The organism is Virgibacillus salexigens, assembly GCF_000723585.1.
Lineage (GTDB): Bacteria > Bacillota > Bacilli > Bacillales > Amphibacillaceae > Virgibacillus > Virgibacillus salexigens.
On the sequence record NZ_CCDP010000003.1, the window covers coordinates 55,470 to 113,140 of the forward strand.

The following is a 57,671-nucleotide window of genomic DNA, read 5'->3' on the forward strand; positions in this document are numbered from 1 at the left end:
GGATATTAAACTTGCAGAGGAAACAAAACATGCTCTTTATAGCCTGAAACGAAATAGACTGATAGATAACTTTAATTATTATTCGTTAATCAATAATTCATTAAAACAAGCAACAATAGAAAACTATAATCCTACTAGTATTGAGTTAAATGAAGTTAAACAAAAGGTATTGGAGTACATTAATTCATTTGATGGAGAACAAAACCTTTTATTTACGGGGAATTGTGGAACAGGGAAAAGTCATCTTTCTACCTCTATTACTAAAAAGTTAATGGAACAAGGGTATAAATGCTTGTTCTTATCTCTTCCTAAACTGCTAACTAAAATTAAGCGAACGTATAACAAGGGAGGGGGAATAGAGGATGAATTATTAGATATTATCAGGCAGGTAGATTTATTGGTAATTGATGATATTGGTTCAGAACAACAAACAGAATGGTCTACTTCAAAATTGTTTGAGATTCTTGATGATCGTGCTGGGAAAGCAACGATTTATACCACTAATTTAAGTAGTAGTGAACTTAAAAAACGAGTGAATGAACGGAATTTCTCTAGAATGATGGAAAATACAGAAGTTGTTGTTATGAATGGTGCAGATTACAGAAGGAGGGATTTTTAAAATGTGGAGAGGAATGAAAAGTGTAATGATGTTTACCCCGAATGACAGTCAATTGCAGACGGACAGAAAATGGCGAGAGCGGTTACAACAAAAAAGCTCTGATGGTGGCAAATATGTACCAACGATAGATGAAACAAGAAAGTTTTTAAGAGAGCAGGAAGATAAAAAGAAGCGATACGCCTAATACCATCTTCTTTATTCCTGCTATAAGGTCTACGAATATAGTTTATTTATTTCCATATATAAATTCAAAGTTTTTAAAATAAAAGTTTATAAAGGAGTTTTTCTTTATGGAAAGACCTTTAAATCCCATGGAAGCACAGTATTTACAGGATTTTATCAAATGTGATGACCCAGATGGAAATGGTGTTTTATTGGATGCGTACGTAAGCAATAATGATGTAATTTACTATTATCTTATTTCTCCATCAAATACTGTTCAAGGATTTCTTTTACTTCGGCAATAAGAAATTATTAATAGGAAAAGGAGTTGTCTGTATGACAGTAAAGAGATTTTTAGTTAGCTGTGTTTGTTTTATTCTAATAGTGTTTTTAGTAGCTTGCGGAAATAGAGAGATCAATGGTAAAGGAAAAATTATCGAGTTAAGTCCAGATGATATTCAAGCGTTTGTAGAAGAACAAAAAACAGGTTTTATTTATGTAAAAGATGCTTTGGAGTCAGGTATAGAAGATGAAAAATTGATTATGCGTGAAATTGAACGTGCGGCAAAAAAGGAAGAGGTTAATTTTTATGTTTTCGATCAATACAAATATGAAAAATATATTGAACTTGATTTACACTCCCAATCCATTGGTTTTTATTTAAATGGAGAAAAAAAGAGCGAATTGGTATTAGCAAGAGTCAATGAACAATCCCAAGTAGAGAAAAAAGTAGATGAGTTTTTTAAAAATGTAAAAACTGATTATTTTGAATGATATGGGATGGAGGCTTTAGTATGGATGAAAATGTAGTAGGTATTCTTGAAAAGTTTTCTGATCATCTAGAAATTGCTAACCCATTAGTTCATATGTTACGTGTTATCGGTTGGATGATAATCAAAGGGCTTGCTTGGGTGGTAGATGGTTTAGAAAATGTTACTAATAGAATTCTAGGTTTAAAACTTTTCTATGAACATCCTGAGTTCGTGGATTTTATTGAAAGCTTTCAACCTGTATTAGTGATACTCTTTGCGTTTAACATTCTCTTTATTGGTTATTTGTTAATTTTCCAGAGAAAGTTTAATCGTGAAGGTGTCTTAACAAATATTATTATGGCATTAATCATTGTAGTGCTTTTAGGGTCAGGGATGCAACAGGTAGACCGTTTTTCTACACGAGCAATTAACGCTATCGATGTAGGTGAAGATGACACCGTTTCGAGTAAAGTAATAAAAGATAATATGACAGATGTAGCGCAATTTGATTCAAATGGATGGAAAACACCAGAATTAGAAAATCCAAATAAGATCCCACAAGATAACGTACCCAATATAAATATCACAGAAACCATTGATGCTAATTTTCAATTTGATGGTCATAACGAGAGAGTTTCAAAAGTTGGTCGTGATGTTTTAACACATAAGTTAACTTATAGTGATTCCGGAACATCTAAATTGACTGAATTAGATACGGGATGGTTCACCATTGATGAATATTATTATCGGTGGTCATGGGATTTCTGGCACATGTTTTTTAGGTTAGGTATTATGGCAGTTGTACTTGTTACGATATCTGTTAAACTAGCACAGTTATTTTTCGAATTGGCTTTCAATCAGGCTTTAGCAACATTTATTGCTCCTCTTGATATGCATAGTGGACAGAAGATGAAGCAAGTTGTTCAAAGCATCTTAAGTATATTCATTGTCATGATAATGATCTTTCTAAGCATGAAAATTTATTTAATTGGTTCTGACTGGATTGGTGAATTCTTCGATGGCGCTGTTTATTTAGTAGCAATGTTAGGATTCGCAAGAGCAGTTATTGATGGTCCAAACATTGTAGAACGATTATTTGGCATTGATGCAGGAGTTAAATCAGGTTGGAGTGCAATTGCAGGAACGTATGCATTTGGTAAAAGTGTAAGCAGTGTAACGAAAGGTCTTGGTCAAGGTGCTAAAAATGTAGCTAAAGGTGCTAGTAAATTAGGTGGAGAAGTTGCAGATAAAGGGTTAAAAACTGGTGGTTTTGCAAGTGGTATGGCACAAGAAATGTTAAGTAAACAAAAGAAAGGTAACAATCCCTTAAGCCAATCTGATAACCAAACGAACGACAATAAGAACCCTAATTTTAATGAAAATAATCAGCAACAAATGGCACCTAATGAATTAGAAGATATGAATGAATTCACTAGTTCATATGAAGGTAATCAATCTAGTAATCTTCAATCATCATTACAAGATGAAATGAATAAAAAGTCCGAAAAAGGAAATCAAAACAAATCTGATAAACCACAATCACTACACGAAGAAATGAAGAAAAAAGGATATGCTAATAATTCAAATTCTGCAATGCCAGGAGAAAATTATTCAAGCAATTCAAATTTAATATCTTCAGAAATGCTGAGTGAAAATGAACCAAGAAATAATAGTGATTCTGTAGAAGGTAGACATATAGGTCAAGTTTTTAAAGATAAAACAACACAAACTGTTAGAAATAATAGAATGGTACAAAACACAAAAAGAAGTTACCAGATTGGGAAAAATACTGGAAACTTCATCAGAAAAAATTATAAAAAGCAGTTAAAAAAATGAAACAAACAAGTTAAATTTAGGGCACTCAAAAATCTTGTGTATTTCTTCAATTTTTAATCATTATAGCATGCACGAAAGCCTATTATCTATGCACAAAACCTGCATACTGGAATATTTTGGGTTGCAAAAAACCTGCACAAGTAGAAAATTCATGTACCCGTTAAAAAGTTAGGCTCTGCCTAACACCACAACGAAGTTGGGGTCATTTTTCTTTATGCTCTTTCTTTCTTTCTAAAACAAGTGATCTAGATCAGATAGTTCCAAAATAAAAAAAGGTGGTTATAAAATTGGAAATTAAAATAAGAAATTTAACCCCATCTGTTGTAAAAGAAATTGATGAAAAAGCTAAAGAGGAAAAATTATCAAGACAAGTTTATTTGAAAAATATGATAGAAAATCACACGATGATGAGTGAAATTAATGAACGAGAATTGGAGTTAAAAAACACCTTAGATAAGAATTCGGAGATTATTCATTTGGTTGGAACGCAATTAGAACGGAGTACAGACTTATTTATACAGTTAATAGAGGAAGGTGGTTTATGATGGTATTGGAAACCGATAAGAATGCATCTGTTATTGTTACTTCTCAATTTGTTCAAGGAGATAAAAAAAGATTCAAGGATTACGTAAATTATTTAGATAGAGATGAAGCTAAATACAAGAATGATTTTTCAATGTATAACAATTATATGGAAGATGAAGAAAAGGCAACATCATAACAGCAATGGGCAAGTTAGTCTTTACGATCTTTAGTGGACTTGCTCAATTTGAACGAGACATTATATCAGAACGGACAAAATCGGGGTTAGAAAGCGCTCGGGCTCGGGGGCGAAAAGGAGGAAGACCACGAAAAGATCACTCGAAGTTGGATATGGCATTTAAGATGTACGATAGTAAGGACTACAGTATTAAAGAAATCCTGGATGCAACTGGAATTAGTAGAGCAACGTTTTATAGATATTTAAGTCAAAGATAATTCTGCAATCATAATTCTGCAATCGCAAATGCTAAATGAAAATTATTCTAACTGAAACTTATCCATCGCATCTACTGTTATGTTTAAAGTAGATGCGATTTTGTAGGTTAATCTAAAAAATAGGAAAAAGTACCCTTGAAACTTGGGGAGATATTGATACCATGTCTACAAAAGTGAAAATTGAAAAAATAGTCAATCCATCAAAAAAGTTGCACTTAAGTCATCGAATTACTTTGTATACAATTAATCTTTTTTGAAAAGCGATTCAACTTTACTATAAATCCACATTAACATCGTTAAAGAATTTCCACTATGAAGAGACAATCTAAGAAAAAAGTGATACATCCATCTGTGTAAAGGAAAATGAAATAGTTCAACTATTAATCCCCATCTTGAAAAACCATAATATTACTAGAATAAAATACCATTTTCAATTTAGGTTACATTTATTTAGCGGAAAAAAGATGATAGAGATTGCTATTAAAATCGTATACAAAATATTTGGATTAAGGTGATACTTACATGCATAGCATAGAGTACCTAAACTTAAAAGAAGAAGTAGATAATATAAATTATGTATTATCACTAAACTTGGATTTTCCCCAAAAGCATATAGATTATATTAATCTAGCAATACAAAAAACAGAGAATCTTCCCTTAGGTGAAGAAAATAGCGTAGAACTACCCTGTATTAGTTTTGAATTATTAGATACATACCGATCATTATTATCTAATGGAGATTTTGATCAAATTAATGATATTTATAATCAAATTATTGAAAAAAACATCGGTCATACTATAAATGAAGGATTCACAAATTATCTAGATATGTACAAAAGGGCAAATAATAATGAATCATTTGATAATAGTGACCTGAAAAAGATAGATAAACGTATTAATTTCTATTGCGATAAACTCAAAAATTTCTATGAGGGCTTTGAAAAAAATGAAAAAATCCATCCATACAAGTTAAATGGTTTAAGAATAAAGGGATATGATATTGAAGTAAATATTAAGGATATAATTAAAAAACTGAAATCGTTGGATCAGGGTTTTGGTGAATTTATTCAATATAGTATGGAGTACGGTTATATTAACTTAGAAGAAGGTGCACATCAAGAAGGCTTTTTTTTAGAGTTACCTTATTCAAATAAAATTTACATCTATATTAGCTGTACAGGTGACTTGGATGATTTTTTAAATACTATTCATGAGATTGGGCATGCCTATCACTTTTATATTAGCCGTCAGCTAAATAACAAGAACCGTAATAATTCAACTGAGATGAAAGAGTTCTTAGCACATTCATTTGAAGCAATTTATTTAAAAAAATTCCATAAAGAATTAATAGATATATATAATATACACCAAATCTCTTCCATTCTATGGAATATTGTATTATTTAAGTTTCAAGAGAACATTTACAATAGCCATATCTCTTATTATAAATTAGATGAGAAAAATAAACTTTTTTTGTCTTTGGTTAAAAAGTATACACATAAATATCTAGAGAATAATAGTGAATTTGATAATGTACTTAAGCCGTTGTGGACTTATGAATCTTCATTATTGGAGAGTCCCTACTATAACTTAGAATATATTTTTTCCCAATTGAATTCGTTAAGATTAATTAATAAAGATAAGATAACACTTGATTACCTGAAAAAATTGGCAAATAGTAACTTAAAAAATCTGATTAGTAAGTTTTAATTGATCATTCATAATATTTTGAGAGGGGGTGATAATATGGCTAAGAAAGCAACACTTGAGATTAAAAAAGTTCCTGTAAAAAAACAAGTACCTAAGCAATCCAAAAGAAAGTATTAATGTGATTAAAGAGAATATCGATGTTAACATCGATATTCTCTTTAATACTAAGGGATGGATACCATGAAATGCATAATAAAAGATATGAATAATTGTATTATTATGGCCAAAAACGAGAATCACCAGATAGAATGTGCTGATTCTGTTTTATTTAAAAAAATATTTGATAGTATAACAGAAGGAAATGTAGAACTAGCAACAGATGAACTTCTGTTCCAGGAAGAAGTTAAAGAATTTATAGGGTCATTAGATACAGAAACTAAAGATACAGAAACAAACCCTAAAATGAATTACCTTCAAATAGACAAAGAAAATAAATTAAACAGTAAAAATAGAGCAATTATGTATTCTAATGATCAGAGTGTTATACATATTAAAAACTGTTCCATTAATTATTTGAAAAATAAGTTCATAGATAAAAATATGAAAAATAATATCTTTGTATTTGAGTTATTTAATGACTTTATTATCTCTGGTTATAATAGTTGTCTATATTGTTTAATAGAAAGGTATAAAGAGAGTATTGATAACATACTCAAAATCAACAACATGGAGTACGAATTAACAAACACTTCTAGTAGCAAACAACAAGTAGGTTATATTAAAGCTATTGCAAATTATAAATTAAAAAATAAGATGAAAAATATTGATATTATCAATAAAAGCAACTTATCGGAAATAAATACCTTTCCAATAATAAATATGAACAATTGCACGTTTTGTTCTAACAAAAATAAAGTAATGCATTCCATAAATTTATCATTAAGTAACGAAAATAATGGAAAAAATTATAGGTATCTAAATGTTGATATGGCTTGGAATGAATTAGAAAAATATGTTAATAGAGTTGGGCCTGTTAATCAGTTAAACGATCTATCAAATTTAGATTCTCTAAATTTTCATGTATATGAAAGCATTTCTAATTGTTCTATTGATGAAGTAGAGTACTCAATTCATGGTGGTAAGGGTGTAGATCAGTCAAGTGCCTTAGTAAGTGCTGTAGGCGAGGCTTTAGAGAGATATAATGCACGTATGTTTGGTAACGAAGAAATTATTGTTGGCTCATTCAATAGCTTAAACAAATCATTTACCGTTTTAAACCCTAAGTCATTAATTATAGATAATAACCTCTTAGATAAATATGATAACAATAATGAATATGAATGGATTTTATCAAAGGATATTAGTACAAATAATAATATTTTGATGCCTGCAAATACGGTTTTTTTTCCTTATTACCCAAAACAGAAAAACCATTTACTGATATCACAGTCATCTACAGGATTAGCTTCGGGATTTACTATAGAAGAAGCGATACTATCAGGGATATTTGAAGTATTAGAAAGGGATGCTTACACAATATACCACAAAAACCGTCTTTACTATGGTGAAATTCCAGAAGAAGTATATTTCCAAAAACTAAAAAGGCTTATTTCTAAGCTTAAAGAAGAGAATATACAGCCTATAATTCATTATCTAAAAACTGATTTAAATGTACACATAGTCCATTGTACATTATTTGATACAAAAAATAATTTTCCAATATATACTCATGGTTCCAACTGTAGCTTAGATATTATTTCAGCAATAGAGGGCGCTATCTTGGAAGCAATTCAACTACGTACATCTCAAATATCGCTAAAGTATTTGAATCAAGAACATATTGATCAAGAATATAAAGCTTATATTGAATGGGGGAGAGGTAACATAAGGTATGTAAAGCCTTTTCTAAATAAAACTAATCCCAATTACATAGTTGATTTCAATGATTATAGAACAGGAAGTATATATTCTAACATCAAATATCTTGTAACAAATTTGAGTGAGCTTGGATATAAAGTAATAGTCGCTGATTTATCAAGGTCTGATAATAAACTTAAGACAGTAAAAGTAGTAATTCCAGGATTCCAAGATATAGATGATTTCAATTTGAGATTATCAGATAGAATGTACTTAATTCCTGATTACTTAAGAATGAAAAAAGAAGTTAATAATCTGCCAATGTTCTCTTAAAAGGAGTGTTATAGTTGAAATTATCACATGATTTCACAATAGAAGGAAGAATAATTACTAATAGTACTTTTGGTAACTCATTAGAATTAAGTAATGATTTGATCCAATTTATATTAGAATCTCAAGATAAAGGCCTTGAACAAGCTATGTCCAATTGGAGGTTAAACATTGACGATGATATTATAAAGATCCTATTAGATAATGGTTTTATTTTAAAGGGTGAATCTATATACGAGACTATTGATCCGTTGCATACAACTGTAAATTATAACAGAACCTTTTTTAGCGTTAGTAATGGAAATTTGTATTTTGATGTTGATTCTTCTTCTAATGACTCTATAGAAGATATATATGGTTTTATTGGCGTACCTTATAATAGGGGATCATTAGTTTATAACATCGATATTGATTCACCAGATTACCTGAGAGAAAAATCTAATGATATATTAGATATCACTGTAAATAGTGAGGGGAAAACTTCTGGTTTTTATTCAACAGTACAGGAAGAATACGTATTTCAAAATTGTATAATTAGAGATTATGGTGATGTGGTCCAGCAAAATTCTGTAAATAGCTATTTTAAATCTCTTACTCAAATTGCCAGTAAAGTTGCTAATTCAAATATAAAACCTATTTATATTGGTGGTGACCACGCAGTTACTTACCCTATAGTGAAAGGTATAAACTCTGTGGGGTTTCCGTTCCAAGTTGTGCATTTAGATGCACACTCAGATACTTCACCTCCTTCGAACGGAATTATTCATCATAGTAATATAATATCTTTAATTAGCAATTTAGAAAATGTTAAAAGTATTTATCAACTTGGGTTAAGTGGTTTTCTAACAAGTGACGAATTATCCTATGCAAACCAAAATGAAAAAATTAAAGCCTATATAAAAAGGGACATTAATGAAGTAGAGATTAATCCTAACCTCCCCGTTTATCTTACAATTGATGTAGATGTTTTCGACTCTTCTGTTATTCCTTCTGTATCATATCCTAATTACTATGGGTGGAATAGTGATGATTTTATACGATTCTTAAAAGACCATGTAAGTAAATTAAATATTATAGGAATTGATATTGTAGAATATGATAAAAGTAAAGATCCATATGGTAGTTCTGCTATATATATAAATAATATTATTTTAGAGATTTTGGCAAATATATAGGAGTCTAACATGAGTAAAAGTAATAAAGAAATTTTAAAAATAAAGTATCAATATTATTTTATTGAAGCTATTTATAATTTAGGTATAGTTGTGTTTGCGGCAACTTTATATTTATATTTAGAAAATATAGGTCACAATTTAAATGAGATTAGTTTGTTTATTTCATTATTCTGGATAACTAGTTTGCTTACAGAGATACCTTCTGGCGTCCTTTCTGACTCTTTTGGTCGCAAAAATACTATGATTATAAGTTGCGTTGTGAGGGCCATAGGGTTATTAATTATTGCATTTAGTCATGGAGAGCTAACTTATTTAATTGCTGGAGCAACCTTGACAGCATTGGGTGAATCATTGAAATCAGGGACTTGGGATTCATGGTTCGTAGATAATATAAAAAGAATTAACTCGGAATTTCCAATTGATAAAGTTTTCTCAACAAATGGAGTGATATCACAGACGATCAGTATATTTGGTGGATTTATTGGTGCGCAATTTTTTGCAAATATTAACTTAAGTTATCCTATATCTTTAGGTGCGATACTTTTATTGATTACTGCAATTGTAGTCATATTCTTTGTCAAAGAAGGTGATTCAAAATATAAAAAACAAAAATTCAAAATAAGTAATTCCTTTAAAGAATTCTTTACAACATTAAACTTAGGTTATAAATATTTTAAATCAAATCACTATTTTTCTTTAGTTTGTCTAACATTAGTACCCCTTACAATTATACTTGCTGGACCAGGTAATCAATGGCAACTGTTTTTTCAACCGGACCAAGATAATATACGAACAGGATATATTTGGATTTTTATCGGAGTATCTACTCTATTTGGAACTTGGGTAATTGGAAGAATTCCAAACTTAAATAAGTATAGAATCAGTATCTTACTAGTTAATATAATAATAAATACACTTTGTATATCTATTCTAGTTTTTCTTGAAAACTTTTACGTAGCTGTATTCTTATTTCTTATTCATGTTTTTATTACTGCTGGAGATGAAATACTTAGGATTACTTTTCTTCATAACAATATTCCAAGTGAGAATAGATCTACTTTAATGTCATTTTTCTATACTCTTGAGGCGTTATTTACCATTATAGGATTAACATTAGTAGGTATGATTTCAGAAAATTTCTCTATGGGATTAGCTTGGTTAATATGTGCTATTACAGGATTTATTATATCTTTTCCATTGTTGTTATATGTAAAAAATAAGAAAGATGTAGCTTAAGCTTTTCTCTCTTTTTTAGCACGTATTCATGTACTTTTGTCTACTTTTAACTCTATTTTGCACGATAGGCAAGTTATCTATTTATTCATTGATGGATTTTATTCAGTAGTTTATTTAATCCTAATGAATCAAATGCGAATAAACTTAAGGTTATAATTTGTGTTTAAACATTAAACTTCTTAGAGGTTTTCAATGCTCGCTTATTTAAGGTAGTCAAGAACGCTACCTAAATCCCTATAGTATCTCGCATCCCTCTAAAATAACCGATAACTACAAACTGTATAGATCATGGCCAACTACAAAAGATCGTGTAGCTAGCCATAGATCAACACTTTGTACGTTCCTGTTTATTTCTTAACTAGTGAACGACAACGAAATTCAAAAGCATAAAAGATCAATTCGGATAGCTGGCATACGTCAGCTTTTTATTGTGGTTATTTTTGCTGTTTGTGGCTATCAGAATAATCCCTTTTGGAAATAGATATTATTGCTCTATCAATATTTAAGGATATTTTGTTTTTTGGATAAATATATAATGTATAAGAATGAAGTTTTTGGAGGTGTTAACAATTATAAAGGTAAAACCGCATAAGATTTTTTTTATAAGTGTTGGACTACTTTATATTATTTTTCTAATGATATCATTCTTTACTGAGTTGGGTAATGTTTCAAGATTAAGGATGCCATACATCGATGATATTCCCAATAACAATTATATTCCCTTTAGTACCATAGTAGCCTATATTTTTAATTTTGATCATTATAATTTGAGTACGTGTTTTTTTAATACGCTTGGAAATATTTTGATTTTTTTCCCCTTAGGAATTATAGCACCAATCCTATTTAATAAGATTTATCTGTATAAACATATTATATATATCACCATCTTAATAAGAGGTGCAATTGAGGTTTTGCAATATAATTCCACAATGGGTGTGTTTGATGTAGATGATATAATTTTAAGTTTAGTAGGTAGTTTAATTGGCTTCCATTTATATGTAAAATCATTAGTCAAAAATCAACAGTCTTAAAAGTTATTTGTGTATACCTATTCCTTAATATTTTTATTTAAAGTCAAAGCCCTATTCCTTATAGAATAGGGCTTTGACTTTTTTGGTTTTACCTTCCATCATAAGCTCTCCCGTAACCATCAACCGTTTCTCCGTCATTAGATTTTCTAAATTTCAAAGTATACTGCTGGCTGGCGCTACTAGAAACTACAACACCTCGTTTAGATGATCCATCTCTCAAAAATGTTGCTGTTCCTTTTAATTTTCCTCCCCATCCATCTTCACTAATTACATCTACATAGTAAAGGTTACTAGTAGGGTTTCCGCCGTATGCATTGCTTGTATTTTCAACATAGACTGTATGATCTATAGGGTCCAAATAAAACCAGTCACTAGTCAGTTGTTTTTCGAATGTAAATGTATATGGTTCGGTATATGCAAAAGCTACTGTAGGTATAGACAGAATCATACCAAGAACACCAATTATCATTACTTTTTTGAATTTCATTTATTATAACCTCCTAAGGCTCAATAACCAATTAGCATGATCATTTTTTATATCGTTTTGGTTAGCAATAACTCTTAATAAAGGGCTTGTTATTTTTAATGTTAAAAATCCCATTAATACCCCAATAGTATATAGAATTATGTCATCAGTAATAAAGCTTCGGTAAGTGTAACCGATAATGGTTGAAATAATTAGTTTAGTAGATTCGACAACAGCAGATGATATTAATCCAAGAAGTAGTATTGTTTTTATGTTTTTAAACTTTGTCCATATCAAAGGTGCGTAAAAACCTAGTGGAGCTAACAGTATTAGATCTCCAATTATTTGACTTGTAATCATGCTAAAAGAACCATATTTTATAATATTTGATAAATATTTGCCTATAGATAGCATTATTGATGTGTGGATTGATTAATTAAAAACTAGAATTTTGTATGGAAAGTAAATAATTTACAAATGGAAATTACATATGTATGTAATGTAGATGATTTTTGTTTTTCAATATATGGCATTCTGATAAAATTATGGGATAAGTTGTCTGAACTATGTTACATGTAATATATAGGCGTACTACCAACAAAAAACTGGTACAAGCTAGAGGAGGGGGATTACCTTTTCTACAGTAATAAGGATAGGAGTAAGCCTATCAGCAGGGTACAGGCTCATAGGATTGTAGCTAAGGCAGGAGATATGGTAGGTATTACATTAAGCTGTCATAGTCTAAGAAAGACCTTTGGATACATGGCTTACAAGAATGATGTGGACTTATCTCTACTGCAATACATATTTAATCATAGCTCTCAGGCAATTACACTAAATACATTGGAATAACTCAGGTGAGGCAAACAAAGTAACAACATCTATAAGCATTGGAATCTAACAGATTAAGGCAGTAGTAAGCTGAGGTAATAGTATGTAAAAGCTATTGTCTTTTCCTTTGTGTCATACTGTTGAAATTAGCTTGTATGAGCATTGGTTAAGATGTTTAAGGCAAAGGTCTTAGGGCTGATAAGTAGGCTTTATGAGATTCTGAGGGGGGTATACAGGGGGGCTAGAGGGTGAATATTGGTGCAAGTTGTGTAGTTATAATACATAACCTAATTTTTACACTCTGAGGCAAGGAAATACCAAAACAAAAGCCATCCATTTTAAATGGATAGCCCTTTGAACAATATAGTTTTTCATTAACTTATACATGACCCCAAGCCAAGTCAATATTAATATTCTTTATAGAATTATCAAAAGTTCTAGAATTGAAAAAGTATACTTCATTATCCTTGAAATAATTTCTAATTGTTTCTGAAATTGATTCTTTTCTCTCTAAGTCATGGATTCCAAATGCTATAACTTCAACATTAGATTCATTAATTGCATCTACAATGTGTTTATCTGCTGATTCATCTAAACTGTGTCCAAATATAGTTAAATGACCATCTATTTTCCTCAATGATTTATAACAAAACCTCAAGTATTTATTAGATTCTATTTGATCTGATTTATCTTCCCAATTACCCTCAGAGACATAAAGTGGAATATTATTATTTTCCATTAAAATCCCCCCATAAATTAATAGAAAAACCATTACCAATAAATAAGTGATCTGCTTTTACCTTTTCACTCTCATATAATTCTTGGTAACTTGACAGCATCAAAAAACACACCCTTCAGAACAATTCTAGTCTTGGTAATAACCAAGGAGTTTATCTAATTCAATGCTAATTCCACATTTATTTAATCTATCTTTTCTACTTTCATATATATCAGCTATTAAATTTTTCTTTTCTTCACCATAACGAATTTGCTTATGACATACAACACAGATAGATACAATATTTGCATGGACATCTAAACTACATTTAAAATCTTCCTGATATTTCATTGGTATTAAGTGATGACCCAGTAACTAAATTAACCGTAGGTATTGAACATTTAATGGCTACAATGTCTGCAGGACTTTATAATCAAATACCGATAAAAGAAGTAAAAGTAACAGATTTTTCAGGGTGGGCAGGAGACTTAGTCACTGTAATAAAAGACGTTTATAATAATAATAGTGATTATGGTGGTGATTGGTACGAGTGCGCTAAAGATTATATTGGCACTACAACTAAAGCTGGACACTTCTCATTTGATGATCTAGCTGGTGATGTGGACGCAGTCAACATGGTAAAAAAATTAAAAGAAAATCGTAATAAGACCATTTACAATGAATTTTTAGAGTATTATCAAGGCAATGAAGTCCGTAATAGATTCACAACCTTTTATACTATTAGATTCGGTGCTGATTCAGACTTACTATATGACCAAGCCTTAGATTATATAAATGGTAACAAACCAGCAGTTCTGGCCATGAGAAAAATGCTTGTTAGCGAGTATGAAGTCCCTTCTTGGACGAGTGAACAGGGTAAACAAGTTGCTCAAGCGTTTACTGATGTATTACTAGATTTCATTGAAAAAGAATAGATTAATTACTAAAAGGGTGAAGTAAAATACTTCGCCCTTTTTCTATGATAAACTTTTTATTTTAATAAAGTAAAAATCTTAAATAAGTAAAATAGCAGGAACGGACCTAGCAAACCTATTAAACCTAAAATAGCCAAAAACATAGTAAATGTTTTAAATCTCTTTTTGTTTAATATAATTACTAAAATAAAACATATAAGACTTACTATAAATGCATATTTTATTTGTATTCCATATTGATACAGAATCCCCACCGGTATCTGCTCAAACTCTGGTGGCTGGATATAAAGTTCAGTCCAAATAGTTGAAAAGATAAGAACCAAAGTTATAAAACCTACAAAAAGCATAATGCTACTAACGACTTTTATATTCTTAATATTTTCACCTTCTTTAATACAAAATTAAAATATAACCCAACATTATTTTATCTCTTGGAAATTATAACATAATAAGGTATCTATATGTAATAATTTGTAAATCCCACTCTCAATGTCTCATTTATTTAGATTTTCCAAATAAAACACCAATATTCCTATCTGTATAATCTATTAACATACCAAAATTAATATATACTATAGACATTTATTTAATAAAGATATATATTCTTTATCTATATGTAATTTGTTTAGATCATATATTAATTGACAGAAAACATGCTAAAAAAATAATAATATATTAAAAACATATGTCAACATAGTTTGATAACTATATCGACATATGTATGTCGAAGATAAATTTTAATTCAACAATTAAAAGGCTTCTAATATAATTACTCCTTTAACAATGAGAGCTAGACCCTTCCCCCCTTTGCCAAATGTAGTTATTTAATGATTCTCAATTTCACTTGTTATAAGTACAGTTATCTACTTTATACTAAACCTTGACAAGGTTTACTTTATAATTAAAGCCCTCCATTCAAAAAAATCATTATTTCCCCCGTTAGGAAGAAATTTTCCCAAAGTTATCTAGCAAATATTTATAAACTTCAGTCCTATATAACATCATTAATTAACTAAATAGTTTAAATATACTTTTATTACTAAAATATAGAAGAAATAGAATGAATTTGTAATTATATGCCGAATTAATGGTTATAAAGAGGGGTGTCTATATGCTTGAAAAGTTCTTAATATATTTTCATTGTACATAAATTTACTATCAGTTTAAGAATTAATTAATCATTAATAAAATTGAGAGGGGAACAATTATGAATTTCTTAAAGAGATTTCTAATCACATTTTTAGTATTAGGTTTTTATTTTAGTGGTCTAGCTATAGCAGAGGCATCTGCAACGGATGAATATTTATTTAACACAGTTGAAGAAATTGAAAATGAAGTCGTAAAAATGGAAGAAGATAGTACTAGTTCCGATGAAGAGAAGCGGAAGTTTTTATTCGAGAATTCTAATCCTAAAGCACTAAAGAAATATATAGAAGATTTAATGGTAGAAGTTGAAAATGCGATGCAAGATCTTTCTAATGATGTGGAATTTAATACTGAATCACCTTTAAATGTATCAAAAGATTCTATTAAACTACCTAATGGAGGTATGGTAAAGGCTACTGTTACTGACTCTGCTGACGCATCAACTGGTAATATTATGCCAATGGAGTATGTAACTAAAGGATTCGGGGACAGAAGATATACTGCTACTTATAAGGTTTATCATGTAGCGTACCCAGATACAACTTTAAAGTTAGTAAATAGATATAATATAAGCAAATCAGGTTTAAAGATGACTTCTGTAGGCACTGGAGGTACTTATGCAGTTTTCCCTACTACAGTAAATCCTAAAAGTGATAGAATTACTGATAAATATGCTCAAAAAGAAGGATGGGATATTAATGGACAAGCAGATTATGTAGTTACAGTTGGAGGATATAATGGAATTGGCCTTGTAACTAAAACATACACAATTAGAAGTACTATTAAGTTAGTTGATTTATATAGTAGCTCAGCATATGTATTACAAAAAAGAACTATAGATAAATAGAAAGTTATGGCATTAATATAAGATTAAAATTTAAAAGTTAAAATGAATATATATTATATTCATTTTAACTTTATTATTATAGATTAAACCTCCATTTTTGTTTAATCTATAATTAAAGGAAGCATATAATAAAAATAAAAAGCTAGGAGATGGTAATTTGAATTTTAAAATCACCTTACGAATCCCTTTATTAATATTAATATTTAGTTTGGTTTCTGCAATTATAAAGTACTTTCCTCAAATAATGATATTTAAATCAAATTATTTCCTAAATAGCGCTCAATTCCTATTCAGTGTAATAATAATATTCTTTATATTAGAGAAAACTAACATTAATAAAAAAGAAATAACTATTTCTTCTGCAATTGTAATGGTGCTGTCAATTTTCATTATTGATTATACGTTGGTTTAAAACATTAGATTTTTTTGACATGTGCTTTTTAATTATGCGGAATTTGAACTGTGAGCAACTCTCTCTTAAAGCCATTCTCTTTTATCTCTAACCGAAATGAAGTAAATTTGGGAACTTTAAGGACATTTGAATTATAGATATCATAGGTATTATTCATCAAAAAACACTTAAAATTTTGCTTATTTAAAAATGCCACCTTCTTATAACTTCTTTCGATAGTAGTTATAAGGAGGTGTTATTATGTATGAGGATTATTACGATAATAAACATACGAATGCAGGAATGTCGGAAATTATAATTAAGGAGGGGCTATCTGCAAAAGAATGGGATGTGATTATGCGCTGAAAAATCTGGAGAAGTAATAACATATAAACTTGTAACCCTTACTCCTATTCAAGAATAGGGCCAGATTGTGGAAAAAGATTTTTAAGGATAATTTAGGAATTGTTGATCTAAAATGGTGAAAAAGAGGGATATTATGGCATCTAAAACTATAATATTAATCGGACCAATTTGTGCTGGCAAAAGTACAGTAGCTGAATTACTTTCAGATAAAACTAAAATTCATCGATGTACAATGGATGATTTAAGGTTTGATTATTATAAAGAAATTGGGTTTAGTGAGGAACAACAAAATAAAATACGTGAAGATTATGGTTATATGGCTATGTATGAATATTGGAAGCCATTTGAAGCACATGCAGTTAAACGAGTATTGGAGGATTACCCCAATTATATTCACGACTTCGGTGCGGGGCATTCTGTTTATGAAGATGAAGGTCTATTCAGAGAAGTTAAAGATGCCCTTGGTAACTACGAAAATGTCTTTTTATTGCTGCCAAGTCAAAATGAAATGGAATCCATTAATGTTTTAAATGAAAGACTAAAAGAAGAGACCAGTAACAAGGAGGCGTATAAACTTAACGAGCATTTTGTTAAACACAAATCCAATAAGTTATTGGCTAAACAGATTATTTATACAAATGGTAATTCACCAGAAATGATTGCTGATAAAATAATTCAAATATCTGGTATTTAAGCAATCGGGCGCATTTCCTGAATAAGAATTATCATCAATGTTGGACAATAGGGCCATTATGTGGAATACAAGGTAATGGTGGATTTTTGTCGAAGTAAATAGCAGAATTTATTGGGAGGGTGTAATAAATGGGTTTGTTTGAAAGAGTTGACACTGTTTGTCTTGGTGTAAGTGATATTGGGAAAGCCAAGCAATGGTATAGCGAAAGGGTTATTAATTACCGACTTTGATAGCGAAGTAGAGAAAGCTTTTAAACGTACACTTAGAAACAGAGAAGTAATAACGAATATAGAGTTCCAGGAGCATGATGATTTGGAAAGTGGTTTTATTGGAAACTATTTAATTCGAGGAGTATACGATTCAGAAATACATTTATTGAAACAATAATGCGAACAAAGACATCTCAATGAGGTGTCTTTTTATAGTGCAAGAATACATAGGAGGTGGTGATATGCCATGAGTAAGAAGAAATTAACACTGAAACAACAAACCGTTGCAGTATTTTAAAAAATAACGTCACATGATAGGCATCTACTGTTGCATGATGAATCTTAATATTCACTGGCATCTGCAACTGTGAACCAACTTTTTCGTACTTTCCACTGGTAATCAATGGTGTTAAATTATTTTTGTTAGCTCCTGATTGAGATGAAAAATGTTCAAAATGCATCCAAGGGATTGATGAAATATTCACCACGTTGGGTGGAACAACTCCCATTGGTGCTACCTGTTGTGTTTGCATACTCTTTTATAAGCTTTTTGTACTCACGGTCAACTGATTTATAATCTGTTAATCCTTCCAGCCATAGACTATAAAATAATTCTGTTTCTTGATTAAAGTTCGTAAACGTTGGTACTAATTCTTGCCACTCTACTAATTGCTTATCTATGTGGGCATACCTTAAATTCGGAATCTTGTTAACCGATCTAGTCAAATTAAATATAGAGTAAGCATAAAAACTTATAGATTCGTCTTTGCATTTTTTAACTGCTCGAGTAACATCAATTTTTACTGTCATTTCAAACGTTGTGTCTGTCGCCATAAAATAATCTAATAGTTTTTCCTTGGAAAACTTTCTAAATCAATGACTTGATAAGTTGCCATCTATTTCAACCTTTCATTTAATATATTCAATTATTATAATTTCACTACATTGTTGATAAGATAGTATTTTAACGCTGTTTTACCGGTTACAGCATAAGGCTTTTATAAGTCATTTTAAGCCACTTAAAATCAAAACACGAAGTTAAAGAGAATAGGTATCAATACTATCGAATTTTTAGACCTAATAATGAAGCAAATTGTATCGCTTGAGACGTTGATACTATACATCCTTTTAAGTTCTCTATTGAAACAGTTAAAGAATCAAAATTGGATGAGCTTATATCAATTCCTTTTAATGGTGTCTCTTCAAAGCTCGCGCCATTAAGACTGCATGAAAGAAATTCTACTTTTTTAAGATTACAGTCAAAAAGGTCAGCACTTTCTAAAGCTGCATCATCAAAAATCACCTTTTCAAGTTTTGAGTTACCGAACATAACCATATTAAGAATCGATCCCTCAAATGTTGTATTACCGATATAAGACTCTGTTAAGTTGCTGCCTAGCAACTTACAATTAAGAAATTCAACTCGATTCATCGATGCATTACCCAAATTAGCATTGGATAAATCACAATTCTCAAAGCGTACGTTGGTAAGATCAATTCGGTTAAAATCCGTATTTGTGAAATTACAATTCCTAATCACTGTTTTATATAGTCGGACTCGCTCAAGTGTTTCGTCGGCAAATTCTGAATCGGTAACCATACACATTTCAAATTCCGGATCTTCTTCGTAAAAAATATCTGTGAATCTTCTCTCCGTTACATCTTCAGGGATTTTGGGTGTGTCAATCTTCACTGTATACCTACCTACTTTCAAAAGAATTTAATTCATTTATAAGCTTTCTAGAAACAAATATAAGGGAACGCATGTTCTTTTTCAAGGCTTGACTTTTATAGATTTTCTGATACACAGGATTCATCAAGACGCATACATTAACTGAAATTGTTTTAAGTTCTAAGAAATTCTCTTATTATATCCTTATCCTAGAAGAAGCTTTAAACTCAGCAGGACCAGTTCGGAAGAAAGCTATATATACAAATTAACCCCTCATATATGAGGGGGGGTTCTAGTGTGTGCAACACTAAACAATGGCTAGGCTAACCACAATTTTATATGCTTAAGCAATTGTAATAAAATTAAGCCCCTTATCTTTAGCGAGAGGAGGGGCTTATTATGCATGGTTCGGATGCGAACCTAAAAACAGTATTGACATCTTTTGTAAACTTAACTTAAGAGGGGCAAGTAATATGGAAGTACAATCGTAATACATACTACGTAACAATGATTAAACGGTAACAGCATTTGCCTATTTAATAATGTTTAACCTCAAAATCTATATCTTTCAAATACCGATTCATCGTTCGACTAGTCATTTCCTTTAAATCCTCAGAAGAATATTCAATCAGACCACTATTTCCTTTGCTATTCCAGCGATAAAGTGTTTCCGTTTCGCTTTATATCTATGTGAATCGAGTGTACAGCTTTTGTTTTACAGCTGTATAATCGTTTTGTATTCTTTCTATGACAGCATCAATCATGCTTTGATAAACAATACTTTGTTTAGACTTCTTAAAAATATTTTATCCTGTTCAAATATCTTCACTGCAAAAGGAAGAATGATGAAATCTTGTGCAAGTTGTTTCAATTCTTCATTCATTGAATCACCTCAAAGAACATTTGTTCTTATTATATGCAGTGATTTAGTTTTTATCAAACCTTTGAATTCAACAATCGCGCCCGTTCGTCGAAAAATGTTAACTGTAATATTAACAATGTGTGCTATAATAAATATTATTTGCTAGGAGGAATTTTAATGGGCAATTATTCAATATTTGTAATTGACGCCCCCTTTTGTCTAAGTTTTAACGCTTAATAACGGAAGGAGAATTAGCACGTGGGTATTTTTAGCATTTTTGTAATAAATACAGTTCATTATCAACCAAACGAAAAATAATTGGTTATAATGAATTGTTAATATAGAAAATTCATTATAACCACATAGGAGTGGGTTATAATGAACAAGAAAAATATAAAATACAGTCAAAATTTCATTACTTCTAAACATCATATAAATAAAATAATGAGTAATATAGAATTAAATGCAAATGATAATATCTTTGAAATTGGGTCAGGTAAAGGCCATTTCACACTAGAATTGATTCAAAAATGTAATTATGTAACAGCTATTGAGATAGATTCTAAATTATGTATTCAAACAAAAAACAAACTTGCGAATTACGATAATTTTCAAGTTATAAATAAGGATATATTACAGTTTAAGTTCCCAAATAACAAGGCATATAAAATATATGGTAATATACCTTATTATATAAGTACGGATATAGTACGAAAAATTGTCTTTGAAAGTGAAGCTACAGTTAGTTACTTAATAGTCGAGGATGGATTCGCTAAAAGGCTATTAAATACAAATCGTTCATTGGCATTGCTTTTGATGACAAAAGTTGATATCTCTATATTAAGTATGATTCCTAGAGAATACTTTCATCCTAAGCCTAATATCAATAGTTCGTTAATCGTATTAAAAAGGCATCCATCAAAAATATCATCAAAGGATAGAAAAAAATATAACTATTTTGTAAGGCTATGGGTCAACAAAGAATACAGAAAACTCTTTACCAAAAACCAGTTTAATCAAGCATTAAAATATGCAAAAATAAAGGATTTAAACAACATTAACTTCGAACAATTTTTATCACTGTTCAATAGTTATAAAAAGTTTAATAGTTAGTGTAAAGAATTGAATATTATTTGTATTTAAAAGGATTGCCATCAAGGCAATCCTTTTTTAGACAGCGATTCCAGTAAAATATTATCCCGATTCTAGAATAAACGAAAAGTTTTAAACTTATATGTTATTACTACAACTATGATAAAAAACGCGATGTCTATGTTTGTCCTCAAGGTGAAGAGCTAAGGTATGGCACAACGGACCGTGATGGATATCGTCATTATAAATCAGATGCCAAGCAGTGTGTGACCTGTTCTCTTCTTGGGCAGTGCCGCAGAATCAAAAGCACCAGAAAACCATTACACGCCATGTATGGGGGGGGGATAAAGAGCAGGTTCGTCTGAACCGACTTTCCAATGAAGGGAAGTGGATTTATCGCATGAGAAAAGAAAGAGTTGAGCGTAGCTTCGCAGATTCAAAAGAACTGCATGGGCTGCGTTATTGTCGCTTGCGTGGAAAAGAGAAAGTCAAAGAACAGGCGCTGATGACGGCTGCCTGTCAAAACATGAAAAAGATTGCCCTCCACCTAGCTAGGGTGAGCTAGATGGAGGAGAGCCTTTTTTGGCTAATCTATTCTTACCTTGTGTTTGTAATCATTTTCGGTACGATGATTGCCTTTTGGTTCTATATTGAAAGTTTACAAAGCCTTTCACCTAAAGAAACAAGCCTGTTAGGTAACTTAGAACCTCTATCTGCTGTTTTAACAACGGTATTTGGTTAAACGAGCCTTTTGGATTTTTTCAATGGGGGGGTATAGCTTGTATTATTGGGATGACTTTATTATTGGCATTGAATACAGGTTCCTCTCCAGAAAAAACGGAAAGTCCCCTTGAATTAGATAACTTCCTTTAAACTTGGGGGACTTATCTTTACTCCCATATCGTGTTTTCCATCCACTTTAATAGCCAAATTCAGCTTTACCTCTAATGTGATTCTTCTGCAATATGGCCCGTTAGTCTAATAAGAGATAAAATTTTATCTCAGATTTTTAAAGAAATCATACTTATTAATGATTTCTTGATATGTACCAGCTTCTTTATAGTTAAAACTAAGACTGCATGATTAATGGATTATGGAATTAATTCTGTCTAGGCAGACTTTATCTTCTTTATTGAACGAATTGCCGCAGCTACCACATTTTAATTCCATTTGATCATTCCTTTCGTATATATTAATTTCTGCACCCCACGAATAAAACCATTGGGGCAAGCAAAAACAAAATCGTTGTCGTGAAAACCTTCAATGAGAGTTCGATATTGCATTTTATGCTTGTTAAAACTACTTCTTTTAACATTTTCATAACTGCTTCCTCTACCATTATTTGCCTAACAGATCCATCTGTTTTAGGAATTGTATTCTTCATTGTTATTAATCTAATACTAAAAAGGGTATAAGCAATAGTTGTAATTATTGGCGGATCTCTATTATCTTTGGAAATAGTAGCTGATATTTGGAGTAATTCAGTAAAGACATGTAACAAGGTGTCTTATTATTATAAAAAGGAGATCAAGTATATAACGCATTACAAGATAATTACAAGGAATTAGCTAGATTTAAGATACTGTGTTGTTTAATATCATTTTTTATAAAGCTCCAGGATAGTAACTTAAATGGATGGTAATCTCTATTATTAAGATCAGAAGTTAACATATGATTCCCACTTACTTCTGATACAATCGATTTACATAATTTTTTGTATATTCCACCTACTACTTGGGCAAAATGATTTTCAAGCATATTAATCATTAAATTCTAAACCATTCTATTTTTATAAAAAGAAAGTGCAAAAATACATTCGTAGGTGGTATATATGAGGAAAAACCCAAAATCTAGTAGTCTGTTCCCAATAAAAATCGAGGAACTGCAGCAACTGATGCAGAATAAATTTGAAAATAATCCAGATTTAACGTTTTCCATCTATGAACAGCCAAAAAGGAGAATAGCAGTTTTCTATATTGGCTACATGGTGGAAGCTGAAATGGTAGAAAATTATTTACTAAGGCCTTTGTTAAATAGTAGTGAAAAATGGTCAAATAAATCTATACGAAATGAAATTCCATTAGGTAATAGCGACAAGAAGGAAAGATTAGAAGAAATTCTTCAAAAAATATTAATAGGAGAAGTATTTATTTATGTAGAAGGCGAAGATTCAGCTGTTTCTTACCTTTTAGCCAAAAAGGAAAAAAGAAATTTAGCACAAGCAGAGACCGAATCACTCGTTTTAGGTCCGAAAGTGGCCTTTACGGAATCTATCGTAACAAATATGAATATCGTTCGCTGGAGCATCCGTTCTACGGATCTCGTATTAGAAAAGCTAATAATTGGTGAAAGATTCCCGCGTGAAGTGCGCTTGATTTATGTAAATTCTATTGCAAATGATACGGATGTCAATACAATGCGCCAAAGATTACAAGAATTAGAGGTTGATCAAATTGAAGACAGCTCTGTTTTAATGCAATATATCGAGGATTCTTCAACGACCATTTTTCCACAGTTTTATGGAACGGAACTCCCGGACCGATTCACTTACGCCATAGACAAGGGAAAGATCGGTGTCATGGTTGAAAATAGTCCGACTGCAATTCTAGCTCCTACTTCTTTTTTTAGTTTTTTTGAGTCAACAGAAGATTTGTATATGCGTTGGAATGCTGGTTCATTTTTAAGGTATCTTCGCTTTATTGCTATTATCATTTCAATATTATTGACACCTGCCTATGTTGCTGCAACTACTTTTCACTATGAGCTCATTCCGACACAAGAACTAATTACAATTGGTGAGTCCAGGTCTGTTGTACCGTTTCCTCCCATCATTGAAACCTTGCTCCTGGAATTTATCATTGAATTGTTACGGGAAGCAGGAGCGAGGTTACCAACGAAGATTGGACAGACAATCGGTATCGTTGGAGGGATTGTTATCGGAACTGCAGCTGTTCAGGCAGGCATTACAAGTAACTTTTTGATCATACTTGTTGCCTTAAGCGCACTAGCTTCCTTTACGATACCAAACTACCTTATGAGTACCTCTATACGTATTATTCGTTTTCCAATGATTATACTGGCTGGCGTACTAGGTATGATCGGAATAATGTTCGGGATATGTTTCTTGATTATCCATTTATTAAAACTAAAATCATTAGGGCGGCCGTATCTCTCCCCTATTTACCCATTCAGATGGGAAGATCTTAATAAGGCGTTATTCCGTTTACCTAATGCTTATCAAAATAAGCGTTTCGCTTCATATAAGCCAAAGGATTTAATTCGTTACAGAAAAAGAAAGGCAGTTCAAAAGAAAGATATCGATGAGTAGGTGAAACTATGGATATTAATGTAAAAGTAAAACCAAATCTACGCATTCGGGCTTTTTATCTATTTTTCATCATATCTTCCATTCAGTTAGGTGTCGGTATTATGGGAGTCCCCAGACTCATTTTTATGGAATCACACCAAGATGCATGGATTTCCATAATCTTTGCCTTTTTTTATATGCTTATTGTTGTACTAGCTATGTTGATTATTTTAAAACAATACGATAATGCAGATATCTTAGGAATTCAGATTGATATTTTTGGAAAGTGGGTAGGAAAACTTTTAGGCACTGTCTATATTATCCACTTTGCGATTACATTGTTATCGGTACTCGTAACCTACATCGAGGTTGTACAAGTCTTCATTGCTCCGGGGATAAGTAATTTTGTGATGGGCTTATTACTGATTAGTTTAATTGTTTATTCTATTCTGGGAGGACTTAAGATTATCGTGGGAGTTTGTTTCATTTTTTTTCTTCTTTCTCATTGGGTTCTTTTCCTTCTGATTGAGCCTGCATATCTAATGGACCTTACTCATTTCCAGCCAGCATTCCAGACTTCCTTTACAGAGTTATTAAAAGGTGCCAAGATTACATCTTATACATTTATAGGTTTTGAATTACTTTTATTGGTATACCCATTTATTCAAAATAAGCAAAAGGCCAGCATGCCCGTTTATATAGGTATTTTCTGGTCATCTCTCATTGTACTCTTAGTAACCGTCGTATCTATCGGATTTTTTAGTCCAGATCAGTTGGAGAGAAGGGAATGGGCGTTGTTAAATATGTTTAAGATTCAATCTCTTCCGTTTATTGAACGATTTGATTATATTGTTGTAACCGAATGGATGATGGTTGTACTGCCCAATATGATCTTATTAATGTGGGGGATTATTTATGGAATGAAACGGCTATACAAAATTAAGCAGAGAACGTCCTTATACGCAGTTGCATTTTTACTTTTAATTTTTTGCGTTTTTATTGATCAGCATTTTCTTATTCAAAAAGTAATTGATAATATAGCCAAGACTAGTTTTTGGTTGGTATATGTCTATCCACTATTGCTTTTGCCAATTGTGTTAATAAAAAAAAGATGGAAGAAACGGAAGGGAGATGGCCGTCATTTATCAAATTAAGCTATTCCTCTTACTTGTATCATTTATTTTTCTAGTTGGTTGTATGCAATCTAAGGTGATAGAAAGACATGCGATTATCAATTCTTACGGCATAGATGTAGCGAAGAATGGTGAAGGGCAAATCGATTCAACAATCATTGCTTTTCTATTCAATAACCAATCAAATTTAACTGAAACAATTACTGGGACAGGAAGCACAGTTAGAGATGCTCGCCAAGATGCTGAAACAAAGGCAATTTATAACTTTTTACCTGGACAAATCCGTTTGATCTTGTATGGTAAGGAAGTAGCCGAGAATGGAATTACACCATATTTAAACACATTAGTCCGTGATGCCCGTACATCAGATATGATGTATTCTGCCATTAGCACAAAAACTGCAAGAGAGGTGCTTTTAACGAAACAAGAAGTCACCGGTATTAATGTTGGTCAATATATTCAGGAATTAATTGAAAAGGAAATTACGGAAGATAGTATCCCGGATCCTTCGCTACACAAATTAACGCATACATACGAAGATACAGGTAAGGATCCATTCCTGCCTTTAATTGGATTAACTGGAGATAAACCAGCTTTAAAAGGTATGGCTCTATTACAAGACGGGAAATACGTAGGTGAATTACCGCTGAGTGATGGATTTTTAGTTAATCTGTTTCAAAAAAGAATAAGGGATAAGCCCTTTCACCTTACCATACCAAGAGATCCTCTTGTAAAATATATTAATAATCCGCAAGAAGAAAAGGAAAACTTTGATATTGACTTATTGGTTATCGATGGAAAAAGTAAAACAAAGATAACGGATGTAAACCAACTCCATTTCGAGACAGATGTGAAGCTGAAGGTGAATTTGTACGAGACTTCAGAGTCATTTAAAATTGAAAGTGAGAAGGTATCAAAAATATTGGAAAAGGAAGTGGAAAAGGAAATCAAACGTCAATATGAGGAACTTCTAATTAACTTGCAAGAGGCAAATTCAGATCCACTTGGGCTTGGTAATATTTTTAGGAGTAACACAACTGACGGACAATTAACATCAAAAGAATGGCGTAAGAAATTCCCTGAAACAACAGTTGATTTCAATGTTAATGTAGATCTAATCAATTATGGGAGTATTCAATAAACAACTGACTTAGATTACTGTCAGTTACTTTAATTTCTATGATGGAATCCCTCCCAGAAAGGTTAATGTTTTATCCATGTGTATATTTATTTTCCATATGGGATGCCTGTAATGATGCAGGTGGAAGTAAGGAGCCATTCTTCTATTTACATTCGTATTACAGCTTATTTTGTTACGTTAGGAACTATCCTTTCGCCAAATTTTTTAGGACTTTTTTAACTTCCGATGATAAGTATAGTATCCTACCAGGTTTAATAGTAGGTTCATTATTAAAAAAGAGTCTTTGAAAAGCTGATCAGTTGATCAGCTTTTCTCTTTGTTCTTTGCAAGTTTTTCACGACCTTTTGTTCCTGGTGGTTGTTCTAACCAATGCCATTTAGGTATTTTAATGGAAAATAGTCACAAAAATATAGGAGCCTTCGAACCTGTTCATATTGGTAAACTTCAAGAATATTTACTAAACGATAGTTTATACCCGAAATACAAGTTAAAAATGATGATATACTTCAGTATAAGGGTGCTGCTATTTTTCATGGTCATGATTTACGAATTGATACATTAAATGATAATGAGCGGTAAAATTGGGGAAAGGTTTGAAGGAGCCTAGCGTCTTTGATACTACTTATATAAATAGTATCTAGAAAGCTACTTCAAGGAAAGTAAAAAAATTAGTCCAGAATGTAATCGAAAAAATACAAAAAGACTTAGAAGTTGATGTAATAGGAGTGGGGAGGTCTCTTATACCAAAAACACTATGATTATTGGAACAGCATAAAAGACAACTGGGAGACACGACGACAGGACGAAAGGTATATGTTAATACTGATATTAAAGTCTCTACATATACGAACATCGATACAGTTTGGGGCATCTTGGGCGCTAAAATTAAAAACTAAAGTGTATTTGGGAGCATATTAGTTAAGTAATTATTAACAATGACTTACTATTGTGACTGTTTAGTAAAAATTGATTTCTTCATAATCGATATCATAAATATATTTCTCAATGGTAATCTTTCTTTCAGTGTCCATGTTTGTTATAAATTTAATAAATTGGATCTGCCATTCCATTTCAACCTCCTTTTCCTTTACAAGTGCGGATGATAAATCGACTGTTTCATTCCGTAGTTCCTCATAGAACACCTTTTTTGCTAAAATTGCCAGTTCAATATCGCCAAAAGTACTAAAAAGTGCTTCATATTCAATGGCCAACAAACAATCGGCATTCAGCATATCGATATAATCATAAAGGGAATGGAAATTTTTCCGAATTGTTTCAACTTTATCCGTTATTTTGTCATAACCCATGACTTTTTCAATTAATAATCGAAAGTGATTATCACTCATTCTATCAGAGGCTTTGAATGTAGTTACAATGGATTTTGGTTTCAATTCTTTTTCCATGATAATCAGCGTTTGTAATTTATCATGATTGACAGCGTTTATAATCGTTTGTATCAGATCAGCCCCACAATGTTTCAAATAATTTTTCATTTTAGGTTCGTTTATATTTAAGTCATAATCTAATTGGTCAATTGCTTTGTGAATAATGGAATGAATCTGAGAATCATTCGTTTCAGTGAACAGAAGATATAGTTGCTTGTATTGATTTGCGGAGATTATCAATTGATTAGCATTCCCTCCTGATAGAATAGAAAAAACCGCATTATTGAATGTTAACCTAAATATATTGAAGAGTTCTATACGGTAATCAAACCTGCATATTTTTCCATAGTTAATTAAAATTTTTTGAAGATCCTCTTGATTGAATAAATGGCATAATTCTGTTTCCATTTTCAAACGTGTTAAATATTGCTTTAGATAAAAAACCCCCTGAATACTCATATCATCGACCGCTAAAGGATAATCAATGCTTGCCATAGTATTATGAGCGTCAAATATAATGTCGTATTTCCTTAGAAACACGGGTACGGATTCTTCGATGGACACGTTATAGGCTTCTACTGCCACATCCAATTTATTATTGTTGATTTCTTTGTAAAGTTGTTCTGTTTCCTTGAAACACTGCCGAACCAGACCTAGTCCTTTTTCATAAACTCTTCTCACTTTTACCGTTTTTAAATACGTAATTGCCTTTTTAGGATCATCAAACTGAAACGTATAAGCATCTATGGCATACAAAATAGAAGCAAAGATACTTTCTGCGGTATCAGAGCTCACGGAGGAACTTTCCCCTTGGGTATAACGTCCAATCAAATCTTTCAGAATAAGCATTAATTGGTTTTGTATGTTGTATACCTCTTTGTCAGTTAGCATACCTATTTGTAATGCATCATTCAAAAGTGATATCGTATACTGGTTTTGTGATAAATGACTTTTTTTAACATTTTCAAGTGACACTAACGGTTTAGTATGATTGGGCTTTTCTGATTGCATTAATGTTCATCCCTTTCAAGCAAATGTATTCTAAAATTGACATCCCTTCTGAACTGTTCCGCAAACTCTTCAAGTTTGCTTTTCAAAAATTCCATAGATCCTTTGCAAGTACCATCATAGTAATTCTTGATAATACTAATCAGCAGGGAATCCCCTATCATGTCGTCAGTCTCATTTTTTAGATAATGAAATACCTCTAGTAGTTCATTTAATGTTAATGCAAAATTTTCATTCTCAATATAAGGAGAAGTGCAAAAAACCTCCGATAATTCTTTAAACACTTCAACCCCTAATTCCACACGACCATAGCTTTGTAATACCCGTTCTCTGACGGTCATCATCTCTTTAATTTCATCGCGAGTTAGTTCTAGACCATACTCTTTTGTCTTTTGATTTATATTCAATAGTTCGTCTGTATATTTTTCCAGCATAAAGGAATCGATCGAACCCAACAAACGAGGTAAAAACATATGCATTCCATCCTTCCAAAAAATTCTTCTTGTTGACAAACAACAAAAAATATGATATAATTAAATGTTAACATTATTATATATTATAGTTTTCTATCCACTGATTGTCAATTTTTATTTTGATAAGGCTTTAACTCTTTCGCATGGAGATTCTCCCTGATTCATAGTGATCGTGGGTATCAATACACCTCGGAAGCTTTTAGACGAAGGATAGATACCGCAGGGATGACACACAGTATGTCACGTATAGATAATGGGCCTATGGAATCTTTTTGGGGAACGCTTAAATGTGAGAAGTATTATCTACATAAGTTTAAAACGTTTGAAGATCTATCCTTTGCGATCGATGATTACATTCGATTTTATAATCATGAACGATATCAACAACGACTAATGGCCTTAACCCTATCGAATATAGAACGAAAGCCGCTTAAGTCATTTTTATTATTTTCATTGTCTACTTGACAGGGGTCTGTTCAAATGACTGGCTGACTATCTAATACGAACGGGCGCTATTGTGGGGAAACTGAATAGTTTAAACAACTTTAATTTTTAACTACTTTTAACACTTTTCGAAGTTCTTGAATAGTGCTTTTTTATTTATATACCTAAAAATAAAGTGAAAGATAGTAAAATCTGTTTAAAACAGTCATTTTATGTAGATAAGAAAAGAAAAGTAATATAAAATGTACTTATTTAATCATTTGGATAAATACTTTTTAAATTTCAGCAATTAAGGGAGAGGAGTACTATTAATCAATTGGAACGAGAAGTAGGAAAAGAAGGTAAATACCTTTATCCTTTTTGGGATGATGATTATAGTTTGGGAACTATTTATTTGAAACATGAACCAATTGTTCATGCTAAAAATATTTGTATTCTAAAATTTATTGTTCAGGGAAGCAAAAGAGTTTGTGTTCAGAATATCCTTAGTGAAGGAAATCTGAATAGAGGGTATGGAACAGTTGCCTTTCGTGCATTAATTAAATTATCAATCTATAATCAATTTGAGGAGATTTTTGGGAAAATACAATCTGATCCTCCTGCCTATAATATTCGATTAAGGCATTTTTTTAGAAAGAATTTTTGTGAGGTATCAGACCATAATTTCTTTTTAAAGTTAACTCATCCTAATGAGATATTTTTAAAAATAAAGAACCAGCAGTTGTTAGAAGAGAATCGTTATTTAACATCAACTATAGAACGGAGAGAAACAGAGCTGCAGCAAGTAAATTTAGAATTAAGGGAATTAAAAGTAAAGTTAAAAGAAGCGTTTGAACGAAAAAATAAAGAACATATTTCCTTATCAAAGCTATTTCATAGATTCTCTAAATGAATAACCTAGAAAAGGGAGGTAACAACAATGCGAGTTTTATTTTCCAGTGCAACTATTGCAATCATTTCGTTATTCCTTTTTACCCCTTTTGCCCCTTCTGTTTTCGCAGAAAAAGTCAAAACATACGAAGCTGGGACTTCCAATTTAAATGTAAGGTCTTCTCCCTCTCACGATGCACCGATAATAGGGAAACTACAAATTGGTGATCAGGTTAGAGTTTTTCAAAAATCTTTTGGTTGGGTACAAACTTATTATGGCGGTAAAAAGGCATGGGTTGCCTCGCAGTACTTATTTCAACCAGATTCTAAAACAAAGGCTATAATACAAGTAGCTTCAACCCAGAATCAAACAACCAAATCCCAAAATAAAGTAGATTACTCAGAAAAAGTCGAAATGTATGAAGTCGGAACGTCCAATTTAAATGTAAGATTCTCCCCCTCTCATGATGCACCGATAATAGGGAAACTACAAATTGGTGATCAGGTTAGGGTTTTTCAAAAATCATTCGGTTGGGTACAAACTTATTATGGCGGTAAAAAGGCATGGATTGCCTCACAATATTTACTCCAACCAGGTTCTAAAACAAAGGCTATAGCACAAGTAGCAAGTTCAACCCAGAAAAGTATTAAGAAAGAACAAAATAAAAAAACAGAAACTATCAGTAGAAACAACTTTGATAATAATAAAGGTCAAGCAACTAAAAATGGTTCATTAAAAGGGTACAATATTGTAATAGACCCAGGTCATGGGGGGAGAGATTCTGGTGCAATTGGTATTAATGGCGTTTTAGAAAAGGAAACAATTATGAGTATAGTTGATAGTGTAGTAGATCGACTACGTAAATCCGGCGCAAATGTTATTCTGACAAGAAATAGTGATCATTTTATATCTTTACAAGATCGGGTGTACATAAGTAACTCATATAACACACACGCTTTTCTTAGTTTACATTATAATGCTCATCCATTGATTGGGATACAAGGTTTAGAAACTCATTATTATTCAGGAGGAGAAAACTATGCATTAGCAAGCTCTCTTCAATCTAAATTAGAGCAATATACGTCACTAGAAAGCCGTGGAGTTAAAGAAAGTAATTATTTTGTTTTACGTGAAAGTGAAGTCCCTAGTGCATTAATAGAGTTAGGATTTATTACAAATCCAAATGACCTATCAATAATTCAAACAGAAGGATATCAGAATAGTATTTCTGAAGCCATTTCAGATGGAGTTAAGAAATATTTCAGAGATAAATAATTCCCTAGCCACTTTCGAGGTTAATGATCTGAGGAAAGCCATTCAGGAACTTAAATCAAACAATGTCGAATTGGTTTTTGGAGAAAATCAATATTTCCCAGCAGGTGAGACACAGCGTTTAAAGATCCGTTCGGGAATGTCATGAGTTAGCAGAGTTGAAAGGATAAGTGTAGTTCCAGAAACGGGTGCGAATCTCTAATAAAAATTATCACCATTGTTGCTTCATAGGACAACTATATTGTATAAGAAGAGGGCAATCGAAATGGAGAACTAAGCTTTCATATGTGATAAACTTAGGAAAACATGCGAAAGGATTGATTTATAATGGAAAAGGTTACACCGTTTTTAATGTTTCAAGGTGGCAAGGCGGAAGATGCGATGAATTATTACACATCACTTATTGATGACTCAGAAATTAAAAGCATAATACGATACGGAGCTGAAGGCCCCGGTGAAGAGGGTACAGTTATGCAAGCTGTATTCTCGTTAAAGGAGCAGGAATTCATGTGTATTGACAGTCATGTTAATCATGAGTTTACGTTTACCCCGTCATTTTCTATTTTTCTTACGTGTGATATCGAAGAGGAAATCGACAACCTTTATAATAAAATGATGGAAAATGGCACAGCACTTATGCCTATAGATAACTATGGGTTTAGCAAAAAGTTCGGATGGCTGAATGATCAATTCGGCATATCTTGGCAGTTAAACTTACCAGAGTAATCTAGTGTGTAGTATTCCGTAAAAGAGCGCATTTGTTTAATAAGCGATTGCGCCATTACCGAACAAAAGGGCCATATAGTGGAAGAACGGAAATTTTGAAAAATACTTGCGTTTACAAAACCAAATCTTTATAATACCTTATTTGTCTGTATGTAATATTAAAAGCCATACGACCTTATCATCTGTATTAATAATAAAGATTATTAAAAGAGGTGAAAGAATGAAACTTAATCATTTAAATTTAACAGTGAATGATGTAGCTGCTTCTAGAGATTTCTTAGAAACTTATTTCGGTATGAAGTGTGTTAATAGCCGTGGTAATGGTTTTGCTGCTATGTTTGATGACGATCAATTTGTTTTAACATTGATGAAAGGGAAGGAGGTTTGGTATCCTAAGACCTTTCATATTGGCTTCCCGCAAGAAAGTAGAGATAAAGTTGATCGAATTAACAAGCGACTGAGAAATGATGGTTATGCTGTAGATCCTCCTATTGAATCTCATGGATATACCTTCTATGTTCAAGCTCCAGGTGGATTTACCGTTGAAGTTTTATCGGAGTAAGTTGTATTAGTTACATAAGGATGGTTTACTTCAATAGATGATCTTCCAGAAAAGGGCGCTTTAGTGGAATACAATAATTTATTTATAGATTGATTGGTTTCTGCCATTCAGTCTATTTTTATTTCATTAGAGCCTACTCTATTGGAACAAACGTAAATGAGTGGTAAAATGAGGTTTCCACATGTCCCATGTGACTTGTTTCAAAATAGGAATGGAAATTATGAGAAAAATCGGTTATGTAAGGGTCAGTTCGGTTGATCAGAATCCTGCAAGACAATACAAGCAACTCGAAGAAATAGGAATGGATATCATATTTGAAGAAAAGTTATCCGGAGCTACACAACGCCGACCAGAGCTACAAAAAATGTTAGATGAACTATAGGCAGATGATACGATTTTGGTTACAGACCTTACCCGGATTACCCAGAGCACAAGGGATTTATTTGAATTGGTCGATGATATCAAGCAAAAGAAGGCAAATTTGAAGTCCTTGAAAGATACCTGGTTAGATTTATCCGAAGACAATCCCTATAGTGAGTTTTTAATGACTGTCATGGGAGGCGTTAATCAATTAGAACGTGATCTTATTCGAATTCGTCAGCGTGAAGGAATAGGACTTGACAAAAAAGAGGGGAAATATCAGGGGCGGGTAAAAAAATATCATTCGAAACATGAAGGCATTAACTATGCAGTGGAACTTTACAGAGAGAGAAATATGACTGTTAAAAAAATTTGTAAAATCACAAATGTGTCAAGATCGGCTTTGCACAGAAAATTGGCAGAAAGGAAGTAAAGAAGGTAACCACATTAAAAAGTAAATATTTCCAATATTGGCCCTTCATCCTCGAATCGTTTCCGTACCCCCACCATAGGTGAAACATTAATCTGTGATATATTAATGAGGAGTAATTCTTTGTTACCTCAAATTATTTTATTTACAACAGTCAAATTTGCGACACTAGGAGGCTGGCTCGATGAAGATAAACATATTTGTTGTTGAAGATGATGATGCTTTGTTTGCTGCGTTGAAGAAGGGTCTAGAGGCTTGGTCCTTCCGGGTCACGGGACCAGATAATTTTGAAGGTGTGATGCGTTCATTTCTTGAACAACAGCCTCAGCTCGTCATCATGGATGTCATACTCCCGAAATTTGACGGTTTTCATTGGTCTCGCGAGATTCGCGCTGTATCCAAAGTACCCATTGTTTTCCTTTCCTCCCGCGATCACCCAATGGATATGGTCATGGCGCTGAACATGGGGGCGGATGACTTCATCCAGAAGCCGTTTCATACAGACGTGCTTTATGCCAAAATTCAAGCCATTCTCCGGAGGACATATGCTTATGGCGAAGAGCAACCGAATATTCTTGAATGGAACGACGCCTTGATTGATTTGAATCGAGGTGTAATTCGAAACGCTGGGAAAGAAGTGGATTTAACAAAAAACGAATTTTTTATACTGATCACGCTCGTAAGATCGAACAATGTCATTATCTCGCGCCATGACTTGATACGAAAGCTGTGGGAGGACGAGCAGTTCGTGAACGACAATACCCTCACGGCGAATATAACCCGTTTGCGGCAGAAGCTGGAGACGATCGATTTGGCAGACGCTATTGTGACAAAAAAAGGGCTGGGTTATATGGCCATCACTTTATAGAGATTATGAACATGTACTGATAGGAGGAACCGTGCCATGTTTATCCGTTACGTTGATGCAAGGAAAAGCTGGATTTTATTGTTTGCCGGCTTGCTCGGCTTAGCCAATGCTCTGATCCTGCTTGATCAAGGCATGCAGGTCACATCTACTTCTCTCCTTTATTTTAACGCCTCATTTATTCTGTCCTTTCTCCTGTTTTTTATATGGCGCTTCAAGAGAGAGACAAAATATGCCGCCGCGTTGGCTGCTCTGCAGGAAGACATGGCCTTAGACTGGATCGAGACACTTCCTGAGCCTGGGGACGGCCTAGATCAGATGACCAACGACATCTTACGGGAAGCCTCCCTTCAGTTCAAACAAAAGCTTTCTGACTATAAAGAAACTCAACTGATCGAGAATGAATTCACGGCCTCATGGATCCATGAGGTGAAGACTCCTCTCACCGCTATGAAGCTAATCCTGGACGCCCGGCCAAGTGATCCGGAAATACGTAAAATTGAAGCGGAATGGTTGCGGGTGTATTTGTTGGTCGACCGTCAGCTGCATATGACACGTCTGTCCGCGATCGAATCAGACTATGTTCTTGAATTGGCCTCCATACAGCGCCTTGCCGCGGAAGAAGTACGGGAGCTGGCGCCATGGTGTATGGAAAAAAATCTGGCGGTCAGTATCGAAGGAACGGATGTAAAGGCCATTACAGACCGAAAATGGTGCCGCTTCATCCTTCGGCAACTGTTGACGAATGCCGTGAAATATAATCCTGCGAATACGGCACTTATGATCGTGACGGATGTAACGGAGACAGGCCAAGTCTTTTTGGATGTCATCGATGAAGGACCGGGAATACAGCCGCACGAATTGCCGCGTATCTTTGACAAAGGTTTCACGGGCGAAAACGGCAGGATTCAAAACGCAGCGACCGGACTTGGGCTCTATCTTGCAAAAATCGTTGCAGAAAAATTAGGAATTACTCTCAAAGCGCAACCCGGTCAAACGAAAGGTACGGTGATGCGAATGATCTTTGTCGATCCCAACGCATTCGAAGCTGTCCGAAGAGGGTCGGGCGAGTAATATACAGCTATGAAGCAGTCAGGATTGCTCCTGGCTGTTTTTTGGTGTGGAATAGTGAACCTGACAATATTGTCACGTTGTCTTGCCAGATTGTCATGCAAAACGTACGACAAGCGGAAAATCCAACCGTATAATAAAGCTATCATCAAGCAACAATTATGATTTGGAGGTATGTTATGGATCAGTTGAATGTAGGAGAAACCGTTTTACAAGCACGAAATGTCCACAAAACATTTGGTACCAAAGGAAATGCACAGCATGTATTAAAAGGAATAGATTTACGCGTCACCCGAAGTGAATTTGTCGGCATTATGGGGGCTTCCGGCTCAGGCAAGACGACATTGCTTAACGTCTTAGCCACGATTGATCATACTACGGACGGAACGGTTTTAATCGATGACGCAGATATCTCCAAGCTGAGTAATACCGCGCTTTCCGCCTTTCGGCGCAACAAGCTGGGATTCATCTTTCAGGATTACAATCTACTGGACACGTTGACAGTGAAGGAAAATATACTGCTGCCCATCTCCCTTAGCAAAATGAGCAAGCGGGAAGTGGAAAGCAAGTTCACAGCCATCGCCAATGTACTTGACATTAAAGCACTGTCGCACAAATATCCGCATGAAATATCGGGAGGCCAGAAACAACGGACGGCTACCGGGCGCGCTCTGATCCACCAGCCTTCGATCGTATTTGCGGACGAACCGACCGGTGCACTGGATTCCAAATCGGCTTCCTCGTTACTCGATGTGATGGAGAAGGTGAATCAGCAGCGAGGCGTCACCGTTGTCATGGTGACCCATGATCCGGTAGCCTCCAGCTATTGCAGCCGTGTTGTGTTTTTAAGAGACGGGAAGACTTATTCCGAGCTGTACCGCGGCGATAAAACAAGACATGCCTTCTTTAATGAAATTATGGACGTGCAAGCTGTACTGGGGGGTGAACATGTTGACGGTTTTTGAATTAACGCGTCGCAGCATGCGGCAAAATGTGAAGCATTATTATTTGTACTTCTTTGCGCTGATCTTTAGTATGAGCCTGTATTTTGTCTTCACCTCACTACAGCACGATCAGGCTGTTCAGAATATGACACATCCGAGCGTTGACTTCTCTGCCGGGTTTCAAATTGCGGGTGTCATTCTGATTGTGATCGTTGGGATCTTTACCGTCTCGGCCAACGGCATTTTCCTGCGTCGGCGCAGTCGAGAAATCGGACTATATCAGCTGATTGGTCTTTCCAAAGGCTGGGTAGCCCGATATCTAATGATCGAGAATATACTGCTTGGCTTAGGTGCACTACTTGCTGCGATCATTTGCGGCGCGTTGATTTCAAGGCTGTTCGTCCTGATTTTGTTGAATCTGCTCGGCTTAGAAGGGATTGTCGACATCAGCTTCTCCGTACCAGCGGCTTTTAAAACGTCGATGGTCTATCTTCTCATCATCGTCATCACTTCCATTCAGATGATGCTGAAGGTTTATCGCAGCACCCTTCTGAATCTGTTTCAAGCTGACAAGCGGCCTGACCTCACTAAGCCGCCCAAAGCGGTGGCATCTGCTATTTTCGCCCTGCTCGGTCTGGCGCTGATTGGATACGGCTATGAATTATCGGGTCATATCAATGAACAGTTATTCCTCAACGCACTATTGGTTCTCGGATCCATCGTTGCAGGGACTTACTTATTGTTTCGCGTTACGATCAGATGGTGCTTTTACCGGTTCCGCAAACGTAAAGATGGACACCTGGGCTTAACAAACAGCCTGTCGATGGCTCCGCTGATGCACCATATGAAAGCAAATGCCAACTCTCTTACCTTGATTACGATGTTGTCGGCCATGGCCATCACGCTGATTTCCATGGCTTACGCCTTCTACTACTCCGTAGAGCAAGAGACCCGCCGTGATCTCCCTTATGATTTTATGTTTGAAAACGAGCCGCAGGAGGCGCTGTCGTTCAAGATGAAGCTGGAGAAGGAAGGCATCGATGTTAATCACCACGTCGTTCAAGCGGTTCTGACGATGGGCAGCATCCTTGATCCGAATGACGAATTCCACAAGGTTGAAGAAAGTTTGTTATGGCTTCCGGCCGAACAGCTTAAACAAACAGGCGCAGACCTCAACGTGCCGCCAGATGGCGAAGCCATTTTGTACAATGCTGGGGCCTCACTTGCCGGGGACTTAGATGAGCAGTCGAAGCGATATCCAACCGAAATAGAGCTGGAGCAGCATGGACAGACCGTTATGTATACATTGAGGACATTGATGGAAAGGAACATCATGAATTTAAATGCTCCCGGCAGGCAGCTGCTAGTGTCAGAAGCGACGATGGACAAAATAGCAGAACAAATGGCCGGTACGCCCGGTTATAAAGTAATTCGTTTTGATACGTATCAAGTTCCGGACAAGGAAGAGCTCGCCATAGCTTCCTCTATATACGCAAAACACGTCAGTGACGAACGATTAACGTATGATTTCTATGCGCAGTACAAAGAAGTGCTGCAGATGACAGGCTTGCTCATTTTCATCGCAGCTTTCCTTGGACTTGTCTTTTTGATCTCAACCGGCAGCATCTTGTACTTCAAGCAAATGACCGAAGCCGAGCAGGAAAAGCAAAGCTTTAAGACGTTGCGTCAGCTCGGATTTGACGTGGATATGATCATGAAAGGCATTATACGAAAGCAGGCCATCGTGTTCCTTCTCCCTCTATCGATCGGTATGCTGCATTCGATCTTTGCTATCAAGGCGGCTTCATTTATGATCCGGTCGGACACCACGTTTCCGGCATCCATCGCCATGGCGATATACACGGTTATCTATTTTGTATTCGCTCTGTTTACCATAGGCTACTACCGCAACATTGTAAAAAACGCTATGTCATAACCATCACTTAAAGAGGGGTAAGCTATATGGGGTACCGCCAACATTTCGGACATTTTGTATGCTAAGCATATTTCCAACCTAAAAAATCGATTCCCCAGGGGTCACTTCAAATAAAGACCTGCGCCTAATCTTGAAGAAAAGGCCATTGTTGAAAATGGCTTATGAAATTTTATGAAAAAGAATATTACATTCGGGGTGTATTTTAAACTTAACTCTCCAGAGTTTAAAACTCTGGAGAGTTATTTATCTACTTAACAGCAGTTAGCACAACAGACATTTTTGATTTCTCCATTTTGCCAAAACTTCCGTTCTGAAAGTTTTAATCTATTTTTATTCTTAGGGATTTTTTCTGATTTCCAAGCATTAAAATTAATCTCTTTCAACTGCCGCTTTTTGTTTTCAAACATTTTAGTAATTACATAATCATTTTCCATTGCTTCTCCCCCTAATTACAACATAATTGATCAGATTCTGTTACCTCTACATCCTTTTTAGTGTAAAAAAACTCCCACTCGTTACCGTCAGGATCAGTTATCCAAAATTTATCCTGAAGTGCATAACAGCATTTAGTATTAATTTCATCACGTGTAAAGAACCCTAGCTTTTCTAGACGTTTTTTGTGATGATTGATATCTTCCTGTTCTCCCACCTGTATTCCAAAATGTCCTACTTGATTACCTGACACTTTAGACCTTACATTCAGTGTAAAGTTTAACCGTAATCCCTCAGGTATGAACTTAGCGTAATCTTCTTTCCTTTTTACGGGATTTTCACCGAAAACCTTTGTATAAAACTCTATAGACTTTTCAAGATCAACTATATTTAACCCAATATGTACATTCATTTATATTCCTCCTTTAATCAATTTTTTTTGATTTATAAATTAAAAATTAGTCACGACGAAACAGGCAACAAAGCTCCTCGGATAGTAAGTGATTGATTTCCGAATGATTTAATGTATAGTAACTCCAGGTACCACGTGTTTCTTTTACAATTAGCTTGGCATCCATTAATATTTTTAAATGATATGATAACTTGGATTGTGGCAACTGTAACTTTTCTGATAGATCACAAACACATACTTCCCCATATTCTGTGATTTCATGTAAGATGTGAAGCCTTTTTTGATCGGCTAATGCTTTAAATTTCTTTTCATATTTAGTAAACGTTTTTTCCAAAGAAACATCTGTAAGCTGAAAAAGGTTATTCATGTTACAACCTCCTTAATCAATTTTTTTTGATATAAATAGATTTTAATGGAATGTGTGCATAAAAGCAAGTATTAAATCAAAAAAAATTGATATTAATTAAGTATAGAAGAGTAGCTATTTTTTATACTTACACTCTATAACAATTTCCCCAATCGGGCGTAATTCAGGAATAAGGATTAGCGCCCAAACTGAATATAAGGGCCAGATTGCTTGAAGACTTGAGTTCGAGATAATGAATTAAATGAACAGCTAAAGGAAGTAATTTCGGTGTAAAATTGACTGATTTTGCTTCCTTTAACTTTGATTACTAAGAAGTTATTAACTTAATGGACAATAGAGATTTCAATATCTAGGGTTCTCTTTGATGAACAATAAATAATTACTAATAATTTTTAAATCAATGTAAAATTTTTAATATACTGTTGCCCATCCTGATCGGTTACTATATAATCTAGTTATCGAAAATCGATATCAATTTTCGATTATGCATTACGAAAAAAGGAGGTAAATAGTTGGAAAATAAAGTATTAAGGAAGCTTTTCTTGGGCTTTATACAAATCCATATTTTGCATCATGCAAAGGAAGAACCCATTTACGGTTCTTGGATGCTTGAAGAGTTGCATGAACATGGATATGAAATCAGCGCCGGAACTTTATATCCCATCCTTCACAACATGGAAAAGGATCAGCTTCTGAATAGGGAAGATGTCAATATAAATGGAAAGATTAGGAAGTATTACCGAATCACAGATAAGGGAGATTCTGTTCTACAGGAAGCTAGGACCAAAGCCTATGAACTTTTTAAAGAAATTAAGTGATAAGAGGTGAAAAAATTGAGTGAAAAGCAAAAGAAAAACAAGATTCAAACGCTTTTAGAAATATTATTTACATCTACAAAGCTAGGTTTGACTTCATTTGGTGGGCCTATCGCACACCTCGCTTATTTTAAGGACGAGTATATTGATCGCAGAAAATGGTTAGATGATAAAACATATGCGGATATCATTGCAATTTGTCAATTCCTCCCTGGTCCTGCTAGTAGTCAGGTAGGAATGTCGATAGGCATGTTACGAGGCGGTTTGCTAGGAGGGCTTATCTCTTGGTTAGGATTTACCGTACCTTCCATTATTGTGTTGATTGTTTTTGCAATGATGTATCAAACATTTTCTTTAGAAGATGCAGTTTTCATACATAGCTTGAAAATAGTTGCTGCATCTGTTGTCTTACATGCACTAATTGGAATGGGTCAAAAGCTGACACCTGATAAACCCCGGATAGCAATAGCGTTAGTTGCTGCTACTATCATGTTATTGTTTCCATCTGCATGGATGCAGATTTTAATTATTGTAGGTGCGGGATTATTAGGATTAAGATTGTTTAAAGATAAAGCTGAATCAAAAGTTCAACCTTTTTCTATCAACATATCCAAAAAACTTGGTGTCGCTTCTTTGGGAACTTTAATTAGTCTACTCATTTTATTACCTTTGTTAAATAGAATGTCAGATAATCCATTGCTAAACATTTTTGATATCTTTTTTAGAGTTGGTTCGCTTGTATTTGGTGGTGGACATGTTGTATTACCAATGATTGAAAGAGAAGTCGTACCTTCAGGGTTGTTAACAGCTAATGAGTTTTTAGCTGGATATGGTATGGCACAAGCTGTACCAGGGCCTTTATTTACTTTCTCTAGTTACCTTGGAACGATGATGGAAGGAGTTACTGGAGCTATCGTTGCAACGGTAGGCATATTTCTCCCTTCATTCTTACTCATTGTTGCAGCTTTACCATTTTTAAATGAATTACGCAAGAGGGCAACTTTCCAAGGCATTTTAATGGGAGTAAATGCTAGTGTGGTAGGTATTTTGTTAGCTGCATTTTATGATCCCGTGATAAGCAGTTCTATTTTTAGTACCGCAGACTTTGCCTTAGCTGTTATTTTGTTTGGCTTGTTAAATATTTGGAAGATACCAGCCTGGTTAGTTGTTCTTTTAGGTGTTATTGGAGGGTACGTTATACAGTTTATTTCGTAATATTGCATCTTTTAATACTAGTTGCAGGGAGCCAACTACGATTGCTTTTCATTGTTAATTGCTCCCGAATCAATCCTTGAGGATGTTCATTTTTTTAACAGTAAAGCTAAAAGTGACGTTAAAGGGAATAGTTTTGAATTAATTATTGTTGTAGATGAATTGGAAAAAGTGTATCAGCGATGTCTTGATAGTAACTACCAATTGAAGTTGATATGGAAAAATACCTCTGCGATATGAGAGGGTTTAAGATTACTGATCCAGATGGGTACTTTTTAAGAATTACTTCTAAATGATGTGTTTACATAAACAATACTAGCTAATAGAAGAAGACTATTCAATCAACGTGCGCTAGAAAAGCACCTTGAGAAACATAATATACGGAATTGAAATAAAGGATAATAAAAAATTTAATTTAGGTAAGAAAACATTTTTTATATTAATAAATGCCATTTTTGCTATCATATATTTGATAAAATACCCCCTCAAAGATGGGTGGCATGATGCCATAATCACCCAGGACTCCTTAAAAAATAAGGGTTTTATAGGTCATGAGTTTGTCACATGACCTTTTTTGACCTTATTTTGAGGGTATTTTTAATAAGGTTTCCAAACATTACTGAATCTTTTTTCGAACTGCAACTGTAGTATGAATTTGTTTTGTAGTTTCAATATCAAAATCAATTTTCTTTTGATCTAGTTTTATTCAGGACTGTTTGTTCACCTTTTTCATAAATAGCTATTAGCTTACGCACATCATTTAGCTTAGGTACCACTTTGTAAACAAAGTCTGCGACTAAAATACTTATAGCTGCTCCAACAATGACATCAGCTGGATAATGAACACCAGCCCAAATACGTGAAAGTCCTACGAATATCGCTATTATAATCCAAAATATTCTCGATCTCTTTTTAAGAAGAAAGTTATACAAAATGAAAAGAATAATATAGTGTGGTCACTTGGAAAAGAATTATCTATTTCGTGATCTATTAGATGATTCACATGAGATAATTCCTCAAAAGGTGGATCATTTGAATATATTATTCCGGAAATTTTTCCGATTATTTCGGCTAATAAGTAACCGCAAATAATCATCATTCGATTATTTTTGCTTCTTGTAAACCAAAAAGCTATGACCTAGGGCTAATAAAAATACCATATATTCAGCAACGAACACTATAGTAGGATTAAGATACGTGAGATCCTTACCTAGATTATTCACCATTCTAAACAAGTCAATATTCATTTCACTTATACTCAAATACTTTTCCTCCTTATCTTAACTGAAGAAAAGTATATATGTACTATATAATGTAATAAATTGGAATTTTTTATATTTCGCTTTCACTTTTGTAAGGCAATTATATACTATATTATAATAAAAAGTCCTCTCCGTTGGAGGAGGGGGGTTTGGAGGAGAAATTTATGTTATATGTACAGATTCACCATTTTAGAATAACAAAGTTATAGAAATACTTTAACTAACCATATATCCTTGACATAAATTTTTTAAAACTATAACATTTAATATAAATTAATTATATGCACTAGGGGTGTTATTTAACTGAGATGAGTATTACCTCAAACCCTTTGAACCTGAACTAGCTGAAACTAGCGTAGGAAAGTGTAAACTCTAATACATACTTAAAGAGCGAATTGTGCCTTATTTTAATATGTAGTTAATTGTTTTACGCAACTTTCCTGATGGAAGGGTGCGTATTTTTTGTTCTATTATAATTTATTATAAATTTCATCAAAATTAAAAATATAGGGGTTGTTATGATGACTAGAACAGTGTTAGTAACAGGTAGTAGTAGAGGTTTAGGGGCAACTATTGCAAAGACATTAGCACAACAGGGATTTCAAGTGGTTATCAATTACTATCAAAGCAAAGATGCTGCTGAGAAGCTCGTTTCTAAGATTGGAAAGGAGAATGCTATTGCAATTCGGGCTGATGTAACAAATCGTGAAGAAGTAGATAAATTGATAAAAAAAGCAACGGAATATTTTGGTCAAATCGATGTTGTAGTCAACAATGCATTAGTAGACTTTAAATTTGATCCAAACAAACAGAAACCCTTCACAGAACTCACTTGGGATGATTATCAAAAACAACTAGATGGTACTTTAAAAGCAGCATTTAATGTAGTTCAAAGTGTCATACCTCAATTTATTGAACGACAAAATGGAAGTATTATAGGTATAGGTACTAATTTATATCAAAATCCTGTTGTACCCTACCATGAATATACAACAGCTAAAGCTGGATTAATAGGTTTCACACGTAATATCGCTTCTGAATTAGGATTATATGGTATAAAAGCGAATGTAGTTTCAGGTGGATTATTAAAAACGACTAACGCCAGTGGTGTTACAACACCAGAAGTATTCGATTTAATTGCTCAAACAACGCCATTGAAGAAGGTGACCACACCTCAAGATGTAGCCGATATGGTCGCCTATTTATCATCGGAAAAAGCGAACGGTATTACAGGTCAAAATTTCACAGTAGATGGCGGTTTGACAATGAACTAATAGCTTAAATTACCATAGATAATCTTTCAAAAAAAGAAGTATACAAGACAATTAATAATTATCTTGAGGTGTAAAAAATGACAGAAACGAAAGAAAAACAACTACACTTAGGTGTTTTGCTGTATGGTTGTGGACACCATCAAGCTGCTTGGCTAATGCCTGACTCAAGCGTTGAACGTATTGGAGACATTTCTTATTATCAAACATTAGCACAGTTAGCGGAAAAAGGTTATTTTGATGCAGTATTCTTTGCTGATAATCAATCATTTCAAGGTAAAGATTCTAGTGATATGCCAGCATTTTGGTTTGATCCAGTAGTCAATTTAACCGCTATTTCTCAAGTGACAAATCATGTGGGATTAGTTTCAACAATTTCAAGTACTTTTTCTAATCCTTTCACAGCTTCACGACAATTATTAAGTTTAGATCATATTACAAAAGGACGTGTTGGTTGGAATCTCGTTACGTCCATGACTGATTTAGAGGCGTTAAATCACAGTATGGAAGAACTACCTTCCCATGACAAACGCTATGAAAAGGCAGATGAATTTGCTGCTTTAATGAATAAGTTATTTCTTTCATGGGACAGCGGTGAGTTTCTTCATCATCGAGAAAAAAGAAAATTGATAAATCCTTCAAATATTCAGCCTTTTAATCACGATGGTACCTATTTTAAAGTGTATGGTCCATCCACTACGCCAAAAAGTCCGCAAGGCAAACCAGTATCAATGCAAGCTGGGGCATCTAAACAAGGCATTGCATTAGCCGCAAAATATGCCGATGCAGTCTATTCAGTGTCGTGGAACTTAAAGCAAGCAGAAAAATTTCGCGACAAATTAGTCGAACAAGTTAAACAAAGCCAAGACAGTAATAGACATATTAAAATATTTCCTGGCTTAGTAACCTATGTAGGTCATACTCATGAAGAAGCTTTAGCCAAAAAAGCAGCATTAGATGAGCAATTACCTCTTGAAACAGCCCTAAAGCGGTTGAGTTTCTTTATTCAGCAAGACTGCATGAATTGGGAGATTGATAAAGAAGTACCTCAATTACCCCCAGTAGAAGAATTCACTGGTCCAGTTGGACGTTATGAAACAATACTAGAAATTATTAATGATACACAACCTACAGTAAGAGAATTATTAGGATATCTTAATGCAGGCGGTGGACATCACACGCTGATAGGCACACCCGAAGAAATTGTGGATCAGATGGAAGTCTGGTTTGAAGCTGGTGTGGCTGACGGATTTAATCTTATGCCTCCTACATTACCCGGTAGTTTAGAAGATTTTGTTGAACTAATTGTTCCTGAAATGCAAAGAAGGGGTATTTTTAGAAGGAAATATGAAGGTCACACCTTCCGTGAACATTTAGGATTAACATAATAAATTATTATAAAATGACTGTACTAGTTGAAGAGGTAAGATGTCACAATAATATTTTTTTCGAGGATTTCCGTAAAGATTCTGATATTTTTTCGGAAGCATCCTTTTTCATTTTATCGGTAAGATACGTATAAACTTTCATAGTCGTATCAATGTCCTCATGGCAATAAGCCTGTTCATACGAATTGATCTAGTTTTTTGTTACAAAAAGGCATTTGTTGGTAAAAACAGGTGCCTTTTTATCTAGTAAAATAATCAAGTTAGTAGTATAATCCTATTAAGAAAATAGTAAATTAATTTATGGAAATAATTTCATAATGTGAAACATATTCTCGCTCAAAAACTAATTGCGATTAAAAAAGAACGCCTTTTAACTGGCGTCCTGTTCCTCTTTGTCTTAGCATTAACTTTTTCACTTCTGTTGTGTTCTCGTCTGTACTCTTTAAGTATCCCAATGCTTTGGCTAGATAGCAACTTTCTTAGTATTATCTCGTTTACAATAAATACGATAAAACCTACAATTACGAAAATATACGCTACAAACAAAGGTGTTGAAGATAGTGATACAGTAAGAATTCGAAACATACCAATAGCAAAAATAAGCAAACTATATACAAATGTAATAACTGTTCGAGTTTTATTTTTTAATTTCAACTTTCAACTTCATAAGAGTGGCAAATACATTACTATTGTTATAGTATATACCTTGATTTTCAAAAATCTGGACCTAATTAGAAGGACTCACTACTCGCTTAATACGAACGCTTCAGAAGTCTCGATTTCAAGACTGAGTTATACTCGTTTCAATTTTAATCAAATAAGATGCTTTCAATAAATTCAGATTCATTTTTATAAATCTTGTACATAAAGTACATCAATACTGTTACAGCAAAGTGGATAGTTGATTCAAGAATATTATCTTTAAAGAGTATGGTTGTTCTAAATGTGAGGTCGCTTGTTTTTAGGGTAGCGATATGTATTTTGTCTAGTTTCACTTCAATCTCTTTGCTCCAATTTTCTTCAATTTGTATATCTTGACCGCTGATATCGCCCTTGACACAAAAATAAAGGAGGCTATTACCTGGTTTATCTTTAAAAAGGTAGGTCTCCTTCTCTGTTTTTATGACATATGTGGCAAAAAGAAAATTTCTGATACCGCGTTTTTTTATCCCCATTCTGACTGTGAGACCATTTGTATTGGTAAATGAAAATACATGTCCTTTTTCACATCCGGAAATATCTGCTTTTTCAATTACCCCAATAATCTCTTTTTCTTCATTTTCCAATGCAATAGCCTTTTCTTTTTTCATGTATAAAACATCATTGAATTGGTATTGTTTCAATTTTATCGTTCCTTATTTTCAGACTTATTTTTTCTTTTGTCAATGATTAACAATACGGACAACGCCACAATACTAAATACTACGATAAATAGAAACGACAAGTATAGTGTCATGAATCCTCCAAACATCTCATCAAACTTTAGAATAGCGACATCTGGTTCATACACACCGCCCATGGAAATATATCTAGCTACTTCAAGGTAAACAATATGGAAGATAATGCTCATCCATATTGTTCCTGTATATTTTTTATATAGCTGTAAAGCAATCCCAAAAGTGAAGAGCAATATAAAGTAATCTATAGTTAGCGCAAATGGTTCACTAAAGAATATGGACTCCAATGACATCACCGTAATCGGCACACAGATGAAGATGAATGATTGCAAAACCAATGAGGTGATAAAGCGATACTTCTTATGCAACTCTTCGAATATTAGTCCACGGATAAAGATTTCTTCTGGAAATGCCTCATACATAAATGCTGTCACGGAATTGATTAAAATAGAAATGATCACACTTGCTGTCAGGTTCAAACTGACGTTTTCTATGCCACCAAATAAATAAGCTGTTAAAATTCCTGATAAGAGTAAAGTAAAAGGCAATGCAATTCCGACGATCAACTTAGATAATGAATTTACACCCTTTACCCCAATATTTGTGAATATGTTTGGACTTATTCTTTTAAGTACAAAAAGTAAAACAAGTGTCAACCCAGTAAAAATCACTCCTTGTAGGAGCATGGCTATTTGTCGATCCATATCTTGAGTTTCTATCAAATACCTTCCGACATTCCCCGATACAAAGAGAAATAGTGATACGAGTACAAAGTACAAAAGCAACCGGCTAATTCTGAATTTCGAAGAACTCAATTAAAGGCTCCTTTTTTATTAGTGTAGTAACGTTATAAATTACGTATCAACCAAGTCACTAGTTTCAATTTTCTTGAAATTAGTGATAAAATCAACCCTACTATCGACATCTAATGTTGGAAATCGATTTACTAAACCTTTTTCAATTAAATGGCCCTTTTAATGAATAAGGGCACATTTACTTCCTCCAGAAATGCGCTCGTTTGATTAACTATTGTTATGCGTGTTATAAATAACCATTGCACCCATATAAAATATAGAGGAGGAAAATTTAATATCCACTACTTCTATAGGGTTGTCTTCCAAAAACCTATTTACTTTTTTGCTTAAACCTTGTTCAGTAAATCCAGTAAATGTTTCTATTTTCAACTTACATCCCCCCAAATATAGCTTTATTTCACAATCTGACTTGATTCAGGCATAATGTTTGTTCAACAACTGCGCCCTATTCTGGATTATCGTAGATCAAGGGCATAGAATATAGTGTCGTATCGATCTTTGCCGACTGCTACAAAGCGAGGCAATCGACCATACTCTGTGAAACCTAGTGATTTATACAATTTGGCAGCTCGATCATTGTCACAACGGAAGTCAAGGGTTAGAACTTCAATCCCAGTATTGACAGCAGTAGAAATTAATTGATTCATAATTCTGTGCCCTAAACCAAGACCTTGATATTGTGGATCGATTGCCACTTTTTCTATGTCAGCATGGGGATAATGAGTCGGACGACTGTAGCGTCTCCAGTACCCAATACCTGCAAGATCTTGATCGACCCAGATGGCAATTAGGCATGCATCACTATTTTCACTTGCAATGGCCAATTCCCTAATGAGGCCAGTCACCTCTTTAGTTGAAGGTGGATCAACCCACCCAATTGCCGCGCCGTTTAAAACGAGTTCCTGTAATAAATGCGTTGTTTTTTTTAAAAACGATAAGTCTTCTGTGTCTCCGATATCTACTGTACGTAACACAATAGACTCCTCCATCAGATTCCCCCTATCTGTTTCGTAATCTCTAAAAATGTATTCCGTAATCTGGTCCTTTATTGAATAAGTTCAGATTTTTAAAGAAATCATATTTATTAATTATATCTTGATACCTGCATTTCTTAATGAAAATCGAGGCTGCATTAAAAAAATATCATAAATAAGTTTGTGTGGATTAATTGTAGTTTGATAGTGGGCTTCATTTTGAGCTTATTCATCAATTTCGATTTTATTTTTAATGAGGTTTACAAACGTTACTGAGTTTCTTTTTCGAACTGCATTTGTAATATGAAGATAAATTTGTTTCGTAATTTCATCATCAGAATGGCCAAACTCTTCCTTATCCTTTCTATACTTACACCGGCTTCTGATAAAAGGGAAGTATGTATGTGAATGCTGTCAAGTGTCAGGTTTAAATTAAATTTAGCTATTTTTCAACTGAGTATTGGAACAGCATAAAAGAAAATTGGGAATCAGGAAAAAAGTATATGCTAATAGTGATATTAAAGTCTACATATACAAACATCGATACAGTTGGGGCACCTGACAGAGTTAAAACTAAAGTGTTTTTTGGAGCATATTTGTTAAGTAATTATTAACAATATGCTCTTGATTTTGGAAACTATGATCTATTGTTAGGATGTGAAATTCCCGTTAGCTCTTGAACCTCGTTATATTAAGTCTTCTAAGAAGGCTTTATTTATTATATGCCTTAAAGTACAACCTAGTGATATAACACAATGTTCAATACCTTAGTCATCAATTTTCTCTTCTTGGCAGGAAAAGCAAATAAGCTTATGGTTACTTTGAATAATTCCATCTAAAAAACCACTTCGGCAGTAAATTTTATCACCGCATAAATCACATTTACCAATATACTCTTTTTCCATAAAAACCTCCTTATATGCTTGCTTTTTCTGTAATTTTATTTCTGTCAATAAAATATGAACGAAACCATATTCCAATTTCAATAACTAATATTAACAATACGGTCCAATTCCAAAAACTTAATATAATCTCATGCAACGATTCCAAGGTACTTTTATAATCAATATTACTGTGAATCTTGAAAGTAAATGCATAAAACATACCAAAGGTAAAATTCCTTGACCATTGGCTAACATTATATGTGAATATTCCTTTTTTCCAACCAAGATTAGAGACTCTTTTAATTCCTCTTACTATCTCTATACTTTCTACCAATAGAAATAAAATGAATACCAACAACCAGAATATTAAAATAAGGTCTGCTGATAGAAGATGAGAGGAGACAATTGCTAATCCAGTAATAGATAACGCTCCGTGTATAATACAATTAGTATTGGTCCAATCATCTAAAAGTGACCAGTTATTCCTGCTGTATCGAAAAATAATTAAGAGTATACCTAATCCATAAAATAATAATCCTATCATGATTATTATTTTAATTAATTTAATTGGTATTTGTTGAAAGAAAGGTATCCATGAAAGCACCATTGATTGTGTGGCTACAGTAGAAAGTAAAATAATGCCGTGAACAGGATATTTTTGTGACTTTTTATAAAGTCGTTTAAAATTATATAAACAAATTAAAAGGAAACCTAACCATAATAAAGTATTTACACAAACAATTCCTTGAACAAATCTATGGAATTCAGGAAGATATTTCATAATTACATTGCTTAATACAGAAATACCTGCAATCCAGGTTCCTATTACAAAAGAATTGACGGGATTAATCAACAAACTAATTAGAAAATCTTTATGAAAAAGTTGTATTGTAATTAATGTATAGATTAACATCCCGATATACAAAAAAATAAAAACGAAAAATAATTTTATGTTCTCTAGAAACGGAAAAGCGTCTATAGTGACGAAAAGAAAAATACCTAGGGCCATTATAATGGCTCCAGAGGAAGGATTTATAATAATATTTTTAGAAGCCATTTTATTTCACCTATTCTAATCTTATGCATCTAATAGTAACGCTAGCTGGTTAATAACTCAACAATGATTTAGATACAATTAATTTTTCTTTTATCGGATGTAAATGTAGAAAAATAAAAGCCCCCTTTGATAAGAAGGGGGCGGATAAAATATGAGCTCAATTGAAATATCATCATACTACATATTTACGCTCGACTTTAATTAATAATCCTTAACCTCAAACTCCGTTCCTTCCATATAACGCTTCATAACTTGATTAGTCATATCCTTCAATTGCTCAGAAGGATATTCAATCACACCACTATTACCTCTGCTATTCCAGCGATAAGTAGTTTTTCGTCCGATTGTTGAGGATTCAGTTTTTTAAAAGGCAGATGTATCTAGTGACTCTGCTTGCCCTTTCGTACTTAAACGATAGTCTTTCACTTCCGTACCTGCGAACCAGTCATAAACATTTTTTCTTTTTTTATTAGTAAGAGGAATTATTAGATATAATAATATTACAAGATTGACAGCATTAAGGACCATAAGAATGGTGATTTCAGAAAAGTCTGTTGGAAGCATTAATCGCCATATGCCAAAGTGAGCAACCTCCCATGGAAGAAACTTGATAGCTGTTCGAAAAGCTGAGCGACCGATTCCAATACGCTGTCCGAAACTATCAACAACACGAATGCCCATTTTTCTCTTCCCTAATGTTCCCTGCCATTTAGAACATTCACATACAATAAAATAAAGCGAAGCTGGCAACGTAATCAAAAGGAAACCTGTCAGTTCAGCTGTTACTGGAGAGCTTGAAAATAGGTGGCTAATATATGATCTGAAAACGAAAGAAATGGTACCTAGAACAAATATACCGTATATTAAGATAACGAGATAATCTAATAAAAAAGCGTAAATGCGGATTTTAAATGACGCATAAGGCATATTGAATCGGCTCCTCTATTTCGTTTTAAAAATCTCTCAAACAACTCATCTCTATACATTACTATTAAAGCCTCAAAAAATATTGCCTAAGAAATGGTCCAATAATACTTAAGCGTTGACGCAACTTTATTTCAACCAATGATCTGGTTTTTCTAAGAAGTTTGGTATTTTCGTATGGATATTTTCTTAGCTGCAAAATAAATTGCGTATGGGCTATATGTCTTTATGAATACTGGAGTAAGGTTATTAAGATGCAGTTAGTTCGTCTGTTTAAGTCCTTCGAAATACACATCTAACACGCGCATCGCTTCATCAATTGAATCAAAGGAACCTTTCTCGGCGATCCATAATGCGCTTTCGTTCATGGCCCCTGATAAAGAATGGGTCAGTGATTCTACCGACAGAGACAGAAAACAACCGTTCTTCTGCATTTGTTCAAGCTGATTGTATAGAAGTCTCATTGAATGATTGGCATCTAATTGACGCCAACGATTCCAACCAATGACCACAGGACCATCAATGAGAATTATCTGTTTATGGTCAGGCTCAATTGCAGACGTGATAAATGCTCGACAACCAAGTGACAGCTGTTCCCATTGATCTGAACTCTTGCTTGCCTGCTGCTCGATATTTTGAGCAATCTGCTTCTGAATGGATTCAATAACGGCGAAAAAGAGTCCTTCTTTATTCTTAAAGTGATGATACAATGCACCACGCGTCAGACCTGAATCTTTCACAATATCTTCGAGTGCTGTTTTTGCATATCCATATTTTGCAAAATGTTGTTTCCCTGTTTGGAGGAGTAATTGTATTGTTTCTCCCGCTTCAGCTTTTGTCTTCTTCATTTATTATTCACCAACCCTGTGCATAAATGCAAGAGCATCTTGGTCATTGACTTTTATCAATGAACGTAGTCCATGCTTTACTGTCCAATTGATGTTTTTCCCATGCAGCTTATGCATCTTTTTTATCCATTCTATTGTTTCCTCTTTATACGTTTTTGACAAGTCATTCAGGTGATTTCCAACAGATTTTTGAACATACTTGGAATGATCGGTTATCAATGGCTCGAGCAAAGAAAGATTCATATACGGATCGCCGCTAAGCACGTCGATTCGTTTTGCCCAAGGTAGACGAGGACGTGTTCCCTCACTAACGAGTCGACGTACATGTGCATTCTCATCGATCGCCCATATACGAAGTTTCTCTAACATTTCTTGTTCATAATGCAGTAAGTAGGGGCGAATCGCATATTCGGACGTATGACGTTTCGTAATTTCATACAAGGCGTCCATCGATACATCAAAGTCATTCAATCCATACACTTCAACGTAATGAGCAATTGGCATTAAAAAATAACCATTTGCAAACATTCCTTGTTCTGTTTTGTTTTCTGGCCCAAGCATTTGTTTCAAAATTCCAATCGCATCAACGTAAGGTAAGCCGAGCGCTTTGTGCAATTCTTTAGAGATGACGGGCTACCCTTTCTTTTAGCTCCAATTCTTTGACGAGATTATTCACGCCCTTAATAAATGAATTACGAGGGAATTCCGGATAAATAAGGGATATTTGGTGCCCAAAGAATTGCGCTAATTCTCCGTCAAAATAATACTTCAATGGAATGTAACTGCTCATGACAGAGTATCCTTGAAATGACTTTGGAATTCAGCAGATGGAGTTATTGCTTGAATGACATCGATAAGAATTCCGTTCGGATCGGATGTAATGAAATGACGCTGCCCAAAATCTTCATTCCGTAAATCGAGTACGATAGGGAGGTGATGTTCACGAATTAAGCGATCGTATAGGGCATCAACGTCTTTTACCTCAAGATTTAAAATCAGACTGGTCGTAATCTGCTGTCGAATCTCTGATGGAACTGTATCATGATGATGATGAAGCACCGCTAGCTCAAACGAATCCAACCTTAAACTCACATACCAATCAATTTCAAAAACGACTTCAAACTGAAAGTGGCTTACAAAAAAATCTACAGAGCGAGAAACATCATCCGTAAGAATTACAGGATAAAACCCAGTCACTGCCATCAAACTACACCCCTTTAAATAGTTGTTAGGTTAATTTTAACATACATACTGTATGTATGTAAATATCATTTCATTAATAAGGAACTATTTGGTTAAGAAAGCAACGAATTTCAAACCTATGAAATCTTAATCGATTACAAAACTACCGTCTATTCAACTTACTAACCACTCAATGGATTAAGAAGTAGATCAATATAAGGCATGATCTAGGGGAATTGAACCGCAAAAAACAAGAAGAATTTCTTACTCTTTCTTGCTACGATGAAGGCGGAAAGGAGTGAGAGGATGGAAAATAAATCCATTGGATTATTTCAAGGAATTGCTTTATACATTGCAACGATCTTAGGATCAGGAGTTCTTTTTTTGTCTGGTGCGACAGCCACAATAGCCGGTCCTGCGTCCATTCTATCTTGGTTTATCGTGATTTTAATTAATTTCCCAATTGCATACTCCTTTGCGAGTTTAGCTCGGCAATATCCAGATGCGGGTGGAGCTGCAACTTTTGTCAGAAATTCTTTTGGGAATCATCTAGGCAACATTGTTGGTTGGTTTTATTTCATAACAGCTGCAGTCGGACAAACAATTGTTTCCTTAACAGGCGCTTTTTATTTTAGTCAAGCTTTTGGATTTTCACAATCTGAAACGACGCTTATCGCTATTTTTATTTTGGTGATTGCAGGTGTTTCAAATTATTATGGTATCAAAGTCAGTGGCAAGGTTGCGTTATTTATAAGTGCTAGTTTGTTGATTCTATTATTGTTGGCTGTATTTTTCTCTTTGCCAAGTATACAGTGGAAGAATTTTGTCCCTTTTGTCCCGAATGGATGGTTTTCTGTTGGGAATGCTATAACACTTATTTTTTGGTCTTTTTTCGGCTGGGAGGCGATTTGTAGTCTGTCGAATAACTTCAAAAGACCAGAAAAAGATATTGTAAAAGGGGCGATGCTTAGTGCTATTGTCATTGGTATCTTGTTTTTGGCTTTAAGTCTTGTCACCATAGGAACAGCGACGTATGGATCTACAGAAAGCAGTCTATCCCCTATTGGTGTTATAATGGGAGATACAATAGGTATAGGTGCTAAGATTGTTACGGCGGGATTAGCTCTAATCATTTGTACAGGGACAGCGAATGCCTTTGTAGCTAGTCTAACTCAATTAGGTTATTCGTTAAGCAGAGATGGCGCTTTTCCGAAATTTTTCTCAAGACTGCATCGTACCACTCAAATTCCTACACGAATGGTTTTATTTATTATCTGTTTTGCGATAGCCGGTATTTTAGTAACAGAGGCTATGTCATTAACATTTAACGATATTTTGTTTATCCCGACTTCCTTTGGAATTTTAGTCTACATTCTTTCTATGGCAGCAGGTGTCAAATTATTCAAGACATATACCCTGCCATGGTGGGCATCAGGGGTTTCTTTCATTTTGTGTTTACTTGTAATCCCATTTTTTCAAATGTACATATTGGTTCCATTAATTGTCATCGCTTTATATGTGATTTATATGATTTTTAGTAAGGAGATTTTTTCCTTTAAGGGGGAGTAAAAATCGAATGATAAGTCCAAAAGACCTTTCTAAGGATATGATGTGGGAAGCAACAGTTACATGTGATTCTACATTTGATGGCAGATTTTATTACGCTGTTAAGACAACGGGAATTTTTTGTCGGCCATCATGCAAATCTAAGATACCAAAATATGAGAATGTTTCCTTTTTTTTGAATGCAGAAGAGGCGCTAAAAACAGGATTTCGCCCTTGTAAAAGATGTCGCCCCGATCTACAATTAAAAACGTATGAACCATTAAAAGCAATTATTGATGATACGATGCAGATCATAAACAGTCATTATGATCAAAAAATGCTTATGAATGAATTGGCATCCATGGTAGGGGTCAGTCGTTTTCATTTAAACCGGCTCTTCAAAGACAGTACAGGGGATACTCCGCGTATTTACTTGGAAAAGGTTAGGATTAAGAAAGCAAAAGAACTTCTACTAACGACTAGTTTAAATAGCACAGAAGTCGGTTATCAAATCGGCTATCAAAGTATTTCCAGTTTTTATAATGCATTTAAACGGAGTACTGGACTTTCACCGATTCAATTTCAGAATCAATATGTCAAAAGTCCGACTACTTAGGTTTGGCGTTTTGGATGATTTTTAAAATCCAATCTATATGTGAACGCACTTTCGTTTTTTATTTATGTGTAATCACCACATTTATTATGGACAAATGCAACTAAACAGAAAAGGGAAACCTTGGGTAATACATTATGTCATGGGCTGTGTAATAAAATATCGTGCAGCAACTTTCGCTTTAAATTATTTTTTGATGCGGATATAGTAGTGTGTTTACAAAATGTATTTGGCTGGATAATTTTCTGGAACAATAATATCTATTCCAATCAATCCTTTATAACCAACATTCGAAAAGCAGAAACGCAATCCCCTAAATACAAATTTACTACGTACTTCTTCTTGACTCATTCTAAATGAGTAACCTTCTGGCGATTCAATGAACATTCTCTTTTTATTATTCAATATTTCTTTTAGTCCAAGCGCTTCTTCTTCGAATAGTTCTATTCCTATGATAATTCCGTTTTTATCTATATCAACATTTAGAAAG

Annotated in this window: 61 protein-coding genes, 6 pseudogenes and 1 riboswitch (2 of these 68 cut by a window edge); of the genes and pseudogenes, 41 read left to right on the forward strand and 26 right to left on the reverse strand. The window is 33.7% G+C overall.

The window, feature by feature from the left end; all coding sequences use genetic code 11:
- From BN990_RS18555 to BN990_RS23650, 13 genes are all read left to right on the forward strand, one after another.
- On the forward strand, positions 1-619 hold the 3' portion of the coding sequence (locus BN990_RS18555) for an ATP-binding protein (RefSeq protein ID WP_038246278.1). It extends 161 nt beyond the left edge of the window; the window shows 619 of its 780 coding nt (coding positions 162-780); its start codon lies off the left edge, out of view; the stop codon is at positions 617-619.
- 1 nt (position 620) lies between these two features.
- Complete coding sequence (locus BN990_RS18560; protein WP_038246280.1) at positions 621-803, forward strand: hypothetical protein; 183 nt, start codon at positions 621-623, stop codon at positions 801-803.
- Positions 804-909: 106 nt separating this feature from the next.
- Positions 910-1,086 (forward strand): hypothetical protein, encoded by a 177-nt coding sequence (locus BN990_RS22710; RefSeq protein ID WP_021292565.1) that lies wholly within the window; start codon positions 910-912, stop codon positions 1,084-1,086.
- A gap of 31 nt (positions 1,087-1,117) precedes the next feature.
- Positions 1,118-1,555, forward strand: a complete 438-nt coding sequence (locus BN990_RS18565; protein ID WP_038246282.1) for a hypothetical protein — start codon at positions 1,118-1,120, stop codon at positions 1,553-1,555.
- A gap of 20 nt (positions 1,556-1,575) precedes the next feature.
- Positions 1,576-3,369, forward strand: coding sequence for a pLS20_p028 family conjugation system transmembrane protein (locus tag BN990_RS18570; protein ID WP_051739304.1), 1,794 nt, complete (start codon positions 1,576-1,578; stop codon positions 3,367-3,369).
- 287 nt (positions 3,370-3,656) lie between these two features.
- The gene (locus BN990_RS18575; RefSeq protein WP_021292562.1) at positions 3,657-3,914 is read left to right on the forward strand and encodes a hypothetical protein; all 258 of its coding nucleotides are present in this window, start codon (positions 3,657-3,659) and stop codon (positions 3,912-3,914) included.
- Entirely contained in the window at positions 3,911-4,090 is a 180-nt protein-coding gene (mobL, locus tag BN990_RS22715; RefSeq protein ID WP_148530731.1) for a relaxase MobL, read from the forward strand. The genes BN990_RS18575 and mobL overlap by 4 nt, the downstream gene beginning before the upstream one ends.
- A gap of 5 nt (positions 4,091-4,095) precedes the next feature.
- Positions 4,096-4,347 (forward strand): helix-turn-helix domain-containing protein, encoded by a 252-nt coding sequence (locus tag BN990_RS18580; RefSeq protein WP_051739306.1) that lies wholly within the window; start codon positions 4,096-4,098, stop codon positions 4,345-4,347.
- A 522-nt stretch (positions 4,348-4,869) separates the two neighbouring features.
- Positions 4,870-6,057, forward strand: a complete 1,188-nt coding sequence (locus BN990_RS18585) for a hypothetical protein (RefSeq protein WP_021292559.1) — start codon at positions 4,870-4,872, stop codon at positions 6,055-6,057.
- Between the two features lie 171 nt (positions 6,058-6,228).
- Positions 6,229-8,187 carry a YcaO-like family protein gene (locus BN990_RS18590; protein WP_081674856.1) on the forward strand — a complete coding sequence of 653 codons (1,959 nt, stop codon included), beginning with the start codon at positions 6,229-6,231 and terminating at the stop codon, positions 8,185-8,187.
- Positions 8,188-8,201: 14 nt separating this feature from the next.
- Positions 8,202-9,359: an arginase family protein gene (locus tag BN990_RS18595; RefSeq protein ID WP_021292557.1), complete on the forward strand. Its 1,158-nt coding sequence runs from the start codon at positions 8,202-8,204 to the stop codon at positions 9,357-9,359.
- A 9-nt stretch (positions 9,360-9,368) separates the two neighbouring features.
- Positions 9,369-10,595, forward strand: a complete 1,227-nt coding sequence (locus BN990_RS22115; protein ID WP_074436707.1) for an MFS transporter — start codon at positions 9,369-9,371, stop codon at positions 10,593-10,595.
- Between the two features lie 545 nt (positions 10,596-11,140).
- A complete protein-coding gene (locus BN990_RS23650) occupies positions 11,141-11,626 on the forward strand; it encodes a VanZ family protein (protein ID WP_021292555.1) in 486 nt (161 codons plus the stop codon).
- A gap of 88 nt (positions 11,627-11,714) precedes the next feature.
- On the opposite strand, the gene BN990_RS18610 is transcribed toward BN990_RS23650, so the two are convergent.
- Together BN990_RS18610 and BN990_RS23655 are read right to left on the reverse strand one after the other, a co-directional pair.
- On the reverse strand, positions 11,715-12,113 hold the full coding sequence (locus BN990_RS18610; RefSeq protein ID WP_038246284.1) for a hypothetical protein: 399 nt from the start codon (positions 12,111-12,113) through the stop codon (positions 11,715-11,717).
- Between the two features lie 3 nt (positions 12,114-12,116).
- Complete coding sequence (locus BN990_RS23655) at positions 12,117-12,506, reverse strand: VanZ family protein (RefSeq protein WP_081674854.1); 390 nt, start codon at positions 12,504-12,506, stop codon at positions 12,117-12,119.
- A 168-nt stretch (positions 12,507-12,674) separates the two neighbouring features.
- Between BN990_RS23655 and BN990_RS22120 the strand changes: the two genes are divergently transcribed.
- Complete coding sequence (locus tag BN990_RS22120) at positions 12,675-12,944, forward strand: tyrosine-type recombinase/integrase (RefSeq protein WP_081674852.1); 270 nt, start codon at positions 12,675-12,677, stop codon at positions 12,942-12,944.
- 358 nt (positions 12,945-13,302) lie between these two features.
- Here the strand turns inward: BN990_RS22120 and BN990_RS18620 are convergent, their stop codons facing one another.
- Both BN990_RS18620 and BN990_RS18625 read right to left on the reverse strand, forming a co-directional pair.
- Entirely contained in the window at positions 13,303-13,662 is a 360-nt protein-coding gene (locus BN990_RS18620) for a DUF4917 family protein (RefSeq protein ID WP_021292552.1), read from the reverse strand.
- A 126-nt stretch (positions 13,663-13,788) separates the two neighbouring features.
- Entirely contained in the window at positions 13,789-13,992 is a 204-nt protein-coding gene (locus tag BN990_RS18625) for a hypothetical protein (protein WP_021292550.1), read from the reverse strand.
- On the opposite strand from BN990_RS18625, the gene BN990_RS18630 reads away from it, so the two are divergent.
- The 4 genes from BN990_RS18630 to BN990_RS18655 all read left to right on the forward strand — a co-directional run bounded on the left by BN990_RS18630 (position 13,992) and on the right by BN990_RS18655 (position 18,407).
- Entirely contained in the window at positions 13,992-14,576 is a 585-nt protein-coding gene (locus BN990_RS18630; protein ID WP_148530732.1) for a hypothetical protein, read from the forward strand. The two genes, BN990_RS18625 and BN990_RS18630, sit on opposite strands and share 1 nt — an antisense overlap.
- Positions 14,577-15,783: 1,207 nt before the next feature.
- On the forward strand, positions 15,784-16,569 hold the full coding sequence (locus BN990_RS18640; protein WP_038246286.1) for a hypothetical protein: 786 nt from the start codon (positions 15,784-15,786) through the stop codon (positions 16,567-16,569).
- Between the two features lie 890 nt (positions 16,570-17,459).
- Positions 17,460-18,020, forward strand: coding sequence for a hypothetical protein (locus BN990_RS18650; protein ID WP_021292544.1), 561 nt, complete (start codon positions 17,460-17,462; stop codon positions 18,018-18,020).
- Between the two features lie 177 nt (positions 18,021-18,197).
- Positions 18,198-18,407 carry a hypothetical protein gene (locus BN990_RS18655; RefSeq protein ID WP_021292543.1) on the forward strand — a complete coding sequence of 70 codons (210 nt, stop codon included), beginning with the start codon at positions 18,198-18,200 and terminating at the stop codon, positions 18,405-18,407.
- A 16-nt stretch (positions 18,408-18,423) separates the two neighbouring features.
- On the opposite strand, the pseudogene BN990_RS23660 reads toward BN990_RS18655, so the two are convergent.
- From BN990_RS23660 to BN990_RS23415, 3 genes and pseudogenes are all read right to left on the reverse strand, one after another.
- Positions 18,424-19,063 (reverse strand): annotated as a pseudogene (locus tag BN990_RS23660) (CatA-like O-acetyltransferase).
- Between the two features lie 226 nt (positions 19,064-19,289).
- Positions 19,290-19,922 (reverse strand): pentapeptide repeat-containing protein, encoded by a 633-nt coding sequence (locus BN990_RS18665; RefSeq protein WP_038246287.1) that lies wholly within the window; start codon positions 19,920-19,922, stop codon positions 19,290-19,292.
- A 739-nt stretch (positions 19,923-20,661) separates the two neighbouring features.
- Positions 20,662-20,784: a hypothetical protein gene (locus tag BN990_RS23415; RefSeq protein ID WP_021292540.1), complete on the reverse strand. Its 123-nt coding sequence runs from the start codon at positions 20,782-20,784 to the stop codon at positions 20,662-20,664.
- A gap of 237 nt (positions 20,785-21,021) precedes the next feature.
- Between BN990_RS23415 and ermCL the strand changes: the two genes are divergently transcribed.
- The 4 genes and pseudogenes from ermCL to BN990_RS22130 all read left to right on the forward strand — a co-directional run.
- Positions 21,022-21,081, forward strand: a complete 60-nt coding sequence (gene ermCL / locus BN990_RS22720; RefSeq protein ID WP_123317386.1) for a 23S rRNA methylase leader peptide ErmCL — start codon at positions 21,022-21,024, stop codon at positions 21,079-21,081.
- Positions 21,082-21,141: 60 nt separating this feature from the next.
- Positions 21,142-21,876 (forward strand): 23S ribosomal RNA methyltransferase Erm, encoded by a 735-nt coding sequence (erm, locus tag BN990_RS18670; RefSeq protein WP_021292539.1) that lies wholly within the window; start codon positions 21,142-21,144, stop codon positions 21,874-21,876.
- Positions 21,877-22,007: 131 nt separating this feature from the next.
- Positions 22,008-22,420, forward strand: a pseudogene (locus BN990_RS18675) (transposase); the annotation flags it as partial.
- A gap of 27 nt (positions 22,421-22,447) precedes the next feature.
- Positions 22,448-22,728: pseudogene (locus BN990_RS22130) on the forward strand (EamA family transporter); the annotation flags it as partial.
- 681 nt (positions 22,729-23,409) lie between these two features.
- Here BN990_RS22130 and BN990_RS22725 read toward each other — a convergent pair.
- The gene (locus tag BN990_RS22725; protein WP_148530733.1) at positions 23,410-23,613 is read right to left on the reverse strand and encodes a hypothetical protein; all 204 of its coding nucleotides are present in this window, start codon (positions 23,611-23,613) and stop codon (positions 23,410-23,412) included.
- Positions 23,614-23,686: 73 nt separating this feature from the next.
- On the opposite strand from BN990_RS22725, the gene BN990_RS18680 reads away from it, so the two are divergent.
- The 3 genes from BN990_RS18680 to BN990_RS18690 are packed head-to-tail and all read left to right on the forward strand — an operon-like array spanning position 23,687 to position 27,436.
- On the forward strand, positions 23,687-25,183 hold the full coding sequence (locus tag BN990_RS18680; RefSeq protein ID WP_021292536.1) for a spore germination protein: 1,497 nt from the start codon (positions 23,687-23,689) through the stop codon (positions 25,181-25,183).
- Between the two features lie 8 nt (positions 25,184-25,191).
- Positions 25,192-26,316 carry a GerAB/ArcD/ProY family transporter gene (locus BN990_RS18685; RefSeq protein ID WP_021292535.1) on the forward strand — a complete coding sequence of 375 codons (1,125 nt, stop codon included), beginning with the start codon at positions 25,192-25,194 and terminating at the stop codon, positions 26,314-26,316.
- Between the two features lie 43 nt (positions 26,317-26,359).
- Positions 26,360-27,436 (forward strand): Ger(x)C family spore germination protein, encoded by a 1,077-nt coding sequence (locus BN990_RS18690; RefSeq protein ID WP_238323686.1) that lies wholly within the window; start codon positions 26,360-26,362, stop codon positions 27,434-27,436.
- A 956-nt stretch (positions 27,437-28,392) separates the two neighbouring features.
- On the opposite strand, the gene BN990_RS18695 is transcribed toward BN990_RS18690, so the two are convergent.
- Positions 28,393-29,832: a DUF6179 domain-containing protein gene (locus BN990_RS18695; protein ID WP_021292533.1), complete on the reverse strand. Its 1,440-nt coding sequence runs from the start codon at positions 29,830-29,832 to the stop codon at positions 28,393-28,395.
- Positions 29,832-30,302, reverse strand: coding sequence for a DUF6323 family protein (locus tag BN990_RS18700; RefSeq protein WP_021292532.1), 471 nt, complete (start codon positions 30,300-30,302; stop codon positions 29,832-29,834). The genes BN990_RS18695 and BN990_RS18700 overlap by 1 nt, the downstream gene beginning before the upstream one ends.
- A 156-nt stretch (positions 30,303-30,458) precedes the next feature.
- On the opposite strand from BN990_RS18700, the pseudogene BN990_RS18705 reads away from it, so the two are divergent.
- The 10 genes and pseudogenes from BN990_RS18705 to BN990_RS18750 all read left to right on the forward strand — a co-directional run.
- Positions 30,459-30,736 (forward strand): annotated as a pseudogene (locus tag BN990_RS18705) (transposase); the annotation flags it as partial.
- A gap of 326 nt (positions 30,737-31,062) precedes the next feature.
- Positions 31,063-31,638, forward strand: coding sequence for a hypothetical protein (locus BN990_RS18710; protein WP_021292531.1), 576 nt, complete (start codon positions 31,063-31,065; stop codon positions 31,636-31,638).
- Positions 31,639-31,665: 27 nt separating this feature from the next.
- On the forward strand, positions 31,666-32,892 hold the full coding sequence (locus tag BN990_RS18715) for an N-acetylmuramoyl-L-alanine amidase (protein ID WP_021292530.1): 1,227 nt from the start codon (positions 31,666-31,668) through the stop codon (positions 32,890-32,892).
- Between the two features lie 324 nt (positions 32,893-33,216).
- Complete coding sequence (locus BN990_RS18720) at positions 33,217-33,615, forward strand: VOC family protein (RefSeq protein WP_038246290.1); 399 nt, start codon at positions 33,217-33,219, stop codon at positions 33,613-33,615.
- Positions 33,616-33,835: 220 nt separating this feature from the next.
- Positions 33,836-34,177, forward strand: a complete 342-nt coding sequence (locus tag BN990_RS18725) for a VOC family protein (protein ID WP_021292527.1) — start codon at positions 33,836-33,838, stop codon at positions 34,175-34,177.
- Positions 34,178-34,397: 220 nt separating this feature from the next.
- A pseudogene (locus BN990_RS18730) lies at positions 34,398-34,970 on the forward strand (recombinase family protein).
- Between the two features lie 181 nt (positions 34,971-35,151).
- Positions 35,152-35,835 carry a response regulator transcription factor gene (locus BN990_RS18735; protein WP_021292524.1) on the forward strand — a complete coding sequence of 228 codons (684 nt, stop codon included), beginning with the start codon at positions 35,152-35,154 and terminating at the stop codon, positions 35,833-35,835.
- 36 nt (positions 35,836-35,871) lie between these two features.
- Positions 35,872-36,906: a sensor histidine kinase gene (locus BN990_RS18740; RefSeq protein WP_038246293.1), complete on the forward strand. Its 1,035-nt coding sequence runs from the start codon at positions 35,872-35,874 to the stop codon at positions 36,904-36,906.
- A 176-nt stretch (positions 36,907-37,082) separates the two neighbouring features.
- The gene (locus BN990_RS18745) at positions 37,083-37,868 is read left to right on the forward strand and encodes an ABC transporter ATP-binding protein (protein WP_038246297.1); all 786 of its coding nucleotides are present in this window, start codon (positions 37,083-37,085) and stop codon (positions 37,866-37,868) included.
- The gene (locus BN990_RS18750; protein ID WP_232620914.1) at positions 37,852-39,783 is read left to right on the forward strand and encodes an FtsX-like permease family protein; all 1,932 of its coding nucleotides are present in this window, start codon (positions 37,852-37,854) and stop codon (positions 39,781-39,783) included. Before BN990_RS18745 ends, BN990_RS18750 begins: the two co-directional genes overlap by 17 nt.
- 251 nt (positions 39,784-40,034) lie before the next feature.
- Here BN990_RS18750 and BN990_RS18755 read toward each other — a convergent pair whose 3' ends face one another.
- From BN990_RS18755 to BN990_RS18765, 3 genes are read right to left on the reverse strand one after another with little or no spacing between them, the layout of a single operon-like run.
- The gene (locus BN990_RS18755) at positions 40,035-40,217 is read right to left on the reverse strand and encodes a hypothetical protein (RefSeq protein WP_021292520.1); all 183 of its coding nucleotides are present in this window, start codon (positions 40,215-40,217) and stop codon (positions 40,035-40,037) included.
- An 11-nt stretch (positions 40,218-40,228) separates the two neighbouring features.
- A complete protein-coding gene (locus tag BN990_RS18760; protein WP_038246303.1) occupies positions 40,229-40,627 on the reverse strand; it encodes an ArsI/CadI family heavy metal resistance metalloenzyme in 399 nt (132 codons plus the stop codon).
- Between the two features lie 46 nt (positions 40,628-40,673).
- Positions 40,674-40,994: an ArsR/SmtB family transcription factor gene (locus BN990_RS18765; protein WP_021292518.1), complete on the reverse strand. Its 321-nt coding sequence runs from the start codon at positions 40,992-40,994 to the stop codon at positions 40,674-40,676.
- A gap of 512 nt (positions 40,995-41,506) precedes the next feature.
- Here BN990_RS18765 and BN990_RS18770 point away from each other — a divergent pair.
- Together BN990_RS18770 and chrA are read left to right on the forward strand one after the other, a co-directional pair.
- Positions 41,507-41,812 carry a PadR family transcriptional regulator gene (locus tag BN990_RS18770; protein ID WP_038246307.1) on the forward strand — a complete coding sequence of 102 codons (306 nt, stop codon included), beginning with the start codon at positions 41,507-41,509 and terminating at the stop codon, positions 41,810-41,812.
- 15 nt (positions 41,813-41,827) lie between these two features.
- Positions 41,828-43,024, forward strand: coding sequence for a chromate efflux transporter (gene chrA / locus BN990_RS18775; protein WP_038246311.1), 1,197 nt, complete (start codon positions 41,828-41,830; stop codon positions 43,022-43,024).
- A gap of 677 nt (positions 43,025-43,701) precedes the next feature.
- Here chrA and BN990_RS23665 read toward each other — a convergent pair.
- Entirely contained in the window at positions 43,702-43,953 is a 252-nt protein-coding gene (locus BN990_RS23665; RefSeq protein ID WP_368855431.1) for a phosphatase PAP2 family protein, read from the reverse strand.
- Positions 43,954-44,124: 171 nt separating this feature from the next.
- On the reverse strand, positions 44,125-44,283 hold the full coding sequence (locus BN990_RS23670) for a hypothetical protein (protein WP_368855430.1): 159 nt from the start codon (positions 44,281-44,283) through the stop codon (positions 44,125-44,127).
- A gap of 278 nt (positions 44,284-44,561) precedes the next feature.
- Positions 44,562-44,662, forward strand: a riboswitch (TPP riboswitch).
- A gap of 142 nt (positions 44,663-44,804) precedes the next feature.
- Here BN990_RS23670 and BN990_RS18795 point away from each other — a divergent pair.
- Positions 44,805-45,557, forward strand: a complete 753-nt coding sequence (locus BN990_RS18795; RefSeq protein ID WP_021292507.1) for a 3-oxoacyl-ACP reductase — start codon at positions 44,805-44,807, stop codon at positions 45,555-45,557.
- A gap of 77 nt (positions 45,558-45,634) precedes the next feature.
- Complete coding sequence (locus BN990_RS18800) at positions 45,635-46,942, forward strand: LLM class flavin-dependent oxidoreductase (RefSeq protein ID WP_038246315.1); 1,308 nt, start codon at positions 45,635-45,637, stop codon at positions 46,940-46,942.
- Between the two features lie 809 nt (positions 46,943-47,751).
- Here the strand turns inward: BN990_RS18800 and BN990_RS18805 are convergent.
- The 10 genes and pseudogenes from BN990_RS18805 to BN990_RS18840 all read right to left on the reverse strand — a co-directional run bounded on the left by BN990_RS18805 (position 47,752) and on the right by BN990_RS18840 (position 55,044).
- Positions 47,752-48,252 carry a hypothetical protein gene (locus BN990_RS18805; RefSeq protein WP_148530735.1) on the reverse strand — a complete coding sequence of 167 codons (501 nt, stop codon included), beginning with the start codon at positions 48,250-48,252 and terminating at the stop codon, positions 47,752-47,754.
- Positions 48,253-48,287: 35 nt separating this feature from the next.
- The gene (locus BN990_RS18810; RefSeq protein WP_158295257.1) at positions 48,288-49,043 is read right to left on the reverse strand and encodes a CPBP family intramembrane glutamic endopeptidase; all 756 of its coding nucleotides are present in this window, start codon (positions 49,041-49,043) and stop codon (positions 48,288-48,290) included.
- A gap of 318 nt (positions 49,044-49,361) precedes the next feature.
- Positions 49,362-49,523: a hypothetical protein gene (locus tag BN990_RS23000; protein ID WP_021292502.1), complete on the reverse strand. Its 162-nt coding sequence runs from the start codon at positions 49,521-49,523 to the stop codon at positions 49,362-49,364.
- Between the two features lie 86 nt (positions 49,524-49,609).
- Complete coding sequence (locus BN990_RS18815; protein ID WP_021292501.1) at positions 49,610-50,143, reverse strand: GNAT family N-acetyltransferase; 534 nt, start codon at positions 50,141-50,143, stop codon at positions 49,610-49,612.
- Positions 50,144-50,895: 752 nt separating this feature from the next.
- A complete protein-coding gene (locus BN990_RS23005; RefSeq protein WP_021292500.1) occupies positions 50,896-51,033 on the reverse strand; it encodes a hypothetical protein in 138 nt (45 codons plus the stop codon).
- Between the two features lie 10 nt (positions 51,034-51,043).
- Entirely contained in the window at positions 51,044-52,069 is a 1,026-nt protein-coding gene (locus tag BN990_RS18820) for a TDT family transporter (RefSeq protein WP_038246322.1), read from the reverse strand.
- 363 nt (positions 52,070-52,432) lie between these two features.
- On the reverse strand, positions 52,433-52,996 hold the full coding sequence (locus BN990_RS18825) for an RDD family protein (protein WP_021292497.1): 564 nt from the start codon (positions 52,994-52,996) through the stop codon (positions 52,433-52,435).
- A 257-nt stretch (positions 52,997-53,253) separates the two neighbouring features.
- Positions 53,254-53,841 carry a TetR/AcrR family transcriptional regulator gene (locus BN990_RS18830; RefSeq protein ID WP_038246325.1) on the reverse strand — a complete coding sequence of 196 codons (588 nt, stop codon included), beginning with the start codon at positions 53,839-53,841 and terminating at the stop codon, positions 53,254-53,256.
- Between the two features lie 3 nt (positions 53,842-53,844).
- Positions 53,845-54,631, reverse strand: a pseudogene (locus tag BN990_RS18835) (DNA alkylation repair protein).
- Complete coding sequence (locus BN990_RS18840) at positions 54,628-55,044, reverse strand: VOC family protein (protein ID WP_021292494.1); 417 nt, start codon at positions 55,042-55,044, stop codon at positions 54,628-54,630. Before BN990_RS18840 ends, BN990_RS18835 begins: the two are co-directional and overlap by 4 nt.
- 285 nt (positions 55,045-55,329) lie before the next feature.
- Between BN990_RS18840 and BN990_RS18845 the strand changes: the two genes are divergently transcribed.
- Both BN990_RS18845 and BN990_RS18850 read left to right on the forward strand, forming a co-directional pair.
- Positions 55,330-56,592 (forward strand): APC family permease, encoded by a 1,263-nt coding sequence (locus BN990_RS18845; protein ID WP_038246327.1) that lies wholly within the window; start codon positions 55,330-55,332, stop codon positions 56,590-56,592.
- 40 nt (positions 56,593-56,632) lie between these two features.
- On the forward strand, positions 56,633-57,184 hold the full coding sequence (locus tag BN990_RS18850; RefSeq protein ID WP_101953576.1) for a bifunctional transcriptional activator/DNA repair enzyme AdaA: 552 nt from the start codon (positions 56,633-56,635) through the stop codon (positions 57,182-57,184).
- Positions 57,185-57,397: 213 nt separating this feature from the next.
- On the opposite strand, the gene BN990_RS18855 is transcribed toward BN990_RS18850, so the two are convergent.
- Positions 57,398-57,671, reverse strand: the 3' portion of a protein-coding gene (locus BN990_RS18855) for a DUF2283 domain-containing protein (RefSeq protein ID WP_021292491.1). 110 nt of this gene lie beyond the right edge of the window; the window shows 274 of its 384 coding nt (coding positions 111-384); its start codon lies beyond the right edge, outside the window; its stop codon occupies positions 57,398-57,400.

Coding starts and splice junctions, on each gene's coding strand:
- BN990_RS18680 (WP_021292536.1), top strand. CDS start 23,687: ATGAGGAAAAACCCAAAATCTAGTAGTCTGTTCCCAATAAAAATCGAG.
- BN990_RS18590 (WP_081674856.1), top strand. CDS start 6,229: ATGGATACCATGAAATGCATAATAAAAGATATGAATAATTGTATTATT.
- BN990_RS18765 (WP_021292518.1), bottom strand. CDS start 40,994: ATGAATAACCTTTTTCAGCTTACAGATGTTTCTTTGGAAAAAACGTTT.
- BN990_RS18825 (WP_021292497.1), bottom strand. CDS start 52,996: ATGCCTTATGCGTCATTTAAAATCCGCATTTACGCTTTTTTATTAGAT.
- BN990_RS18840 (WP_021292494.1), bottom strand. CDS start 55,044: ATGGCAGTGACTGGGTTTTATCCTGTAATTCTTACGGATGATGTTTCT.
- BN990_RS18560 (WP_038246280.1), top strand. CDS start 621: ATGTGGAGAGGAATGAAAAGTGTAATGATGTTTACCCCGAATGACAGT.
- BN990_RS18810 (WP_158295257.1), bottom strand. CDS start 49,043: ATGGATCGACAAATAGCCATGCTCCTACAAGGAGTGATTTTTACTGGG.
- BN990_RS22710 (WP_021292565.1), top strand. CDS start 910: ATGGAAAGACCTTTAAATCCCATGGAAGCACAGTATTTACAGGATTTT.
- BN990_RS18650 (WP_021292544.1), top strand. CDS start 17,460: ATGGCATCTAAAACTATAATATTAATCGGACCAATTTGTGCTGGCAAA.
- BN990_RS18610 (WP_038246284.1), bottom strand. CDS start 12,113: ATGAAATTCAAAAAAGTAATGATAATTGGTGTTCTTGGTATGATTCTG.
- mobL (WP_148530731.1), top strand. CDS start 3,911: ATGATGGTATTGGAAACCGATAAGAATGCATCTGTTATTGTTACTTCT.
- BN990_RS18620 (WP_021292552.1), bottom strand. CDS start 13,662: ATGGAAAATAATAATATTCCACTTTATGTCTCTGAGGGTAATTGGGAA.
- BN990_RS18625 (WP_021292550.1), bottom strand. CDS start 13,992: ATGAAATATCAGGAAGATTTTAAATGTAGTTTAGATGTCCATGCAAAT.
- BN990_RS18805 (WP_148530735.1), bottom strand. CDS start 48,252: ATGAAAAAAGAAAAGGCTATTGCATTGGAAAATGAAGAAAAAGAGATT.
- BN990_RS18565 (WP_038246282.1), top strand. CDS start 1,118: ATGACAGTAAAGAGATTTTTAGTTAGCTGTGTTTGTTTTATTCTAATA.
- BN990_RS18830 (WP_038246325.1), bottom strand. CDS start 53,841: ATGAAGAAGACAAAAGCTGAAGCGGGAGAAACAATACAATTACTCCTC.
- BN990_RS18720 (WP_038246290.1), top strand. CDS start 33,217: ATGGAAAAGGTTACACCGTTTTTAATGTTTCAAGGTGGCAAGGCGGAA.
- BN990_RS18850 (WP_101953576.1), top strand. CDS start 56,633: ATGTGGGAAGCAACAGTTACATGTGATTCTACATTTGATGGCAGATTT.
- BN990_RS18690 (WP_238323686.1), top strand. CDS start 26,360: ATGCAATCTAAGGTGATAGAAAGACATGCGATTATCAATTCTTACGGC.
- BN990_RS18820 (WP_038246322.1), bottom strand. CDS start 52,069: ATGGCTTCTAAAAATATTATTATAAATCCTTCCTCTGGAGCCATTATA.
- erm (WP_021292539.1), top strand. CDS start 21,142: ATGAACAAGAAAAATATAAAATACAGTCAAAATTTCATTACTTCTAAA.
- BN990_RS18735 (WP_021292524.1), top strand. CDS start 35,152: ATGAAGATAAACATATTTGTTGTTGAAGATGATGATGCTTTGTTTGCT.
- BN990_RS18695 (WP_021292533.1), bottom strand. CDS start 29,832: ATGCAATCAGAAAAGCCCAATCATACTAAACCGTTAGTGTCACTTGAA.
- BN990_RS18685 (WP_021292535.1), top strand. CDS start 25,192: ATGGATATTAATGTAAAAGTAAAACCAAATCTACGCATTCGGGCTTTT.
- BN990_RS18815 (WP_021292501.1), bottom strand. CDS start 50,143: ATGGAGGAGTCTATTGTGTTACGTACAGTAGATATCGGAGACACAGAA.
- BN990_RS18845 (WP_038246327.1), top strand. CDS start 55,330: ATGGAAAATAAATCCATTGGATTATTTCAAGGAATTGCTTTATACATT.
- BN990_RS23415 (WP_021292540.1), bottom strand. CDS start 20,784: ATGAATGAAGAATTGAAACAACTTGCACAAGATTTCATCATTCTTCCT.
- BN990_RS18570 (WP_051739304.1), top strand. CDS start 1,576: ATGGATGAAAATGTAGTAGGTATTCTTGAAAAGTTTTCTGATCATCTA.
- BN990_RS18800 (WP_038246315.1), top strand. CDS start 45,635: ATGACAGAAACGAAAGAAAAACAACTACACTTAGGTGTTTTGCTGTAT.
- BN990_RS18795 (WP_021292507.1), top strand. CDS start 44,805: ATGACTAGAACAGTGTTAGTAACAGGTAGTAGTAGAGGTTTAGGGGCA.
- BN990_RS18585 (WP_021292559.1), top strand. CDS start 4,870: ATGCATAGCATAGAGTACCTAAACTTAAAAGAAGAAGTAGATAATATA.
- BN990_RS18740 (WP_038246293.1), top strand. CDS start 35,872: ATGTTTATCCGTTACGTTGATGCAAGGAAAAGCTGGATTTTATTGTTT.
- BN990_RS23655 (WP_081674854.1), bottom strand. CDS start 12,506: ATGCTATCTATAGGCAAATATTTATCAAATATTATAAAATATGGTTCT.
- BN990_RS22725 (WP_148530733.1), bottom strand. CDS start 23,613: ATGCTTGAAAATCATTTTGCCCAAGTAGTAGGTGGAATATACAAAAAA.
- BN990_RS18580 (WP_051739306.1), top strand. CDS start 4,096: ATGGGCAAGTTAGTCTTTACGATCTTTAGTGGACTTGCTCAATTTGAA.
- BN990_RS22115 (WP_074436707.1), top strand. CDS start 9,369: ATGAGTAAAAGTAATAAAGAAATTTTAAAAATAAAGTATCAATATTAT.
- BN990_RS23005 (WP_021292500.1), bottom strand. CDS start 51,033: ATGGAAAAAGAGTATATTGGTAAATGTGATTTATGCGGTGATAAAATT.
- BN990_RS18700 (WP_021292532.1), bottom strand. CDS start 30,302: ATGTTTTTACCTCGTTTGTTGGGTTCGATCGATTCCTTTATGCTGGAA.
- BN990_RS18760 (WP_038246303.1), bottom strand. CDS start 40,627: ATGAATGTACATATTGGGTTAAATATAGTTGATCTTGAAAAGTCTATA.
- BN990_RS18750 (WP_232620914.1), top strand. CDS start 37,852: ATGTTGACGGTTTTTGAATTAACGCGTCGCAGCATGCGGCAAAATGTG.
- BN990_RS23650 (WP_021292555.1), top strand. CDS start 11,141: ATGAAGTTTTTGGAGGTGTTAACAATTATAAAGGTAAAACCGCATAAG.
- BN990_RS18745 (WP_038246297.1), top strand. CDS start 37,083: ATGGATCAGTTGAATGTAGGAGAAACCGTTTTACAAGCACGAAATGTC.
- BN990_RS18640 (WP_038246286.1), top strand. CDS start 15,784: ATGAATTTCTTAAAGAGATTTCTAATCACATTTTTAGTATTAGGTTTT.
- BN990_RS18755 (WP_021292520.1), bottom strand. CDS start 40,217: ATGGAAAATGATTATGTAATTACTAAAATGTTTGAAAACAAAAAGCGG.
- BN990_RS18715 (WP_021292530.1), top strand. CDS start 31,666: ATGCGAGTTTTATTTTCCAGTGCAACTATTGCAATCATTTCGTTATTC.
- BN990_RS18725 (WP_021292527.1), top strand. CDS start 33,836: ATGAAACTTAATCATTTAAATTTAACAGTGAATGATGTAGCTGCTTCT.